At 68.8% G+C, this 48,517-nt stretch carries 43 protein-coding genes and 1 pseudogene; 19 read left to right on the plus strand and 25 right to left on the minus strand.

Features of this window, described 5'->3' with window-relative positions; all coding sequences use genetic code 11:
• The 3 genes from A5744_RS22485 to A5744_RS22495 all read left to right on the plus strand — a co-directional run.
• A partial coding sequence (locus A5744_RS22485; protein ID WP_205866336.1) for a hypothetical protein occupies positions 1 to 826 on the plus strand: 826 nt, incomplete at its 5' end.
• A 72-nt stretch (positions 827 to 898) separates the two neighbouring features.
• Positions 899 to 4,231 (plus strand): transglutaminase family protein, encoded by a 3,333-nt coding sequence (locus A5744_RS22490; protein ID WP_076064624.1) that lies wholly within the window; start codon positions 899 to 901, stop codon positions 4,229 to 4,231.
• The gene (locus A5744_RS22495) at positions 4,231 to 6,864 is read left to right on the plus strand and encodes a circularly permuted type 2 ATP-grasp protein (RefSeq protein ID WP_076064589.1); all 2,634 of its coding nucleotides are present in this window, start codon (positions 4,231 to 4,233) and stop codon (positions 6,862 to 6,864) included. Before A5744_RS22490 ends, A5744_RS22495 begins: the two co-directional genes overlap by 1 nt.
• Before the next feature lie 7 nt (positions 6,865 to 6,871).
• Here A5744_RS22495 and A5744_RS22500 read toward each other — a convergent pair whose 3' ends face one another.
• Entirely contained in the window at positions 6,872 to 7,927 is a 1,056-nt protein-coding gene (locus A5744_RS22500) for a putative zinc-binding metallopeptidase (protein ID WP_076064625.1), read from the minus strand.
• Positions 7,920 to 8,861, minus strand: a complete 942-nt coding sequence (locus tag A5744_RS22505; RefSeq protein ID WP_076064590.1) for a transglutaminase family protein — start codon at positions 8,859 to 8,861, stop codon at positions 7,920 to 7,922. The genes A5744_RS22500 and A5744_RS22505 overlap by 8 nt, the downstream gene beginning before the upstream one ends.
• Before the next feature lie 69 nt (positions 8,862 to 8,930).
• Between A5744_RS22505 and A5744_RS22510 the strand changes: the two genes are divergently transcribed.
• A complete protein-coding gene (locus tag A5744_RS22510) occupies positions 8,931 to 9,320 on the plus strand; it encodes a hypothetical protein (RefSeq protein WP_076064591.1) in 390 nt (129 codons plus the stop codon).
• A 7-nt stretch (positions 9,321 to 9,327) separates the two neighbouring features.
• Here A5744_RS22510 and A5744_RS22515 read toward each other — a convergent pair whose 3' ends face one another.
• Positions 9,328 to 10,392, minus strand: a complete 1,065-nt coding sequence (locus tag A5744_RS22515) for an FUSC family protein (protein ID WP_076064592.1) — start codon at positions 10,390 to 10,392, stop codon at positions 9,328 to 9,330.
• A gap of 125 nt (positions 10,393 to 10,517) precedes the next feature.
• Positions 10,518 to 10,952 (minus strand): nitroreductase family deazaflavin-dependent oxidoreductase, encoded by a 435-nt coding sequence (locus tag A5744_RS22520; protein WP_076064593.1) that lies wholly within the window; start codon positions 10,950 to 10,952, stop codon positions 10,518 to 10,520.
• Between the two features lie 126 nt (positions 10,953 to 11,078).
• Between A5744_RS22520 and A5744_RS22525 the strand changes: the two genes are divergently transcribed.
• The gene (locus A5744_RS22525) at positions 11,079 to 11,402 is read left to right on the plus strand and encodes a hypothetical protein (protein WP_076064594.1); all 324 of its coding nucleotides are present in this window, start codon (positions 11,079 to 11,081) and stop codon (positions 11,400 to 11,402) included.
• Between the two features lie 47 nt (positions 11,403 to 11,449).
• Here the strand turns inward: A5744_RS22525 and aspS are convergent, their stop codons facing one another.
• Positions 11,450 to 13,222 carry an aspartate--tRNA ligase gene (gene aspS, locus A5744_RS22530; protein WP_139331462.1) on the minus strand — a complete coding sequence of 591 codons (1,773 nt, stop codon included), beginning with the start codon at positions 13,220 to 13,222 and terminating at the stop codon, positions 11,450 to 11,452.
• Between the two features lie 56 nt (positions 13,223 to 13,278).
• On the opposite strand from aspS, the gene A5744_RS22535 reads away from it, so the two are divergent.
• Genes A5744_RS22535 through A5744_RS22545 form a run of 3 tightly spaced genes read left to right on the plus strand, consistent with a single transcriptional unit; the run spans position 13,279 to position 15,565 of the window.
• Positions 13,279 to 14,166: an oxidoreductase gene (locus tag A5744_RS22535; RefSeq protein WP_205866337.1), complete on the plus strand. Its 888-nt coding sequence runs from the start codon at positions 13,279 to 13,281 to the stop codon at positions 14,164 to 14,166.
• Between the two features lie 10 nt (positions 14,167 to 14,176).
• The gene (locus A5744_RS22540; protein ID WP_076064596.1) at positions 14,177 to 14,674 is read left to right on the plus strand and encodes an SRPBCC family protein; all 498 of its coding nucleotides are present in this window, start codon (positions 14,177 to 14,179) and stop codon (positions 14,672 to 14,674) included.
• A 9-nt stretch (positions 14,675 to 14,683) separates the two neighbouring features.
• Positions 14,684 to 15,565 carry a neutral zinc metallopeptidase gene (locus tag A5744_RS22545; protein WP_076064597.1) on the plus strand — a complete coding sequence of 294 codons (882 nt, stop codon included), beginning with the start codon at positions 14,684 to 14,686 and terminating at the stop codon, positions 15,563 to 15,565.
• 28 nt (positions 15,566 to 15,593) lie between these two features.
• On the opposite strand, the gene A5744_RS22550 is transcribed toward A5744_RS22545, so the two are convergent.
• A complete protein-coding gene (locus tag A5744_RS22550) occupies positions 15,594 to 16,037 on the minus strand; it encodes a hypothetical protein (RefSeq protein WP_076064598.1) in 444 nt (147 codons plus the stop codon).
• Positions 16,038 to 16,100: 63 nt separating this feature from the next.
• Between A5744_RS22550 and A5744_RS22555 the strand changes: the two genes are divergently transcribed.
• Both A5744_RS22555 and A5744_RS22560 read left to right on the plus strand, forming a co-directional pair.
• Positions 16,101 to 16,946: a patatin-like phospholipase family protein gene (locus tag A5744_RS22555; RefSeq protein ID WP_076064599.1), complete on the plus strand. Its 846-nt coding sequence runs from the start codon at positions 16,101 to 16,103 to the stop codon at positions 16,944 to 16,946.
• A gap of 27 nt (positions 16,947 to 16,973) precedes the next feature.
• Complete coding sequence (locus tag A5744_RS22560; RefSeq protein ID WP_076064600.1) at positions 16,974 to 18,560, plus strand: metallophosphoesterase family protein; 1,587 nt, start codon at positions 16,974 to 16,976, stop codon at positions 18,558 to 18,560.
• On the opposite strand, the gene A5744_RS22565 is transcribed toward A5744_RS22560, so the two are convergent.
• The 5 genes from A5744_RS22565 to A5744_RS22585 form a co-directional block, all read right to left on the minus strand.
• On the minus strand, positions 18,557 to 19,582 hold the full coding sequence (locus A5744_RS22565; RefSeq protein ID WP_076064601.1) for an Rv2578c family radical SAM protein: 1,026 nt from the start codon (positions 19,580 to 19,582) through the stop codon (positions 18,557 to 18,559). The two genes, A5744_RS22560 and A5744_RS22565, sit on opposite strands and share 4 nt — an antisense overlap.
• 47 nt (positions 19,583 to 19,629) lie before the next feature.
• Positions 19,630 to 20,409 (minus strand): DivIVA domain-containing protein, encoded by a 780-nt coding sequence (locus tag A5744_RS22570; protein ID WP_076064627.1) that lies wholly within the window; start codon positions 20,407 to 20,409, stop codon positions 19,630 to 19,632.
• Positions 20,410 to 20,591: 182 nt separating this feature from the next.
• A complete protein-coding gene (locus A5744_RS22575) occupies positions 20,592 to 20,888 on the minus strand; it encodes a hypothetical protein (RefSeq protein ID WP_076064602.1) in 297 nt (98 codons plus the stop codon).
• Positions 20,888 to 22,150 carry a histidine--tRNA ligase gene (gene hisS / locus A5744_RS22580; RefSeq protein ID WP_076064603.1) on the minus strand — a complete coding sequence of 421 codons (1,263 nt, stop codon included), beginning with the start codon at positions 22,148 to 22,150 and terminating at the stop codon, positions 20,888 to 20,890. The genes A5744_RS22575 and hisS overlap by 1 nt, the downstream gene beginning before the upstream one ends.
• Positions 22,147 to 22,809, minus strand: a complete 663-nt coding sequence (locus A5744_RS22585; protein ID WP_076064604.1) for an MBL fold metallo-hydrolase — start codon at positions 22,807 to 22,809, stop codon at positions 22,147 to 22,149. The genes hisS and A5744_RS22585 overlap by 4 nt, the downstream gene beginning before the upstream one ends.
• A 106-nt stretch (positions 22,810 to 22,915) precedes the next feature.
• Here A5744_RS22585 and A5744_RS22590 point away from each other — a divergent pair, with 106 nt between their 5' ends.
• A complete protein-coding gene (locus A5744_RS22590) occupies positions 22,916 to 23,809 on the plus strand; it encodes a peptidylprolyl isomerase (protein ID WP_076064605.1) in 894 nt (297 codons plus the stop codon).
• 80 nt (positions 23,810 to 23,889) lie between these two features.
• On the plus strand, positions 23,890 to 25,689 hold the full coding sequence (locus A5744_RS22595; RefSeq protein WP_076064606.1) for a protein kinase: 1,800 nt from the start codon (positions 23,890 to 23,892) through the stop codon (positions 25,687 to 25,689).
• 32 nt (positions 25,690 to 25,721) lie between these two features.
• On the opposite strand, the gene A5744_RS22600 is transcribed toward A5744_RS22595, so the two are convergent.
• From A5744_RS22600 to yajC, 6 genes and pseudogenes are all read right to left on the minus strand, one after another.
• On the minus strand, positions 25,722 to 28,094 hold the full coding sequence (locus A5744_RS22600) for a RelA/SpoT family protein (protein ID WP_076064628.1): 2,373 nt from the start codon (positions 28,092 to 28,094) through the stop codon (positions 25,722 to 25,724).
• 42 nt (positions 28,095 to 28,136) lie between these two features.
• Entirely contained in the window at positions 28,137 to 28,679 is a 543-nt protein-coding gene (locus A5744_RS22605) for an adenine phosphoribosyltransferase (protein WP_240563157.1), read from the minus strand.
• Positions 28,680 to 28,686: 7 nt separating this feature from the next.
• Positions 28,687 to 30,321: an ABC transporter substrate-binding protein gene (locus tag A5744_RS22610; RefSeq protein WP_076064630.1), complete on the minus strand. Its 1,635-nt coding sequence runs from the start codon at positions 30,319 to 30,321 to the stop codon at positions 28,687 to 28,689.
• A gap of 25 nt (positions 30,322 to 30,346) precedes the next feature.
• Positions 30,347 to 31,621 carry a protein translocase subunit SecF gene (secF, locus tag A5744_RS22615; protein WP_076064607.1) on the minus strand — a complete coding sequence of 425 codons (1,275 nt, stop codon included), beginning with the start codon at positions 31,619 to 31,621 and terminating at the stop codon, positions 30,347 to 30,349.
• A 3-nt stretch (positions 31,622 to 31,624) separates the two neighbouring features.
• A pseudogene (gene secD, locus A5744_RS22620) lies at positions 31,625 to 33,257 on the minus strand (protein translocase subunit SecD).
• Between the two features lie 57 nt (positions 33,258 to 33,314).
• A complete protein-coding gene (yajC, locus tag A5744_RS22625) occupies positions 33,315 to 33,644 on the minus strand; it encodes a preprotein translocase subunit YajC (protein ID WP_076064608.1) in 330 nt (109 codons plus the stop codon).
• A 144-nt stretch (positions 33,645 to 33,788) separates the two neighbouring features.
• Between yajC and gabT the strand changes: the two genes are divergently transcribed.
• A complete protein-coding gene (gene gabT / locus A5744_RS22630) occupies positions 33,789 to 35,138 on the plus strand; it encodes a 4-aminobutyrate--2-oxoglutarate transaminase (protein WP_076064609.1) in 1,350 nt (449 codons plus the stop codon).
• Between the two features lie 126 nt (positions 35,139 to 35,264).
• Positions 35,265 to 38,744, plus strand: coding sequence for a carboxylic acid reductase (gene car, locus A5744_RS22635; protein WP_076064610.1), 3,480 nt, complete (start codon positions 35,265 to 35,267; stop codon positions 38,742 to 38,744).
• A gap of 33 nt (positions 38,745 to 38,777) precedes the next feature.
• On the opposite strand, the gene A5744_RS22640 is transcribed toward car, so the two are convergent.
• The 6 genes from A5744_RS22640 to ruvC all read right to left on the minus strand — a co-directional run bounded on the left by A5744_RS22640 (position 38,778) and on the right by ruvC (position 43,065).
• Positions 38,778 to 39,491: a hypothetical protein gene (locus tag A5744_RS22640; protein WP_076064611.1), complete on the minus strand. Its 714-nt coding sequence runs from the start codon at positions 39,489 to 39,491 to the stop codon at positions 38,778 to 38,780.
• Between the two features lie 71 nt (positions 39,492 to 39,562).
• On the minus strand, positions 39,563 to 39,949 hold the full coding sequence (locus A5744_RS22645) for a DUF1304 domain-containing protein (protein WP_076064612.1): 387 nt from the start codon (positions 39,947 to 39,949) through the stop codon (positions 39,563 to 39,565).
• A gap of 56 nt (positions 39,950 to 40,005) precedes the next feature.
• Positions 40,006 to 40,638, minus strand: a complete 633-nt coding sequence (locus tag A5744_RS22650) for a hypothetical protein (protein WP_076064613.1) — start codon at positions 40,636 to 40,638, stop codon at positions 40,006 to 40,008.
• A gap of 216 nt (positions 40,639 to 40,854) precedes the next feature.
• Positions 40,855 to 41,916 carry a Holliday junction branch migration DNA helicase RuvB gene (gene ruvB / locus A5744_RS22655; RefSeq protein ID WP_076064614.1) on the minus strand — a complete coding sequence of 354 codons (1,062 nt, stop codon included), beginning with the start codon at positions 41,914 to 41,916 and terminating at the stop codon, positions 40,855 to 40,857.
• A gap of 4 nt (positions 41,917 to 41,920) precedes the next feature.
• A complete protein-coding gene (gene ruvA, locus A5744_RS22660) occupies positions 41,921 to 42,514 on the minus strand; it encodes a Holliday junction branch migration protein RuvA (protein WP_076064615.1) in 594 nt (197 codons plus the stop codon).
• Positions 42,511 to 43,065 (minus strand): crossover junction endodeoxyribonuclease RuvC, encoded by a 555-nt coding sequence (gene ruvC / locus A5744_RS22665; RefSeq protein ID WP_076064616.1) that lies wholly within the window; start codon positions 43,063 to 43,065, stop codon positions 42,511 to 42,513. The genes ruvA and ruvC overlap by 4 nt, the downstream gene beginning before the upstream one ends.
• Before the next feature lie 180 nt (positions 43,066 to 43,245).
• Between ruvC and A5744_RS22670 the strand changes: the two genes are divergently transcribed.
• The 5 genes from A5744_RS22670 to A5744_RS22690 are packed head-to-tail and all read left to right on the plus strand — an operon-like array spanning position 43,246 to position 46,867.
• Positions 43,246 to 43,857, plus strand: coding sequence for a DUF4178 domain-containing protein (locus A5744_RS22670; RefSeq protein ID WP_076064617.1), 612 nt, complete (start codon positions 43,246 to 43,248; stop codon positions 43,855 to 43,857).
• 9 nt (positions 43,858 to 43,866) lie between these two features.
• Positions 43,867 to 44,379, plus strand: coding sequence for a DUF2617 family protein (locus A5744_RS22675; protein WP_076064618.1), 513 nt, complete (start codon positions 43,867 to 43,869; stop codon positions 44,377 to 44,379).
• A complete protein-coding gene (locus tag A5744_RS22680) occupies positions 44,376 to 44,807 on the plus strand; it encodes a DUF4247 domain-containing protein (protein ID WP_076064619.1) in 432 nt (143 codons plus the stop codon). The genes A5744_RS22675 and A5744_RS22680 overlap by 4 nt, the downstream gene beginning before the upstream one ends.
• Before the next feature lie 24 nt (positions 44,808 to 44,831).
• On the plus strand, positions 44,832 to 45,287 hold the full coding sequence (locus A5744_RS22685) for a DUF350 domain-containing protein (RefSeq protein WP_076064620.1): 456 nt from the start codon (positions 44,832 to 44,834) through the stop codon (positions 45,285 to 45,287).
• Positions 45,284 to 46,867 carry a polyamine aminopropyltransferase gene (locus A5744_RS22690; RefSeq protein WP_076064621.1) on the plus strand — a complete coding sequence of 528 codons (1,584 nt, stop codon included), beginning with the start codon at positions 45,284 to 45,286 and terminating at the stop codon, positions 46,865 to 46,867. The genes A5744_RS22685 and A5744_RS22690 overlap by 4 nt, the downstream gene beginning before the upstream one ends.
• Here the strand turns inward: A5744_RS22690 and A5744_RS22695 are convergent.
• Both A5744_RS22695 and A5744_RS22700 read right to left on the minus strand, forming a co-directional pair.
• On the minus strand, positions 46,864 to 47,406 hold the full coding sequence (locus A5744_RS22695) for a class I SAM-dependent methyltransferase (RefSeq protein ID WP_170874568.1): 543 nt from the start codon (positions 47,404 to 47,406) through the stop codon (positions 46,864 to 46,866). The two genes, A5744_RS22690 and A5744_RS22695, sit on opposite strands and share 4 nt — an antisense overlap.
• 64 nt (positions 47,407 to 47,470) lie before the next feature.
• A complete protein-coding gene (locus A5744_RS22700; RefSeq protein WP_076064622.1) occupies positions 47,471 to 48,223 on the minus strand; it encodes a YebC/PmpR family DNA-binding transcriptional regulator in 753 nt (250 codons plus the stop codon).
• Between the last annotated feature and the right edge of the window lie 294 nt (positions 48,224 to 48,517).

The raw sequence follows: 48,517 nt of genomic DNA on the forward strand, positions 1-48,517 counted from the left end.
CGGTTACGCCCCGCCCCCGGCCGGCTACCCACCACCGCAACCCGGTTACGGTGGGGCCCCCGGCGGCCCGGCCGCGCCGCCGTTGAACGTCGGCGAGGCGGTGACCTGGGCGTGGAACAAGTTCTCCCAGAACGCCGTAGCGCTCATCGTGCCCGTGGTGGTGTACGTGGTGGCGTTGGTGATCTTCGGTCTGGTTGCGGGACTCCTGCCCGTGGTCTTCGGCCAGAGCACGAGCAGCACCTACACCGACCCCTACGGCAACACCGCCAGCAACGTCGCCGTCACCTACAGCGCCGCGTCGTACGTCGTCCTGTTCATCGGTTACGTGCTGCTCTTCTTGACGGCGATCTACATGACCGCGGCGCTGGCGTCCGGCTGCCTGGACATCGCCGACGGAAAGCCCGTGACCGTCGGAACATTCTTCAAGGTGCGCAACCTCGGCGCCGTGGTGCTCACCTCGATATTGCTCGCGATCGGCGTCATGATCGGGTCGCTCCTGTGCATCATCCCCGGCCTCATCTTCGGCTTCCTCGCGATGTTCGCCATCCCGTTCGCCATCGACCGATCGCTGTCGCCGATCGACTCCATCAAGGCCAGCATCGCGACCACCAGGTCCAACATCGGCGGCGCGCTGCTGTCGTGGCTCGTGCAATACGCGGTGGTGTTGGTCGGTGAATTGCTTTGCGGGATAGGCCTTATCGTCGCCTTCCCGATCGCCCAGCTCATCCAGATCTACACCTACCGCAAGCTGTCGGGTGGTCAGGTCGTTCCGGCGACCCAGCCGGGTTACCAGACGGGCCCGCCGCCGGGATCACAGCCCGCATAGCCGACGCGTCGGTTTTCGCTGCGTAGCACGCTGCGCTGCGTGGTTGCGGCCCTTGTGGTGCAATCAGCGGTGATGAGTATCAAAGTCGCGCTGGAGCACCGCACCAGCTACTCCTTTGATCGCCTGGTGCAGGTGTATCCGCACGTGGTGCGATTGCGCCCGGCGCCGCACTCCCGCACGCCCATCGAGGCCTACTCGCTGCGCGTCGAGCCGGCCGAGCACTTCATCAACTGGCAACAGGACGTGGTGGGCAACTTCCTTGCCCGGCTTGTGTTTCCGGATCCCATGCGACAGCTGACCATCACCGTCGGGCTGATCGCCGACCTCAAGGTGATCAACCCGTTCGACTTCTTCATCGAGGATTGGGCCGAGACGTGGCCGCCCGGCGGGTTGACCTACCCCAAGCCGCTGGCCGAGGACCTCGAACCGTATCTGCGGCCCGTCGACGAGGGCGACCCGGAGGCTGGTGGGGCCTCCGGTCCCGGCGAGCTCGTGCAGGCGTGGGTGCGCAACTTCTCGGTCCCGGACGGCACCCGCACCATCGACTTCCTGGTGGCGCTCAACCGCGCGATCAACGCCGACGTCGGCTACAGCCTGCGCATGGAACCGGGTGTGCAGACACCGGATTTGACGCTGCGCACCGGCATCGGCTCGTGCCGCGACTCGGCGTGGCTGCTCGTGTCGATCCTGCGCCAATTCGGGTTGGCCGCCCGCTTCGTGTCCGGCTATCTGGTGCAGCTGGCATCCGACGTCGAGGCGCTCGACGGACCGTCGGGCCCCGCGGCCGACTTCACCGATCTGCACGCGTGGGCCGAGGTCTACATCCCCGGCGCGGGCTGGATCGGGCTGGATCCGACGTCGGGCCTGTTCGCCGGCGAGGGCCACATCCCGTTGGCCGCCACCCCGCATCCCGCGACCGCGGCACCCATCAGCGGCGGCACCGAGATCTGCACCACGGTGCTGGAGTTCTCCAACACCGTCACCCGCGTGCACGAAGACCCGCGCGTCACGCTGCCCTACATCGATCAGGCGTGGCAGACGATCTGCGACGTGGGCCGCCGCGTCGATGAGCGGCTGGCCGCCGCGGACGTCCGGCTGACCGTCGGCGGCGAGCCGACGTTCGTGTCGGTGGACAACCAAACCGACGAGGAGTGGACGACGGCCGCCGACGGCCCGCACAAGCGCCAGCGGGCCTCCGATCTGGCCGCGCGGCTGAAGGCGGCGTGGGCACCGACGGGGCTGATCCAGCGCGGGCAGGGCAGATGGTATCCGGGAGAACCGTTGCCGCGCTGGCAGATTGCGCTGTACTGGCGCACCGACGGCCGACCGCTGTGGACCGACGACACGCTGCTCGCCGACCCCTGGGCCGGCGAGCCGAACGGTCCGGCCGCGGACAACGAGGCGGCCTACAAGCTGCTCGCCGGGGTCGCCGAGGGACTGGGGCTGCCGCCGTCGCAGGTGCGGCCGGCTTACGAGGATCCCCTGGCGTGGCTGGCGGCCAAAGTGCGCCTGCCCGACGGCGACCCGGTGCAAGCAGGCGAAGACCTCACAGCCGACAGCGCCGCCGCCCGGGCCGCGCTGCTGGCGCGCCTGGACGAATCCACCACGTCCCCGGCGGCGTTCGTGCTGCCGCTGCACCGCCGCGACGACGGGTCGGGCTGGGCCAGCGCCGACTGGCGGCTGCGCCGCGGCCGCATCGTGCTGCTGGAGGGCGATTCGCCGGCGGGCCTGCGGCTGCCGCTGGATTCGATCAGCTGGCGACCGCCGCGCGCGACGTTCGACGCCGACCCCCTGTCCGCGGGCGAGCCCGCGGAGGAGTCGACGGCCGCGGTGGTCGACGACGACGCCGCGCCACCGACGGCGATGGTCGGCGAGGTCCGCGACGGGCTGCTGTACATCTTCGTGCCGCCCACCGAGGCGCTGGATCACTTCGTCGACCTCATCGCGAGGGTCGAGGCCGCGGCCGCGCAGGCCCGCTGCCCGGTGGTGATCGAGGGCTACGGCCCGCCGCCGGATCCACGGCTGGCCTCGACGACGATCACGCCCGACCCGGGCGTGATCGAGGTCAACGTCGCGCCCACCGCCAGCTTCGCCGAACAGCATCGGCAGCTGGAAACCCTGTACGAGCAGGCCCGGCTCGCCCGGCTGTCCACCGAGTCGTTCGACGTCGACGGCAGCCACGGCGGCACCGGCGGGGGCAACCACATCACGCTGGGCGGCGTCACGCCCGCGGACTCGCCGCTGCTGCGCCGCCCCGACCTGCTCGTCTCGCTGCTGACCTACTGGCAGCGACACCCGGCGCTGTCCTATCTGTTCGCCGGGCGGTTCGTCGGCACCACGTCGCAGGCGCCGCGCGTGGACGAGGGCCGCGACGAGGCGCTCTACGAACTCGAGATCGCGTTCGCCGAAATCTCCCGGCTGGCCGGACCTTTCGGGCGCAACGCGCCGCGGCCGTGGGTGACCGACCGGGCGCTGCGCCACCTGCTCACCGACATCACCGGCAACACCCACCGCGCCGAGTTCTGCATCGACAAGCTCTACAGCCCCGACAGCCCCCGCGGTCGGCTGGGCCTGCTGGAGCTGCGTGGCTTCGAGATGCCGCCGCATCTGCGCATGGCGATGGTGCAGTCGCTGCTGGTGCGCTCGCTGGTCGCGTGGTTCTGGGACGAGCCGCTGCGCGCCCCGCTGATACGCCACGGCGCCAACCTGCACGGGCTATACCTGTTGCCGCACTTCCTGATTCACGACATCGCCGATGTCGCCGCCGACCTGCGCGCGCACAGCATCGCGTTCGAGACCAGTTGGCTCGACCCGTTCACCGAATTCCGCTTCCCGCGCATCGGCACCGCCGTCTTCGACGGCGTGGAGATCGAGCTGCGCGGGGCCATCGAGCCGTGGAACACCCTCGGCGAGGAGGCCACCGCGACGGGCACCGCCCGCTACGTCGACTCGTCGGTCGAACGCATTCAGGTCCGCATCATCGGCGCCGACCGCGACCGTTATGTGGTGACGTGCAACGGTTATCCGCTGCCGTTGCTGGCGACCGACAACCCCGGCATCCACGTGGGCGGGGTGCGGTTCAAGGCGTGGCAGCCGCCCAGCGCCCTGCACCCGACGCTCACCACCGACGTGCCGCTGCGGTTCGAGCTGGTCGATCTCGCCACCGGGACGTCGCGCGGCGGGTGCACCTACCACGTCGCGCATCCCGGTGGCCGCGCCTACGACGAGCCGCCCGTCAACGCCGTCGAGGCCGAGTCGCGGCGCGCCCGCCGCTTCGAGGCCACCGGCTTCACCCCGGGCAAGCTCGACCTGTCCGCCATCCGGGAGAAGCAGGCCCGAATATTCACCGACATCGGCGCGCCGGGCATCCTTGACCTGCGGCGCGTGCGTAGCGTTCAGCAGTAATGGCATCCCCGGATTCCCTTGCGGTTCCTGCGGACCGCTACGACGCCGACCGGCTGCTGGCCGGGTATCAGACCGCGCGGGCGCAGGAAGCGCTATTCGATCTGCGGCACGGTCCGGGGATCGGTTACGACGAATTCGTCGACAACGACGGCAACGTGCGCCCGGCCTGGGCCGAGTTGGCCGATACCGTCGCCGAGTGCGGGCGGGCCGGGCTAAACCAGCTGCGGTCGCTGGTGCACAGCCTGATCGACAACGACGGCATTACCTACACCGAGGTCGATTCCGGCCGCGACGGCCACGGCGTGGAGCCCAGACCCTGGAGCCTGGACACGCTGCCCATCGTGATCTCCGCGGCCGACTGGGAGGTGCTAGAGGCCGGGCTCGTGCAGCGCTCGCGCCTGCTGGATGCCGTGCTCGCGGATCTCTACGGGCCCCGCAGCCTGCTCACCGACGAGGTGATTCCGCCGGAGCTGGTGTTCGCCCATCCCGGCTACGTGCGCAGCGCCACCGGAATCGAAGTGCCCGGGCACCACCAGCTTTTCATGCACGCCTGCGATGTCAGCCGGCTTGCCGAGGGCAGCTTTCAGGTCAACGCCGACTGGACGCAGGCCCCGTCGGGCGCCGGCTACGCGCTGGCCGACCGGCGCGTCATCGCGCACGCCATTCCCGACCTCTACGAGCGGATCGCGCCGCGACCGACCACCCCGTTCGCGCAGGCGCTGCGGCTGGCGCTGATCGATGCGGCGCCCGACGTCGCCCAGGACCCGGTGGTGGTGGTGCTGTCGCCGGGCATCTACTCGGAGACGGCTTTTGATCAGGCGTATCTGGCGACGCTGCTGGGCTTTCCGCTGGTGGAAAGTGCCGATTTGGTGGTGCGCGACGGCAAGCTGTGGATGCGCTCGCTGGGCACGCTCAAACAGGTCGACGTGGTGCTTCGCCGCGTCGACGCCGTCTACGCCGACCCGCTGGACCTACGCGCGGACTCGCGGCTGGGCGTCGTCGGTTTGGTGGAGGCCCAGCACCGCGGCACGGTGACCGTGGTCAACACCCTGGGCAGCGGCATCCTGGAAAGCCCTGGGCTACTGCGCTTTCTACCTGACCTGGCCGAGCGGCTGCTCGGCGAACCCCCGCTGCTGGGGACCGCACCGCTGTACTGGGGCGGCATCGCGAGCGAACGCTCGCACCTGCTGGCCAATCTCTCGTCGCTGCTGATCAAGTCCACGGTCGGCGGGAAAACCCTTGTCGGGCCGACACTTTCGTCGACCCAGCTCACCGAGTTGGCGGCCAGGATCGAGGACATGCCCTGGCACTGGGTCGGCCAGGAGCTGCCGCAGTTCTCGTCGGCGCCGACCGATCATTCCGGCGAGTTGTCGTCGGCCGGTATCGGCATGCGGTTGTTCACCGTCGCCCAGCGCAGCGGCTACGCGCCGATGGTCGGCGGCGTCGGCTATGTACTGGCACCCGGGCCCGCCGCGTACACGCTGAAAACCGTTGCGGCAAAAGACGTCTGGGTACGCCCAACCGAGCGGGCCCGCGCCGAGGCCATCACGCTGCCCGTGGTCGAGCCACCGGTGAAGACCGCCGCCGGTACCTGGGCGGTCAGCTCGCCGCGTGTGCTGTCCGACCTGTTCTGGATGGGACGCTACGGCGAGCGGGCGGAGAACATGGCCCGGTTGCTGATCGTCGCCCGCGACCGCTTCCACGTCTACCGGCTCCAGCAGGACACCGAGGAAAGCCTGTGTGTCCCAGTGCTGATGGCCGCGCTGGGCCGCATCACCGGGACCGACACCGGCGCCGACCACGACCACGCGGAGATGATCGCCATCGCCCCCTCGACGCTGTGGTCCTTGACGGTGGACCCCGACCGGCCGGGGTCGCTGGTCCAGTCGGTGGAGGGGCTCGCGCTGGCCGCCAGGGCGGTGCGCGACCAGCTGTCCAACGACACGTGGATGGTGCTGGCCGGCGTGGAGCGCGCGCTGGCCCACCGGGCCGATCCGCCGCAGTCGCTCGCCCGGGCCGACGGCCTGCTCGCCTCGGCGCATTCGCAGACGCTGGCCGGGATGCTGACGCTGGCGGGGATCGCCGGCGAGTCGATGGTGCGCGACGTGGGTTGGACGATGATGGACATCGGCAAACGCATCGAACGGGGCCTCTGGCTGACCGCGTTGCTGGGTGCCACGATGACCACCGTGCGCGGCGCCGCCGCCGAGCAGGCCGTCATCGAGGCCACGCTGGTGGCGTGCGAGTCGTCCGTGATCTACCGGCGCCGCACGGTCGGCAAGGTCAGTGTCGCCGCGATGACCGAGCTGATGCTGTTCGACGCGCAAAACCCGCGATCGCTGCTGTATCAGGTGGAGCGGCTGCGGGCCGACCTCAAGGACTTGCCCGGCTCGTCGGGATCGTCGCGACCGGAGCGGCTGGTCGACGAGATCGGGACGCGGCTGCGCCGGTCGCATCCCGACGAGCTGGACGAGGTCACCGACGGCCGCCGCGCGCAGCTGGCGGATCTGCTCGCTGCCATCCAAGCCGAGTTGCGCGATCTGGCCGAGGCGATCACCGAAACACAGCTGGCACTGCCGGTCGCCATGCGGCCGCTGTGGGGCGGCGACGAACGCCGCGTGATGCCCGCCTAGCCGGCAGCTAAGCGCTGACGGCCGTGGGCCCCTTCGAATCCGAGGTCACCTGGTCGATGACCGTGTGGATGAACCGCATCTTCTCCAGGACGGCCGCGGGCAGCACGAAGGGATACAGGTCGTCGTGGCCCATCGAACGGTTCACCATGTTCAGCGACCACGACAACGGCAGCCACATCTCGATGATGTTGGGAAATGCGCTGGGGCCCAAGGCCGGCCGGTCGAACGTCGCCGATGCCGGCGCCAGGCCGCACCACGCGCAGGTGTCCAGCGTGTCGCGGATGTGCAGGTAGTGGGCGAAGGTCTCGGCCCAATCCTCGGCGGGGTGCATGGTCGCATACGACGACACGAAGCTCTCCTGCCAACCCTGCGGCGCGCCCTCGCTGTAATGCCGATCCAGCGCCTCCTGATAGTCGGCGTCCGGGTCGCCGAACAGCTCGTTGAATCGCGTCACGTAATCGCTCGACGGGGTTATCAGCCGGTAGAAGTAGTAATGCCCGACCTCGTGCCGGAAGTGGCCGAGCAGGGTCCGGTACGGCTCTTCCATCTCGACCCGCAGCTGTTCGCGATGGACGTCGTCGCCCTCGGCCAAATCCAGTGTGATGACGCCGTTGTCGTGGCCGGTCATCACCTTTTCGTGCGCGCTGGACAGCAGGCGAAAGCCCAAGCCGTAGTCGGGATCCCGGTCGCGCCCGACTATCGGCAACTTCAACTCGGACAGCTCGGCGACCAGCCGCCGCTTGGCCGCCTCGGCCCGGGCGAACGCGGCCAGCCCGTCGGCGTCGTTGTCGTTGGGCCGTTCCAGCGTCAGCGCGCACGATGCGCACAGTCCGCCGGGGTCGTTGACGGAAACCAACCAATTGCATTCGGCGAGATGGCGATTGGCGCACAGTTCGTACTCGCTGGCGCAGACGAAGCCGGGCTTGTCGCCTTCCTCACCTGTGGTGATCACCAGCAGGGCCATGTTCTCGAGCGAAAACCCCAGCGCGCTGCCACACGCCAGGCAGGTGGAGTTCTCGAACGTCAGACGCTGGCCGCAGTTGGGGCAGTGGAAGTCACGCATCCAGCACATCACCCTCGAACGGCACCACGTCCACGGCGACGTCGATCACGCTGTTCTCCGCATCCGTGTAGATGATGCCCCGCAGCGGCGGCACATCCGCGTAGTCGCGGCCGCGCCCGACGACGATGTAGCGCTGGTCGACCATCTGGTCGTTGGTGGGATCGAGGCCCAGCCACTCGTACTGGCCGGGCTCCCGCGGGGTCCATACCGAGGCCCAGGCATGGGTGGCGTCGATACCGATCATTCGGTCCTTTCCCGGCGGCGGGTCGGTGGCCAGATACCCGGACACGTAGCACGCCGCCAGACCATTGGCTCGCAGACAGGCGATCGCCAGCCTCGCGAAGTCTTGGCATACCCCCTCCCGGGCCGCCAGAACCTCGCCGACCCCGGTGGAAATCGTCGTGGAGCCCGATCGGTAGGTGAAGTCGGTGAAGATCCGGGACGCGAGGTCGCGCAACACCTCCACCAGCGGGCGCCCGGGCGCGAAGCTGGGGGCCGCGTATTCGCGCACGGCGTCGGTGATCTCGGGCGGATCGAGGTCCAGAGTGAACTCGGTCGCCAGCGCCCCGCGGGGTCCGGCCGGCCGGGCTTCCTCCCAGGGCGCCACGGCCGGCCCGCTGGTGTAGGTCTCGGCGGGCAGCGGATACACGTCGACGATCGAGTCGCTGGTGATCGTGAGGGTGCGATGCGGCTCGGTGACGTGGAAAAAGGAACTGATGTTGCCGTAGGCATCGAGGCTGGTGGAGATGTCGGCGGGGGCCGGCTCGATATCCAGCCGGTGCGCGATGCAGCGCTGCCGCAGTGAATCCCGCGGGGTGAGAAAACCGCGGCCGTAGGAGCTGGTCACCGTGTCGGAGTAGCGGTACTCGGTGCGATGGGTGACGCGATGGCGGCGGGTGACCGCGGCCTGCACCTCAGACGCTTCCGAAGACAACCCGCCACCTCCTAGCAATCGATTGCCAATACGGCACCATCCGCACCATATCCGGCGCACAATCGTGGTGTGGCCACGTGGGACGACGTCGCCCGCATCGTTAGCGAGCTACCGCTGACCTCCGAGCAGTCACCGCACGACTGGCGGGTCGGCAAGAAATTGCTGGCGTGGGAGCGTCCGCTGCGCCCCTCGGACCGCGAGGCGCTGGCGGCAAGCGGCGTGGAGCCACCCGAGGGCGACATTCTCGGCGTCCGGGTGTCCGACGAGGGCGTCAAATTCGCGTTGATCGCCGACGAGCCGGCCATCTACTTCACCACCCCGCATTTCGACGGCTATCCGGCGGTGCTGGTCAGACTGGCCGAGATCGAGGCCCGCGGCCTCGAGGAGCTGATCACCGAGGCCTGGCTGACCCAGGCGCCCAAGAAACTTGTCGAGGAGTTCCTGACCGGCTCCTTCTGAGCCCGGGTCATAGCGCCCGCAGGTCGATGACCCGTTGCACGTCGTCCACGCAGGCCTGGACGACGTCGGCGAGCACCACGTCGGTTCGCTCGCGGGCGCCGGCGTGCAGCGTCGACGCATGGCGGCGCGCGGCGGCCACGTAGGCGCATGCTCCCGCGGGATCGGAATCGGCGAGCGCCGTGGCCGCCGCGAGGTCGACCAGCACGTCCGGCACCGGGGGCGCAAGATCGCAGCCGGCGTCGTCGGGGGGCGCGACGGCCCGCGCCAGCTGCAGCACGGAACCGGCGAGCAGGGCCACGTGCACGGCCTGGTGCTCGGCGGCCTGCACGGCTCCGCGCATCCCCCATCGCCGCGGGGCGATCCGCACCACGTGGCGGGCGGTGGTGCGCGCGCCGATGAGGCCACCCAGCTGCCCGTGCACCCTGTCGACGGCCGACAGCGGCCAGTCGGGCGCCGGCACCCTGCGGCCCGACGCGATGTCCGCGGTGCGGGCCAGCACCGCGCGCAGGGTGCCGAGCACTCCGATGCGGGCGCTGCGCAGCACCTCCAGCGGGTCGGCGGGGAACAGGACGACGGCGAAGACGATGGCCAGGCAGCCGCCGATCAGCGCGTCGAAGATGCGCTCGAAACCAACCCCGCCGCGGTACAACGCCAGCACCAGGATCGACGACACGACGGTCTGGTTGGCGAACATCATGCCCTGGCCGATGTAGCCCTGACCGATGAACACCGCGACCAGGAGTGCGATCAGCGCGGCGACCGCGATGGGGACCGCCCCGGGCCCCAGAAGGCCCTGCACGGCGGTGCCCACCCCGATTCCCAGCGTGACGCCGATCATCATCTGGATGGCGCGTTGGGCGCGCAGCACGTTGCTGATCGACAACGACACGGCCGCGGCGATCGGCGCGAAGAAGGGCTGCGGATGCGCGAGCACATCGTGGGCGAGATACCAGGCCAGGCCCGCGGCCACCGACGTCTGGAGGAGCGTGAACCACAGGTCACGAACCCGTTTGAAACCCGCGACGACGGCGGATTTGGCCCCCGACGGCCGCGTCAACAGCGAAGCGCTCATCACGCTTACTTACCCCACCGCGCGCGGGGTCGCTCGGCGGGGCTAGGTCCTTGGGCGCCGAGTGTGGGCCTTACGTACGGAAATTGCCGCGAATTCGTCCATAGGCCCCACGCTCGGCGACAACCTCAGGTCGTTTGCAATTCGAAGAGCGGGATCACCCGGGTGGTCTTGGACTGATATTCCGCGAAGCCCGGCGCCGCGGCCGCGACCTTTTCGAAGAGCTCGTCGCGCTCCGCGGTCGGCAGCTCGCGGGCCGTCACGTCGAACGTGTCGGTGCCGATCTCGACATGGGCCGCCGGGTTGGCGCGCAGGTTGTGCACCCACGCCGGACTGACCGGGGCGCCGGCGAAGGAGCCGATGATGATCAGCTTGCCGTCGATCCGGAAGTACGCCAGCGGTGAAGTCCGCTTCTTGCCGGACTTGGCGCCCGTCGTGGTGAGCAGCAACAGGTTGGCACCGGCGAATTGGCCGCCGACCTTGCCGTCGTTGGCGCGGAACTCGTCGACGATGCCGTTGTTGAACGCGTTGATCGTGTCGGTATCAGGGATCCCTTGGGTCATGCCTGGTCAACCTTTTCGGGTTCGGAGTCTATTCCGGACAGAAAGTGTCCATTTTTGTGCTCCTGGTTGCCCCTAGTCGATGAACAAAGCCCAAAAACGGGCGGCGACAACCTAAGGGAGATCACCATGAAGAACACATCAACCAGCCGCAAACGCACTCGCTTTCGGTACGCCGCGACGCTCTTCGGCGCGCTGGCCATTGTCGCGTTGGCCCCCGCCACCGCGTATGCGGAGCCCAACGGGCCCACCGGCCCGAGCGGCGGATGCCACTACACCGACCCGGACGGCTACGACATCCCGATCGACGAGGGCCAGGGCGTCATCGTCGGCGGCAAGCTCGTCACCTGCACCAACGGCAAAACGGTCGTCACCGATGCGCCGGCACGCACGCACCCCCACCCGCCGGTGGCACCGCCGAATCACGCGCCGGTACAGACCCGGAAAGTGTAAGCGGGGCAACCACACTGAAGCTCGCCCCGGGCGTTACGCGCCCGGGGTCAGCTGGGTTCCGGCTTGGCGTCCATTCCGGACTCCTTGCGCTGCTGGGCCGTGATCGGCGCCGGCGCGTCGGTCAGCGGGTCGACGCCGCCGCCGGTCTTCGGGAATGCGATCACCTCGCGGATGGAGTCGACGCCGGACAGCAGCGCGTTGATCCGGTCCCAGCCGAAGGCGATGCCGCCGTGCGGCGGCGCGCCAAACATGAACGCCTCCAACAGGAATCCGAACTTCTCCTCCGCCTCGGCCTTGTCGAGGCCCATCACCGCGAACACGCGTTCCTGGACATCGCGGCGGTGGATACGGATCGAGCCACCGCCGATCTCGTTGCCGTTGCAGACGATGTCGTACGCGTCGGCCAGCACACCGCCGGGGTCCTTGTCGACCGCGTCCTCGTGCTCAGGCTTGGGCGAGGTGAACGCGTGGTGCACCGCGGTCCACGCTCCGGAGCCGACCGCCACGTCGCCGGCGGCGGTCGCCTCTTCGGCGGGCTCGAACAGCGGCGGGTCGACCACCCAGACGAACGCCCACGCGTTCTCCTCGATCATGTCGAGCCGGCTCGCGATCTCGCCGCGGGCGGCGCCCAACAGCGCCCGCGACGACTTCGCCGGGCCCGCCGAGAAGAAGACGCAGTCCCCCGGCTTGGCGCCGACATGCGCGGCCAGGCCGTCGCGTTCGCGCTCGCTGAGGTTCTTGGCCACCGGGCCGCCCAGCGTGCCGTCGTCTCCGACCAGCACGTAGGCCAGTCCGCGGTGGCCGCGCTGTTTGGCCCACTCCTGCCAGCCGTCCAGCGTGCGGCGCGGCTGCGAGGCCCCGCCGGGCATCACCACCGCGCCGACATACGGCGCCTGGAAGACCCGAAATGTGGTGTCTTTGAAGAATTCTGTGCACTCGACGAGCTCCAGCCCGAACCGCATGTCGGGTTTGTCGGAGCCGAACCGTCGCATGGCGTCCGCGTAGCTGATCCGCGGGATCGGGGTCGGCAGCCGGTAGCCGATCAGCTCCCACAGCGCGGCCAGGATCTCCTCGGAGATCGCGATCACGTCTTCGGCGTCGACGAAGCTCATCTCCATGTCGAGCTGGGTGAACTCTGGCTGGCGGTCGGCGCGGAAATCCTCGTCGCGGTAGCAGCGGGCGATCTGGTAGTAGCGCTCCATCCCGGCGACCATCAGCAGCTGCTTGAACAGCTGCGGGCTTTGGGGCAGGGCGTAGAACGAACCCGGGTGCAGGCGGGCCGGCACCAGGAAGTCGCGCGCCCCCTCCGGCGTCGAGCGGGTGATGGTCGGGGTCTCGATCTCGACGAAGTCGTGGCGATCCAGCACCGCACGGGCGGCGGCATTCACCTTGGAGCGCAACCGAATCGCCCCGGCCGGGCCGTCGCGGCGCAGGTCGAGGTAGCGGTACTTCAACCGCAGCTCCTCGCCGGCGGGCTCGTCGAGCTGGAACGGCAGCGGGGCGCTTTCGCCGAGCACGGTCAGCGAGGTGACGTTGACCTCGATCTCGCCGGTGGCGATCTCGGTGTTGGCGTTGCCTTCCGGGCGGATCTCCACGACGCCGTCGACCGCGATGCAGAACTCGGCGCGCAGCCGGTGCGCCTGGGCCAGCACGTCGGGGGCGCGGAAGACGACCTGTGCCACGCCGGAGGCGTCGCGCAGATCGATGAAGATGACACCGCCGTGGTCGCGGCGGCGCGCCACCCAGCCGGCCAACGTCACCTGCTGTCCGGCGTCGCTCGCCCGTAGCGAACCAGCGGCGTGGCTGCGCAGCACAAACACTCCCTTTCAGCAGGCTTTGGACGAGTGACCAGTCTAGAGCAGGTATTTTCGGTCCTATCGCCACCACCATCGCCCTCGTCGGTCCCGGCGCCGTCGGCACGACGGTCGCCGCGCTGCTCTACAAGGCCGGGCATTCGGTCCTGGTCTGCGGCCACACTCCCCGCGACAGCATCGAGCTGCGGCCCGACGGCGAAGAGCCGATCGTGGTGCCCGGCCCGGTGCTCACCGATCCCGCGGAGATCACGGGCACGGTCGACCTGGTGGTCCTGGCGGTCAAGGCCACCCAGAACGACGAGGCGGCCGGCTGGCTGGCGCGGCTGTGCGACGAGCACACCATCGTCGCCGTGCTGCAAAACGGTGTCGAGCAGGTCGAGCAGGTCAAGCCGCACTGCCCGTCCTCCCCCGTGATCCCGGGCATCGTGTGGTATTCGGCCGAGACTCAGCCCGACGGCTGGGTGCGATTACGCACCGAGGCCCGGTTGGTGCTGCCCTCCGGACCCGCGGCGGAGAGCGTCGCCGAGCTGCTGCGCGGCGCCGGCTGCCACGTCGAGTGCGATCCGGACTTCCTCACGGGGGCCTGGCGCAAGCTGCTGACCAACGCGCTGGCGGGGTTCATGGTGCTCTCACGGCGGCGATCCGGCATGTTCCGCCGCGACGACGTCGCCGCGTTGTCGCGGCGCTATGTCGCCGAATGCCTGGCCGTCGCGCGGGCCGAAGGGGCCCGGCTGCCGGACGGCGTGGTCGACGAGTTGGTCGACATGTTCCGTCACGTTCCCGAAGACATGAGCACCTCGATGCTGGCCGACGCGGAAAACGGCCGGCGGCTGGAGTGGCAGATCCGCAACGGGGTGATCATCCGCAAGGCCCGCGCCCACAACCTGGCGACGCCGATCAGCGACATCCTGGTGCCGCTGCTGGCCGCCGCCAGCGACGGTCCGGGCTAGGTTAGAGGCCATGTACGCCTGCGAGCGCGTCGACCTCGGCTTCATCGAGAACGCGCCATTCCGATTCCGCAACAGTGTCGATCTCGCCATCACACCCGAGCAGCTGTTCGAGGTGCTCGCCGACGCCGAATCCTGGCCGCGCTGGGCCCCGGTGATCACCAAGGTGACCTGGACCAGTCCCGAGCCGCGCGGCGTGGGCACCACCCGCATCGTCGAGATGCGCGGCGGCATCGTCGGCGACGAGGAGTTCATTGCGTGGGAACCGTTTAGCCACATGGCATTTCGGTTCAACGAGTGCTCGACGCGCTCGGTGGCCGCATTCGCCGAGGATTACCGGGTGGAAGTCATTCCCGGTGGCTGCCGGCTGACCTGGACCATGGCGCAGCAGCCGGCCGGCCCGGCGCGGCTGGCGATGTTGTTCGCCGGGCCGCTGCTGAACCTGGGCCTGCGCCGGTTTCTGCGTAATCTGCGTAGCTATACCGATGCGCGCGCGGCCCAGCAGCATTAGGAGGGTGCGATGACCTTCAACGAGGGTATGCAGATCGACACCAGCACCGCGGAGTCGTCCGGCGGTATGGGCGGCATGGGCATGGCCGTCGGGGGCGGCGGCGTCGGGCTCCTGATCCTGCTCGCGGCGTTGTTCTTCGGCGTCGACCCCAGCCGCGTGATGAACTCCCAGCAGATGAACACGGGCGGCTACTCGGCGCCCGGGTTTGACCTAGGCCAGTGCAAGACCGGCGCCGACGCCAACAAGTACGTGCAGTGCCGCGTGATCGCCACCGGCAATTCGGTGGACGCGGTCTGGCATCAGCTGATGCCGGGCTACACCCGCCCGCGCGTACGGCTCTTCACCGGCCAGGTGGAGACCGGCTGCGGCGCGGCCACCACCGCGGTCGGGCCGTTCTATTGCCCGGTGGATCAGACCGCGTACTTCGACACCGACTTCTTCCAGGAGCTGGTCGACAAATTCGGTTCCAGCGGTGGACCATTCGCGCAGGAGTACGTGGTCGCCCACGAATACGGCCATCACGTGCAGCAGCTGCAGGGCGTCCTGGGCCGTTCGCAGCAGGGCGCGCAGGGCGCCGGCGGCAACGGCGTGCGCACCGAGTTACAGGCGGACTGCTACGCCGGCATCTGGGCGCACTACGCGTCGACGGTCAAGCAGGAAAGCACCGGCGTGCCGTACCTGCAGCCGTTGAGCGACAAGGACATTGCCGACGCGCTGTCGGCCGCGGCGTCGGTGGGCGATGACCGCATCCAGCGGGAGACGACCGGGCGCGTCAACCCGGAGTCGTGGACGCACGGGTCCGCCGCGCAACGGCAGAAGTGGTTCACCATCGGGTATCAGACCGGTGACCCGCACCAGTGCGACACCTTCGCCGCCACGAACCTCGGCTAGGCGGCAAGCAGGCCCTTGAGTTCGGCGCTTACCCGGTCGGCCGGGCCGCGCAGGTGACGGTGGTGGTCGCGTCCTGCTGCGCGACCACCTGGCCGTCCACAGCGATCTCGCAGTGGAATGAGGCCGGACCGTTGCCCGAATCCGGCCAATGCAGCATGCCGCTGGCGCTGATGCTCGCCCACTGCGTCGGGTTCGCCATGGTGACGGTGTAGGTGACCGGCGTTCCACCGCTGAGCGGAGCCTGCACGCTGGTCATGAACTTCGACGGGTCCGCATCGTAGGCGGCCTGGCTGGGCGGATCGGCGTTCACGTAGTTGACGGTGGCGGTCAGATTGTTGGGGCTCGACACGGTGTACGTCACCTGATGGCCGGCCGGATCCGCATAGGAGGTCGCGGGCGTGACAGCCACTGCTGCAGCTGCCGCAAACGTTGCCGCGGCGACCACGCTGGTCACATTTCGCACGTTGGTCATATCGAAAACGCTACCGGATCCGTTACCCCGGGAATTTGACCCGAAAGTCCCTACGATGCAGCTGTGCCCACCGCATTCGTGTTGTCCGGCGGCGCCAGCCTCGGAGCGATCCATGTCGGGATGCTGCTCGCCCTGGCCGACGAAGGGGAATCGCCCGACCTGATCGTCGGCACGTCCGTCGGCGCGGTCAACGGCGGGTGGATCGCGTCGCGGCCCGACGCCGCCGGGATTCGCGGCCTCGCCGACCTGTGGGTGTCGCTGTCGCGACGCGACATCTTCCCCACCCATCCGCTTGCCGGGGCGCTGGGCATGCTTGGTCGCCGGTCGCACCTGGTCCCCAACACCGGATTGCGGCGCCTGCTCGCCGAGAAATTGGAGTTCGAACGTCTCGAGGACGCGCCCGTCCCGCTGCACGTGGTGGCCACCGACGTCATCTCCGGCACCGATGTGCGGCTGTCGTCGGGCGACGCCGTCGACGCGATCGCCGCCAGCGCCGCGATCCCGGGCGTCTTCCCGCCGGTGCGCATCGACGGCCGCCACCTGATGGACGGCGGCGTGGTGAACAACACCCCGATCTCGCACGCCGTCAAGCTCGGCGCCGACCGGATCTGGGTGCTGCCGACCGGCTACTCGTGCGACCTGCCCGCGGCGCCCAAGACGGCTGTGAACATGGCGTTGCACGCCATGACCCTCGCCGTCAACCACCGCCTGGCCGTCGACGTCGAGCGCTTCGAACAGGACATCGACCTCCGCGTGATCCGGCCGCTGTGCCCGGTCGCCACGTCGGGAGCCGACTTCTCGCACGGGGCAACGCTGATCGAGCGGTCGCACGCGGCCACCCGCGAGTGGCTCGCGGCGCGCCCGCCGGCCGAAGGCCAAGCCGGATTGCTCGAACCGCATCGCCACTAGGTCGCCCGGCTCGGGTATGAAGCAAGCATGAGCGACGACTCGGAGCGGGCCGGCGGGATCAGCCGCCGCCGGCTGCTCACCTCAACCGCGGCCTCCGCGGTGCTGGGCGGCGTCGGGGTCGGCGGGGCCGCGCTGCTGTGGTCGGGCCACGCGCATCCCCGGGGCCCGGCGCTGTGGCACCAGCCGGATCGCGGCGCGGCGCCGCCGGTGGCCGGGCTGCACCTGCAATTCGGCAGGAATGCCGCCACCGAGGTGGTGGTGTCGTGGCACAGCACCGACGCCGTTGGCAATCCACGAGTCATGCTGGGCACCCCGGCGTCCGGATTCGGCCGCACCGTGGCGGCCGAGACGCGCACGTACCGGGACGCCAAGTCCAACACCGAAGTTCGCGTCAACCACGCCCGCCTGACGAACCTTACCCCGGATACCGACTACGTCTACGCCGCGCTGCACGACGGCGCCGACCCGGAACCCGGAACGGTGCGCACCGCGCCGGTGGGGCGAAAACCGCTGCGCTTCACCAGCTTCGGCGATCAGTCCACACCGACACTGGACAAGCTGCCCAACGGCGGCTACGGCACCGACAACATCGGTTCACCCGCGGCCGGCGACACCACGCTGGCGATCGAACGGCTCGGCCCGCTGTTCAACCTGGTCAACGGCGACCTGTGCTACGCCAACCTGGCGCAGGACCGAATCCGCACCTGGTCGAACTGGTTCGAGAACAACACCCGCTCGGCGCGCTATCGGCCGTGGATGCCGGCGGCGGGCAATCACGAGAACGAATTGGGCAACGGCCCAATCGGTTACGGCGCGTATCAAACGTACTTCCAAGTACCCGATTCGGGATCCGGCCCGGAGATGCGCGGCATGTGGTACTCCTTCACCGCCGGCTCGGTGCGGGTGATCAGCCTCAACAACGACGACGTCGCCTTTCAGGACGGCGGCAACTTCTATGTGCACGGCTACTCCGGCGGCGAGCAAAAGCGCTGGCTTGCAGGCGAACTCGCCGCGGCGCGGCGCGACCCCGATGTCGACTGGGTGGTTGTCTGCATGCATCAGACGGCGATCTCCACCGCCGACCGCCGCAACGGCGCCGACCTCGGCATCCGCGAGGAATGGCTGCCGTTGTTCGATCAGTACCAGGTCGATCTGGTGCTGTGCGGCCACGAACATCACTACGAACGGTCACATCCGCTGCGCGGGACGCTGGGCACCGATACCCGGACCCCGAGGCCCGTCGACACCCGTTCCGATCTCATCGACGCGACCCGGGGCACGGTGCACATCGTCATCGGTGGGGGCGGCACCTCCGCGCCGTCCAATGACCTGTTCTTCGCCCAGCCGCTATGCCGCGTGTTGACGGGTGTCGGCGCGTTCGATCCGGCGATCGGGCGCAAGCCACCGATCTATGCGATCGAAGATGCGCCGTGGTCGGCGTTTCGCGATCGCGACAACCCTTACGGCTTCGTGGCTTTCGACGTCGATCCGGGGCAACCCGGCAGCAACACCTCGATCAAGGCGACGTATTACGCGCTGCGCGGGTTGTTCGGCGCGGTCACCGTCGTCGACCAGTTCACGCTGACCAAACCGCGTGGCGACAAGCGGGCCTAAAACAGCGTCTGCTGAACGGGTTCCGGCGCCACCACCGCGGCAGCCCGTGGGACGGGGCGATGGTGGCCACCGAGCCGATGCTTCGCGATCAGCGGCGCGGCCCGGTCGCGCAACATGTCGCGGTAGGTGGTCGGGAGGTAGGCGCCGCGGCGGTAGAGGTCGCGATAGCGGCCGACCAGCTCGGGATGCGAGCGGGCCAGCCACGACATGAACCAGGCGCGGGTCGAGCCGCGCAGGTGCAGGCCGAAGACCGTGACGCCGGTGGCCCCCGCGGCCGCGATCTGGCCAAGCAGACCGTCGAGGTGCTCGACGGAATCGGTGAGATGCGGCAGCACCGGCGCGACCATCACGTGGCAGTCCAGGCCGGCATCGCGGATCGCGGTGATGAGGCCCAGGCGCGCCTGCGGCGTCGGGGTGCCGGGTTCGACGTCGCGGTGCAGCTCGGCGTCGGCCACCGCCAGCGACACCGCGACCGATACCGCAACGTGTTGGGCCGCTTCGCAGATCAGGGGCAGGTCGCGGCGCAGCAGCGTGCCCTTGGTCAGGATCGACAGCGGCGTGCCGGAGTCGGCGAGGGCGCCGATGATGCCCGGCATCAGCGCATAGCGGCCCTCGGCGCGCTGGTAGGGATCGGTGTTGGTGCCCAGCGCGACGGCCTCGCGGCGCCACGACGGGCGGCGCAGCTCGCGGCGCAGCACGTCGGCGACGTTGGTCTTGACCACCACCTGGGTGTCGAAGTCGGTGCCGAAGTCGAATTCCAGATATTCATGGGTGGGGCGCGCGAAGCAGTAGCGGCAGGCGTGCGAGCAGCCGCGATAGCCGTTGACGGTGTAGCGGAACGGCAGCGCCGCCGCGTCCGGGATCTTGTTCAACGCGGACTTGCACAGCACCTCGTGAAAGGTGATCCCGTCGAACTGCGGCGCGCGCACGCTCCGGACGAAGCCGATCCGCTGCAGCCCGGGCAGGGCCCCGTCGTCGACGGGTTGCCCGTTGACCGCGACGGCCTGAGTAGCCCACCGCATCCACCTATTCGAACACTCGTTCGATGCGGCGTCAAGCCGGCTCGCGGCTAGAAGCCCGCGGGCAGGCGACTGATCTTGGGGTCCAGCGACACCACTGTGCTCGTATCCGGGCTCGCCTCCGGCGGATTCTTTCGTTCTTCGTATGCCGCCTCCAGGGTGGCCGGAAACCCTTCCAGGCCGCGATACACGCCCACCAGTTGCTCGAGGATCTTGATTCGTTGCTGGCTCGCCTCGTCGACCGTCCGCCGGGCCTGCTCACGATACTGATCAGCCCCCTGCTTGGCGTCGGCAAGCAGCTGCTCATGCTCCCGTCGGGCGGTGTTCCACGCGTCCTCGATCGCCGATTGCGCTTCGGCGCGCAACCCGGCCAGTTCGGCGTCTTGCTTCTTTTTGGTTTCCTCGTACTCGGCGTCGAGCGCTTTCCGCTGCGCGGCAATATCCGCCAACAGCTCCTTGTACTTTCGCTGCGCGGCCTCGTTCTTGGCTTCGGCCGAAGCGATCAGCGCCGCTGACTCGGCGCGCGCCTCGGCTTGCATTTCGGAAACCTCTTCGATCGTGCGCCGCAGCAGGGCCGCGATCCGCTGTTGCATCGCGTACGGCGACGGTGAACTTTCGGTCAGGGCGGCGACTTCGTCCCTGAGGACGGTGACATCAATCCGCAGCGCGGCCGCTTCATCGCCGCATTCCTTCAGCTGGGTTCTGAGGCTTTCATTTTCGTCGATCAGCGACTGCTGCTTGCTGATCAGCTTCTCGATATAGGCATCGACCGCGGCCGGATCGTAGCCTCTGAGGATGCGAGCGAATGTCGTTGCGGGTTCGGTTATCACTGCCATTCCCCCTTCTGACTGAAAACGCATGTAGACCCGGGGAGATCGATCCAAAGTCGAGTATTCCACGTTCACGCATCCGCCGGAATAAGCCATTTTCTCCGGCTTTCGGTATTCGTCAGCGCGGTTCAGCCCGGCACCCCGGCGGGATGGTCAACGCCGAAATAGCAAGCGCGGCAAACCTACGTCAGGCCGTCCTCCAGGTAGCGCAGCGAGTATCTGCACTGCGGCTCGGACTCGAGCTCCGACTGCCAGGTGGCCCTCTCCCGGATCGCATCCGTCGATCCATAAACCCGGCGATTGCAGCCCTGGCAGGTCAGAAGTGTGTACATCGTGTCTCCGCCACGGGGCCATTCCTCGCGGGCTCTGTCGGGCACCTCGATCGCAATGGACTGCTGCTCCGTGTTCTGGATCAGTTGGCCGGCGACGTGTCCCTCGGGGCACATCAGGTCCATGGTGAGTAATCCCTTGCCGGTCATCAGCGCCCCAGGCTCGAAAGTACCTCGGCGACAACCGAATCCACCGGCACCGAGACCTGCTCACCCGAGCCGAGGTCCTTCACCCCGATCGTGCCGGCCTCGAGATCGCGGTCACCGGCGACCAGCGCGAAGCGGGCACCGGAACGGTCCGCCGCGCGCATCGCGCCCTTGAGCCCGCGGTCGCCGTAGGCCATGTCGACGCGGACTCCGGACGCGCGCAGCTGCCCGGCCAGCACCGCCAGCCGCAGCTTGGCCGGTTCGCTCAGCGGCACACCGAACACCTCGCAGCGCGTCGTCTCCCCCACGCTCTTGCCCTCGGCCCGCAACGCCAGCAGGGTCCGGTCCACGCCGAGCCCAAACCCGATGCCGGACAAGTCTTGTCCGCCAAGCTCGCGCATCAGGCCGTCGTAACGGCCGCCGCCGCCGATGCCGGATTGCGCGCCCAGGCCGTCGTGCACGAACTCGAACGTCGTCTTGGTGTAGTAGTCCAGCCCGCGCACCATCCGCGGATTGAGGACATACGGCACGCCCAGCGCGTCCAGGTGCGCCAGCACGCTGTCGAAATGCTGCTTGGCGACATCGGAGAGGTGGTCGAGCAGCACCGGCGCATCGGCCGTCATCGCCCGCACCTCGGGACGTTTGTCGTCGAGCACCCGCAGCGGGTTGATCTCGGCACGGCGACGGGTCTCCTCATCAAGTGAGAGCCCAAACAGGAAGTCCTGCAACAGTTCCCGATATTGCGGGCGGCAGCTGTCGTCGCCCAGCGAGGTGATTTCCAGCCGGAACCCGTCCAGGCCCAGCGAGCGGAACCCGGCGTCGGCGACGGCGATCACCTCGGCGTCCAGCGCCGGATCGTCGACACCGATCGCCTCCACGCCCACCTGCTGCAGCTGGCGATAGCGGCCGGCCTGCGGACGCTCGTAGCGGAAGAACGGGCCGGCGTAACACAGCTTCACCGGCAGCGCGCCGCGGTCCAGGCCGTGTTCGATCACCGCCCGCACCACCGAGGCCGTGCCCTCGGGCCGCAGCGTCACCGAGCGGTTACCGCGGTCGGCGAAGGTGTACATCTCCTTGGACACCACGTCGGTGGATTCGCCGACGCCACGGGCGAACAGCGCGGTGTCCTCGAAGATGGGTAGCTCGACGTCGCCGTAACCGGCCCGACGGGCCGCGGCGAGCAACCCGTCGCGCACGGCGACGAATTGCGCCGACTCAGGCGGGATGTAGTCCGGCACCCCCTTGGGGGCGACAAACTCCGTCACGAGCTCAGGCCTTCGAGGAACGGGTTGAAACGTCGTTCGGCGCCGATCGTGGTGGAGGGGCCGTGCCCCGGCAGCACGACGGTCGCGTCGTCGAGCACCAGCAGTTTGTCGACGATCGAGGTCAGCAGGTCGCGGCCGCTGCCCCCGAACAGGTCGGTGCGCCCGATGGAGCGCTCGAAGAGCGTGTCTCCCGTGAACACCACATCTTTGTCCGCGGAGACCCGGAACACCACCGAGCCGCGGGTGTGCCCGGGTGTGTGATCGACATTGACAGTCACGCTGCCCAGGTCGATCTTGTCGCCGTCGCGGTCCAGCTCGACCACCTGCTTGGGCTCGCGGAAGAACGCGCCGGCCACCACCTGGGCCAGCCGCGGGCCCAGGCCGTAGATCGGGTCTTTCAGCATGAACCGGTCCTCGGGATGGATGTAGGTCGGGCAGCCGAACGTGTCGGAAACCTTCTGCGCGGACCACATGTGGTCGATGTGGCCGTGGGTGAGTAACACCGCCGCCGGAGTCAGCCGGTTCTCGTCGAGGATGCGCCGCAGCGCGCCCATCGCGCGCTGCCCCGGGTCGACGATGACGCAATCCGTTCCGGGCCGCTCGGCCAGCACGTAGCAGTTGCACTGCAACACGCCGGCGGGAAATCCGGTGATCAACACGGTTCCCAGTTTCCCACGGGGCCCGGTTGACACCGGGCACCGCGCCCACATTAGCCTGAGCAGGCAAGTTGGCCCCGAATGAAGCAACCATGGAGGCATACCGGCCGTGCCGACCAACGAACAGCGACGAGCGAACGCCAAGCGCAAACTCGAACGGCAGCTGGAACGCCGCCAAAAGCAAGCCAAACGGCGCCGGATCGCGCTCATCGCAGGTGGCTCGATCGTCGCGGTGGCGATCGTGGCCGCCGTGGTGATCGCCGTGGTCAACAGCAAAAGCGAGCACAAGAACACCACCGCCGCCACGACCACCCCGGCCGGCAGCTCGGCGCCGGCCACGACGACCGCTCCGCAGACGGGCCAGGTACCGCCGTTGCCGCCGTTCAAGCCGACGGCCACCACCGGCGCCAACTGTCAGTACCCGGCGTCGCCGGACCCGGCCGCCAAGCCAGTCAAGCCGCCGCGCACCGGCAAGATTCCGACCGACCCGGCCCAAGTCAGCGCAAGCATGGCGACCAGCCAGGGCAACCTCGGCTTGATGTTGGCCAACAACGAATCGCCTTGCGCGGTCAACAGTTTCGCGAGCCTCATCGGCCAGAAATACTTCGACAACACCAAATGCCACCGGCTGACCACCTCGGCCACGCTGGGCGTCCTGCAATGCGGCGACCCCAAGGGCGACGGCACCGGCGGCCCCGGCTACCAATTCGCCAACGAGTACCCCACCGACCAGTACCCGCCAAACGACCCGAAGCTGCAGGAGCCGGTGGTCTACCCGCGCGGCACGCTGGCCATGGCTAACGCCGGACCGGGCACCAACGGCAGCCAATTCTTCATGGTCTACAAGGATTCTCAGCTACCGCCGCAATACACCGTCTTCGGCACCATCCAGGCCGACGGGCTGGCGACCCTGGACAAGATCGCCAAGGCCGGCGTCTCCGGCGGCGGCGAGGACGGGGCGCCCAACAGCGAAGTCACCATCAAGTCGCTGCTGCTGGACTAAACCCTCAAGCGGCGCAACATTAATCGCGCTTTGTTCGCGCGATTCCCACGACCGGGCGGTCGAAAGTTTATGGTCGTTGCGTGGGGAAGGAATCATTCGGCCATTACCAGTTGCTGGATGTCTTGGGTCGCGGCGGGATGGGACAAGTCTTCCGCGCCTACGACTCCAGCACCGACCGGGTAGTCGCCCTCAAGGTGCTGCCGACGCATCTCGCCCAAGACGCCGAGTTCCAGGAACGCTTCCGGCGCGAGGCACGCATCGCGGCAAGCCTCAACGACCCACACGTGGTGCCCATCCACAATTACGGCGAGATCGACGGTCAGCTGTACGTCGACATGCGGCTGATCGAGGGCCGCGACCTGGCGCAGTACATCACCGAGAACGGCGGGCGGCTCAGCCCGCAGCGCGCGGTCGCGGTGATCGAACAGGTTGCGGCGGCGCTGGACAGCGCCCACCAGGTGGGGTTGGTCCATCGCGATATCAAGCCGACGAACATCTTGCTCACCAACGCGCGAGATTTCGTCTACCTGATCGACTTCGGGATCGCGCGCACGGCCGCCGACACCGCGCTCACCCACACCGGGCACACGATGGGCACCGTGGCGTACATGGCGCCCGAGCGTTTCCGCGGCAGCACCGACCACCGGGCCGACGTGTATTCGTTGGCCTGCGTCCTGCACGAGTCCTTGACCGGAATCCGTCCGTTCCCCGGCGACAGCCTCGAAGAGCAGCTCAATGGGCACCTGAACACCGCGCCGCCGCGAGCCTCCATCACCGCCCCCGACGTGCCGGCGGCCCTCGATGCGGTGGTCGCCCGGGGAATGGCGAAGGACGTCGACGAGCGGTACCAGAGCGCGATCGAGCTGGCGGAGGACGCCAAGGCCGCGCTGGTCGGCACGGGCATCATGGCCGCGCCCGGTCCGGCGCCGTCGTCGCGAACACCGTTGCCGCCGCCACCCGCGCCGTCCGCTCCCGCGCCGTCCGCTCCTGCGCCGTCCGCTCCGACAGGCCAGGTCGACCCGCGGCTGGCGCATCACCCGCCGACGCACTCGAGACGTCTGGTCTTGGGCATCGTCGGGGCGTCGGTGCTGGCGCTGGCGGCGGTGACGGCCCTAGTCATCGCGCTGGTGACGCACAGCGACGCCCCCGCGAAAAACAGCGCGGCGTCCACGGCGCCCGCCGGGGGCAGGCCAACGAACCGCGCCCGGACCCCCAAACCCTCGGAGTCGGCCGCCCCGAGCGTGCCGCCGCTGCCGGCGTTCGCTCCGCCAGCCGACCTTGGCGCCAACTGTCAGTACCCCGCCGCTCCGGATCCGGCGAGCAAGCCTGTCACCCCGCCCCCATCCGGCAGGGTGTCCACCGAGCCCGCGGAGATCCCCGCCACCATCTCCACTAATTTCGGCAACATCGGCATCCGGCTCGCCAACAACAAGTCGCCGTGCGCGGTGAACAGCTTCACCAGCCTGGTGCGGCAACAATTCTTCGACAACACCGAATGCGGCCGGCTGACCAACATGGCCGACGGGGGCCTGTTGCTGTGCGGCGGCCCCGACAACGAGGGCACCGGTGGTCCCGGCTACGAATTCGCCGACGAATACCCCGCCAATCAGTACCAGGCCGGCGATCCCGCGCTGAGGGCGACGGTGGTGTATCCGCGTGGCACCATCACGATGGCCAACAACGGGCCCAACACCAACGGCAGCCAGTTCAACCTGGTATTCAAGGACACCGAGACGGAGCCGACCTCGACGGTGCTGGGCACGATCGACGAGGCGGGCCTGGAGACCATCGACAAGATCGTCAAGGGCGGCATCGCCGGCAATCGGGACCAGGGCATGCCCGCCAGCACGGTCACCATCACCTCGGTGCGCGTGGGCTGAGCCCGTCCGAGGCGCATTGCCCTAGGCCGCCTTTAAGCGGCAGACGTCACGCGGTACACGTCGTAGACGCCCTCGACATTGCGCACCACGTTGAGCAGATGCCCGAGGTGTTTCGGGTCGCCCATCTCGAACGTGAACCGGCTGATCGCCACCCGGTCACCGGAGGTGGTGACCGAGGCCGAGAGGATGTTCACCTTCTCGTCGGCCAGCACCCGCGTCACGTCCGAGAGCAGCCGGTGCCGGTCGAGCGCCTCGACCTGAATGGCCACCAGAAACACGGACGACGGCGACGGCGCCCAGAGCACCTCGATGATGCGCTCGGCCTGCTGCTGCAGCGACGCCGCGTTGGTGCAGTCGGTGCGGTGCACGCTCACCCCGCCGCCGCGGGTGACGAAGCCCATGATCTGGTCGCCGGGCACCGGCGTGCAGCATTTGGCCAGCTTGGTCAGCACGCCCGGGGCTCCGGGAACGGAGACGCCGACGTCGTCGGTGCTGCGCGGGCGTCGCAGCATGGTCGTCGGCGTGGACCGCTCGGCCAGCTCCTCTTCGGCCTGATCGATCCCGCCGAGCTCGGCCAGCAGCCGCTGCACGACGTGGCGGGCCGACACGTGTCCCTCACCGATCGCAGTGTAGAGCGCCGACACGTCGGTGTAGTGCAGTTCGCGGGCGACGGCGGCCATCGACTCGCCATTCACCAAGCGCTGCAACGGAAGTCCGCCGCGGCGTACCTCGCGGGCCATCGCCTCCTTGCCGGCCTCCAGCGCTTCCTCGCGGCGCTCCTTGGCGAACCACTGCCGTATCTTCGTCTTGGCGCGCGGCGAGACCACGAACTGCTGCCAGTCGCGCGACGGCCCGGCGTTGGGCGCCTTGGACGTGAAAACCTCGACGACTTCCCCGTTTTCGAGCTTGCGCTCCAGCGCCACCAGCCGCCCGTTCACCCGGGCTCCGATGCAGCGGTGGCCGACCTCGGTGTGCACCGCGTAGGCGAAGTCCACCGGCGTCGACCCGGTCGGCAGGGTGATGACGTCGCCCTTGGGGGTGAAGACGAAGATCTCTTGCACCGCAAGGTCGTAGCGCAGCGACTCCAGGAACTCGCCCGGGTCCGCGGCCTCCCGTTGCCAGTCGAGCAGCTGACGCATCCAGGCCATGTCGTCGATCTCGGCGGCGGCGTGCGGGTGCGGAAGTCCGTTGCGGCCCTTGGCTTCCTTGTAGCGCCAGTGCGCGGCGATGCCGTATTCGGCGGTGCGGTGCATGTCGCGGGTGCGGATCTGCACTTCCAGCGGCTTGCCCTCCGGACCCACGACGGTGGTGTGCAGCGACTGGTACACGCCGTATCTCGGCTGCGCGATGTAGTCCTTGAACCGTCCCGCCATCGGCTGCCACAGCGAATGCACCACGCCGACAGCGGCATAGCAGTCGCGGATCTCGTCGCACAGGATGCGGATGCCGACCAGGTCGTGGATGTCGTCGAAGTCGCGTCCCTTGACGATCATCTTCTGATAGATCGACCAGTAGTGCTTGGGGCGGCCCTCCACCGTCGCCTTGATTTTCGACGCGCCCAGCGTGTTGACGATCTCGGAGCGGACCTTGGCCAGGTAGGTGTCCCGCGACGGGGCGCGCCCGGCGACCAGCCGGACGATCTCCTCGTACTTCTTGGGGTGCAGGATCGCGAACGCCAGGTCTTCCAGTTCCCACTTGACGCTGGCCATACCCAGCCGATGTGCCAGCGGCGCAATGACTTCCAGCGTTTCGCGGGCCTTACGGGCCTGCTTCTCCGGCGGCAGGAAGCGCATGGTGCGCATGTTGTGCAGCCGGTCGGCGACCTTGATCACCAACACGCGGGGATCGCGGGCCATGGCGGTGATCATCTTGCGGATGGTCTCGCCCTCGGCGGCGGTGCCCAGCACCACGCGGTCCAGCTTGGTCACGCCGTCGACGAGATGGCCGACCTCCTCGCCGAATTCCTCGCTCAGCGCCTCGAGCGTGTAACCGGTGTCCTCCACGGTGTCGTGCAGCAGCGCGGCCACCAAAGTGGTGGTGTCCATGCCCAATTCGGCCAGGATGTTGGCGACCGCCAGCGGGTGGGTGATGTAGGGGTCACCCGAATGCCGCAACTGGGAGGCGTGGCGCTGGTCGGCGACCTCGAAGGCGCGCTGCAGCAGCTGGACGTTCGCCTTGGGGTAGATCTCCCGATGCACCGCTACCAAGGGCTCGAGCACGGGGTTGAGGGTGCTGCGCTGGGCGGTCATCCGCCGGGCCAACCGGGCGCGGACGCGGCGCGACGCGCTGCTGGGGGCCTTCAGAGTTTCGGCCGGCGGCTCCGGCGCCTCGGGAACCGGAGGCGGCTCCGCGGGCGTCTCTAAGGGCGCGTCAAGGGCTTGCGCCGCACCCTTGTCGTCCGCCACGGTGGTCACCTCCGACATCGAGGATATCGCGTAACCGCCAGGTTAGACGCAGCTCAAGCTGTGTACCGGCACGGGCGCAACCGCCTCGCGACCACCCAGTTCGACGAGTTCGGAGACGACGACCGCCGCGATGACGTTGGCCCCGGCCTGCTCGAGCAACCGCGTCGCGGCGGCGAGGGTGCCCCCGGTGGCCAGCACGTCGTCGATGAGCACGACGTCGCGACCGTTCAGATCGATGCCGTCGGCGGGGATTTCCAGGACGGCGCTGCCGTACTCCAGGTCGTACTCCTCCGCGTGCAGCGGCGGGGGTAGTTTTCCGCCCTTGCGGATGGCCAGCACGCCGGTGCCCAACCGCTCCGCGACCGCCCCCGCCACCAGGAACCCGCGGGAGTCGACGCCGGCCACCAGGTCAGCACCGGCAGCGATCTCCGCCAACGCGTCGGTGATCGCGGCGAGCGCGTCCCGATCGGCGAATAGCGGGGTGAGGTCCTTGAACTGGACACCGGGCTTGGGAAAGTCGGCCACGTTCCGGGTCAGCGAGGCGATGATCTTGTCCAGCAAAGTGTTCCCCCAGACGCTAGTCACCGCTCTTTTATTGTACTAGGGCCCATCTGTCCATGTTCCAGCCCGCCCCCCAGCGTGTCGGATTCGTGCTCACGGCATACGTTTTCTTCGACATCAGCAGCGTGCGCTGCTGGCGGTACAGGGGCAACGTCGGCAAATCGCCCCACAGCACCGGGGCGCTCTCCGCCAGCAACCTGATCCGCTCGCTGGGGTCGGCGGACACCGCGAGCGCGCCGATTATGCCGTCTATCTGGGGGTTCGCGTAGCCGGACAGGTTGTTGCCGTTGCCGCTGTGCAGGTCGTAGGCGTCCATCGCCGACGACCCCGTCGAGCCGCTGCCCGCGGCGCCCCCCGTGCTCGCCAGCAACACGTCGATCTTTCCGTCCTTGAGCGCCTGGGGGCCGGGGCCGTCCAGGGTGGGGTTGACGACGGTGATACCGGCCGCGGCGCACGATTTGGTGATCTCCCCGATCGTGACCGCCAGCCGCGCATTGGGTCCGTGGTAGCCGATCCGCACCGTCAGCGGCGCGCCGTCCAGCGCAGCGCGCGCGGCGACGGCGTCCGCCTTGCCGTACGGCGCGGCCTCGGCGGCCCCGTCGCCGGCGGCGATGGCGTCGTCGGTGGCCGGGGACAGCCGCGAGTTGGCGATCGGCACGCCGGCGTCGTGCGCGATCGTGTCGCGCGGCGTGCACAGCGCTAGGGCCCGGCGCGCCTTCGCCTGGGCCAGCGGTCCCTGCGATGCGAAGATCAGCTGCTCGATGCCGGCCGACGGCGAATCGGTGCGCTGGTAGTTGTCCGGGGTGGCCAGCGTGCCCGACGACCCGGCCGCGACGTCGACCACGTCCACGCTGTGGTTGTTGACCCGGTCCTGGATGTCGGGAGCCTGCGGCGACACGGTGATCCGTTTGGTGATGGGCTTGGGGCCCCACCACCGGTCGTTGGCGACGAGCACCACGGCGCCGCCGTCCAGGATCGACTGGATCTTGTACGGCCCCGACGACGGAAAGCGCTTGAGGTCAACGCCGGGCTTGAGATCCCAGGTGGTGTTCCACAGCTTCGCGATCTGCGCGACCAGGCCCGCGTTGTTGTTCAGCAGCGCCGCGGTCACATCGCCGTTCAGCTGGTCGGCGATGACGTGCGACGGCATCATCGAGGTCGCCGTGAACAGTTGCGTGTAATCGACGACGCTGCGGTCCGGGACGAACGACACGCGCGCCTTCTTCTGCCCGGGCGAGCACTCGATGTTGGCGATGTCGACGTAGCCGGCCTGGGTGGCGGCGTCGAACCCGGGGAACCGCCCGGATTGCGCCGCCCACGCCAGCACCAGGTCGTCGCAGGTCACCGGCTTGCCGTCGGAATAGACCGCGTTGTCGGCGATCTGGTAGTCGAGCACCAGCGGCGCGCCGCCGACCACCGAGATGGTGCCGAAGTCGTGATCGGCGACGACCTGGCCGTCGGGCCCGTGATAGCCGAAGCCGGTCAGCGTGCGCGCGAACGCCTGCGCGCCGGCCGAGGCGGCGCCGACGACGGTGTTCGTGTTGTAGGTGGGCAGGCCGCCGTCGACCACGTAGTCGATCTGCGACGCGGCGCTGCCCGAACAGGCGGTCAGCGTGCAAGCCGTCGTGAGGATCACGGCCAAAGCGGCGGCAGCCGACCCCCTCAGGCTCCCCCGGCCGCCCCACACGTGACTACCGCCGGCCGGCGTTTCGCTTGCCGGTCGGGCGCCGGGTACCGGTGGGACGCACCGGCCGCGCCCCCGGCGCCGGCTTGTTCGATGCGGGCTTGCTCGACTCCGCGGACGGCTCGGCCACCTCAGCCGCCTCGGCGCTCTCCTCGGCCGGCTCTTCGGCGGTGTCCTCGTGCGAGGGCTTGCGCCGCCGGACCACGCGACGGGTGTGGCCACGCACCAGCTCGGTGCGCTCGCGCAGCGAGACCAGCAGCGGGGTGGCGAAGAAGATCGACGAATAGGTGCCGACAATGATGCCGACCAGCTGCACCAGCGCCAGGTCCTTCAGCGTGCCCACGCCCAGCAGCCACACCGCCACGACCATCAGGGCCAGCACCGGCAGCACCCCGATCAGGCTGGTGTTGATCGAGCGCATGAAGGTCTGGTTGATCGCCAGGTTGGCCTGCTCGGCGAAGGTGCGCCGGGTGGTGTGCTGGAAACCGTGCGTGTTCTCCTCCACCTTGTCGAACACGATCACCGTGTCGTAGAGGGAGAACCCGAGGATCGTCAGCCAACCGATGACCGTGGCCGGGGTGACCTCGAATCCCACCAGCGAGTACACCCCGGCGGTGACGGCGAGGTCGAAACACATGGTCGTCAGCGCCGAGATCGCCATATAGCGCTCGTAGCGCACCGTGATGTACAGGCTGACCAACGCCACGAACACCACCAGCGCGATCAGCGCCTTGTCGGTGATCTGGTCGCCCCAGGTTTCCGACACCGCCGAGTCGCTGATGGCCTGCTTGCTGGGCTTACCGTCGGTGCCCTTGGGCTGGAACGTGTCGAACAGCGCGTTGCGCAGTTTCGACGTCTGGTCGTTGGACAGCGTTTCCGAGCGAATCTGCACCGTGGCCGACGCGCCGCTGCCGACGATGACCACCGATTCCGCGTCGCGGCCAAGCGTCTTCCGGAAGACATCGGACACCGCGGCGGCCGTCGCGGTGCCACGCGGCATCGACACGGTGGTGCCGCCCTTGAAGTCGATCCCAAAGGTGAAGCCGCGCAGGATGATGCTGACGATCGCGACCGCGACGATCGCGCCGCTGATCCCGTACCAGAGCCCACGGCGCCCGATCACCTCGAACGCGCCGGTCCCGGTGTAGAGCCGGGTGATGAAGCTGTGGTGCGGCAGCTGGGCGGACGCGCCGGACGTCAGCTCGACGGCACCCTCGGTGGCTTCGGTGATTTCGACCGCGTCCGTTTCCGTCTTGCTTTTGGGGGCCTTGGAGGCAACCATGCGCTATCCCTGTCCCGTCTTCACGTGCGACGCAGCCCGGCGTTCGCGGGCAACCTGCTGAACGGCCCCCAGGCCGTTGTACGCCGGCTTGGCCAGCGTCGGAGACTTGGACGCCAGGTATACCAGTGGCCAGGTCACCAAGAACACCACCACGAGGTCGAGGATCGTGGTCAGCCCCAGGGTGAACGCGAATCCCTTGACCTGGCCGATGGCCAGGAAGTACAGCACCGCGGCGGCCAGGAAGGTCACCGCGTTGCCGGACACGACGGTCTTGCGCGCCCGCACCCAGCCTCGTGGCACCGCCGATCGGAACGAACGGCCTTCGCGGATCTCGTCTTTGATGCGTTCGAAGAACACCACGAACGAGTCGGCGGTGGTGCCGATGCCGATGATCAGACCGGCGATACCCGCCAGGTCCAGGGTGTAGTTAATATATCGGCCCAGCAACACCAAGATCGCGAAAACCATTGCGCCGGAAGCGGTTAGCGACAGCGCCGTGAGCAATCCCAGCACCCGGTAATACAGCAACGAATACAGCAGCACCAGGACCAATCCGATCGCACCGGCGATCAGGCCCGCATGCAAGGACGTCAAACCCAGTGTCGCGGAAACCGTTTGGGCTTCCGACGATTCGAAGGACAGCGGCAGCGATCCGTACTTCAGCACGTTGGCCAGCTGGCGCGCGGTGGACGCGGTGAACGGCGGATCACCGCCGGTGATCTGGGTGCGTCCGCCGGGGATGGCTTCCTGGATCATCGGGGCGCTGACGACCTGCGAGTCCAGGGTGAACGCGGTCTGAGTACCGATATGGGCGGCGGTGAAGTCGGCCCACGTGTTTGCCGCAGCGGTCTTGAATTGCAGGTCGACGACGTAACCGAGCCCGCGCTGGTTCATCCCCGACGTGGCGTCCTGGATCTGGTCGCCGCTGATGATCGACGGCGCCAGCAGGTAGGCCATCTTGTGGTCGGTCGAGCAGGTAATCAGGGGCAGGGCCGGGTCGTCGTTGCCGGCCAGGAGGTCCTCTTTGTCGCAGTGTTTGGCCTGCACTTCCAGCGCGATCGTCTGAATGTACTGATTGGTGCTCTGCCGCAACGCTTTCTGGTCGGCGATGCGCTCGGCGAGATCCTTGCGCGGATCCGGCGGCGGTGCTCCCGGCTGGCCCGGGCGCCGGCTGGCCGGGCACCGGCGGCGTACCGGCGGGCGGGGCCCCGGGCGGCATTCCGCCGGGCGGGGGCTGCTTCGGTTGGGCGCCCTGCGCCGGCACCGCGTTGAGCACCGGTCGGATGTAGAGCCGCGCGGTCTGACCCAGGTTGCGGGCCTCGTTGCCGTCGTTCCCGGGCACCGTGATGACCAGGTTGTCACCGTCGACGACGACCTCCGACCCGGAAACGCCCAGCCCGTTGACGCGCGCGCTGATGATCTGCTGCGCCTGCGCCAACGCCTCCCTGCTCGGGCGCGAACCGTCGGGGGTGCGTGCCGTCAGCGTGACGCGGGTGCCGCCCTGCAGGTCGATACCGAGCTTGGGGGCGGCCCGCTTGTCCCCGGTGAGAAATACCAGCAGATACACGCCGACGAGCAACAACAAGAAGCCCGACAGGTAGCGGGCGGGGTGCACCGGCGCCGAAGACGATGCCACGTTCCTTCATATCTCCTTGCGAATCGGTTTCTACCCCGACAGAGCCTACGTGGCGCCCTAGGAATCCTCGGTCACCCGGTGATCGTCGGCGGAGTCCTCGTCGTCTTCGTCGTAGTCTTCGGCGTCCTCCGGCTCGATCCGGTCCCGGACGGCCAGCTTCATCCAGGTGGTCACGATGCCGGGCGCGATCTCGAGGTCGACGGTGTCGTCGGCGATGGCGACGACGGTGGCCTGCAGGCCGGACGTGGTGTGCACCCGGTCGCCGGGCTCCAATGACTCGTGCAGGTCGATCGTGGCTTGCATCGCGCGGCGCTGCCGCCGCGACGCGAAGTACATGAAGCCGCCCATGATGAGCAGGAACGGCAAGAACAAGACCAAACTATCCATCAACCCGTCTTTCGTCTCGGTATTTCTCTCGTAAGGGTCCAGTGTGCCCGTCCGGTCTGGCAGCTCACAGGTCGGCCGGGGTCTGGCTGACCAGATACGCTTTTGTTCGCGACGTGACACTCGCGCCGCGGTGAGGAGGACGTCGTGGCCAGCCTCGAGCAGACTCGTCAGCTGGTCACCGAAATCCCCGGTCCGGCATCGCTGGAACTGACCAAACGGCGCGCCGCCGCGGTGCCGCGGGGTGTCGGCGTCGCCATGCCGGTGTTCGCCGCCCGTGCCGGCGGCGGCATCGTCGAGGACGTCGACGGAAACCGGCTCATCGACCTGGGTTCGGGCATCGCCGTCACCACGGTCGGCAACTCGTCGCCGCGCGTCGTCGACGCCGTGCGCGCCCAGGTCGCCGAGTTCACCCACACCTGCTTCATGGTGACGCCCTACGAGCTGTACGTCGCCGTCGCCGAACAACTCAACCGGATCACCCCGGGATCCGGCGAGAAGCGCTCGGTGCTGTTCAACTCCGGCGCCGAGGCGGTCGAAAACTCCATCAAGATCGCCCGCTCCTATACCCGCAAGCCCGCGGTCGTCGCGTTCGACCACGCCTACCACGGGCGCACCAACATGGCGATGGCGCTGACGGCCAAGTCGATGCCCTACAAGAGCGGATTCGGTCCGTTCGCGCCGGAGATCTACCGGGCGCCGCTGTCCTACCCTTACCGGGACGGGCTGCTGGACAAGGAGCTGGCCACCGACGGCGAGCAGGCGGCGCAGCGCGCCATCAGCGTCATCGACAAGCAGGTGGGCGCGAAAAACCTGGCCGCCGTCCTCATCGAGCCGATCCAGGGCGAGGGCGGTTTCATCGTCCCGGCCGAGGGCTTCCTGCCGGCCCTGCTCGAATGGTGCCGCGACAACGAGGTGGTGTTCATCGCCGACGAGGTGCAGACCGGCTTCGCCCGCACCGGGGCGATGTTCGCCTGCGAGCACGAGGGCCCCAATGGTCTAGAGCCCGACCTGATCGTCACCGCCAAGGCCATCGCCGACGGGTTTCCGCTGTCGGCCGTGACCGGGCGCGCCGAGATCATGGACGCCCCGCATGTCGGCGGCCTCGGCGGCACCTTTGGCGGCAACCCCGTCGCCTGTGCCGCGGCGCTGGCCACCATCGAGACGATCGAGAGCGACGGCCTGATCGAGCGCGCCCGGCAGCTGGAACGATTGATGACCGAACCGCTGCTGCGCCTACAGGCCGCCGACGACCGGATCGGCGACGTGCGTGGCCGCGGCGCCATGATCGCCATCGAGCTGGTGAAATCCGGCACCGCCGAGCCCGACGCCGAGCTGACCGACAGGCTGGCCACCGCCGTCCACGCCGCCGGCGTCATCGTGTTGACCTGCGGCATGTTCGGCAACATCATCCGGCTGCTGCCGCCGCTGAACATCAGCGACGAGCTGCTGACCGAAGGACTCGACATCGTCGTCCGGACCCTGGGCGAGCTCTAGCCCCCTCGTGTGGCATCTCACATGTCGGCCACGGCCATTGTGGAATACCTTTAGTTTAGCTAACGTTATGTCGGTCAGCGCAGCGTCGCGCACAGACCATTTCTCAGTCAGTACAGGGGAACTGTTATGTCGACTATTACCCGTGAAGAGTGGCTTGCCCGCCGCGTCGAGGACCTGACCGCCAACGACCCACAGTTCGCCGCCGCCCGACCGGACCCCGCCGTCGCCGCCGCGTTGGAGCAGCCCGAGCTGCGACTGCCGCAAATCGTCGGGACCCTGGTGGAGGGATACGCCGACCGGCCCGCGCTGGGCCGACGCGCCGTGGAGTTCGTCACGGACCCGGCGAGCGGGCGCACCGTCGCCGAGCTGCTCAACCACTTCGACACCATCACCTATCGTGAGCTCGGCGACCGGGTCGGCGCGTTGGCACGCGCCTGGTCCACCGACTCGGTCCGCGCCGGCGACCGAGTCTGCGTGCTGGGCTTCACCGGCGTCGACTACACCACCATCGACATGGCGCTGGGCCAGATCGGCGCGGTGTCGGTACCGCTGCAGACCAGCGCGGCGCTCAGCCAGTTGCAGCCGATCGTGGCCGAGACCGAGCCCACCGTCATCGCCGCGAGCGTCAACCAGCTGACCGACGCCGTCGAGCTCGTCAGCACCGGCCCCGCACCCGCCCGGCTCGTCGTGTTCGACTACCACCCCGAGGTCGACGACCACCGCGACGCGGTGGCGGCGGCGCGCACCCGATTGACGGACACGATCGTGGAGACGCTGGACGACGTGCTCGCCCGCGGCAACGACCTGCCCGCCGGACCGGTCGCCGCGCCCGGCGACGACGATCTCCTGGCCCTGCTGATCTACACCTCCGGCAGCACCGGAGCGCCCAAGGGCGCGATGTACCCGCAGCGCAACGTGGCCAAGATGTTCCGCCGGTCGAGCAGGAACTGGTTCGGCCCCACCGCCGCGTCGATCACCCTGAACTTCATGCCGATGAGCCACGTCATGGGGCGCGGCATCCTCTACGGCACCCTCGGCAACGGCGGCACCGCGTACTTCGCGGCCAAGAGCGACCTGTCGACGCTGCTCGACGACCTCGCGCTGGTGCGGCCCACCGAGATGAACTTCGTGCCGCGGATCTGGGAGACCATCTACGGCGAATACCAGCGTCAGGTCGACCGCGGGGCCGACGAAGCCGAGGTCATGGAGGACTTGCGCCAGCACCTGTTGGGCGGTCGGTTCATCTTCGCGATGACGGGATCGGCGCCCACCTCCCCCGAGCTCAAGGCGTGGGTCGAAGACCTGCTGGAGATGCACCTGCTCGACGGCTACGGCTCCACCGAGGCCGGCATGGTGTTGTTCGACGGCGAGGTGCAGCGCCCGCCTGTCATCGACTACAAGCTCGTCGACGTCCCGGACCTCGGCTACTTCGCCACCGACCGGCCCTACCCGCGCGGCGAACTGCTGCTGCTGACCGAGAACATGTTCCCCGGCTACTACAAGCGGCCCCAGGTGACCGCCGACGTGTTCGACGCCGACGGCTACTACCGCACCGGAGACGTCGTCGCCGAGGTCGCGCCCAACCGCCTGGTCTATGTCGACCGCCGCAACAATGTGCTCAAGCTCGCCCAGGGCGAGTTCGTCACCGTCGCGAAGCTGGAGGCGGTCTTCGGCAACAGCCCACTGGTCCGCCAGATCTACGTCTACGGCAACAGTGCCCACCCGTACCTGTTGGCGGTCGTGGTTCCCACCGAAGAAGCGTTGGCCGGCAACGACATTGCGGCGCTCAAGCCGCTGATTGCCGACTCGCTACAGGCCGTCGCGAAGGAGGCGGGCCTGCAGTCCTACGAGGTGCCGCGCGACTTCCTCATCGAGACAACGCCTTTCACGCTCGAGAACGGTCTGCTCACCGGCATCCGCAAGCTGGCGTGGCCGAAGCTGAAGCAACACTACGGCGAGCGGCTGGAAGAGCTCTACGCCGAACTGGCCGAGGGCCAGGCCAATGAGTTGAGCGAACTGCGCCGCAGCGGGGCCGACGCCCCGGTCCTGCAAACCGTGAGCCGGGCCGCGGCCGCGCTGCTCGGCGCGGCGACCACGGACCTGTCGCCCGGCGCGCACTTCACCGACTTGGGTGGAGACTCGTTGTCCGCGTTGACATTCGGCAACCTGCTGCGCGAGATTTTCGACATCGACGTGCCGGTGGGTGTGATCGTCAGCCCGGCCAGTGACCTGCAGGCCATCGCCGACTACATCGAAGGCGAGCGGCAGGGCACGAAGCGTCCGAGCTTCGCCACCGTGCACGGCCGCGACACGACCGAGGTGTACGCCAGTGACCTCACCCTGGACAAGTTCATCGACGAGGCGACGCTGGCCGCCGCGCCGACGCTGCCGCGGCCCAGCTCCGAGGTGCGCACCGTGCTGCTGACCGGGGCTAGCGGGTTCCTGGGGCGCTACCTGGCGCTGGAATGGCTGGAGCGGATGGACCTCGTCGGCGGCAAGGTCATTGCGCTGGTGCGGGCCAAGTCCGACGAGGACGCGCGGGCCCGGCTGGACAACACTTTTGATTCCGACCCGGCGCTGCTGGCCCACTACCGGAAGCTGGCCGCGGACCACCTGGAGGTCATCGCGGGTGACAAGGGCGAGGCCAACCTGGGCCTGGATCCGGCGACGTGGCAGCGGCTGGCCGACACCGTCGACCTGATCGTCGACCCCGCGGCGCTGGTCAACCACGTGCTGCCGTATAGCGAGCTGTTCGGCCCGAACGCGCTGGGCACCGCGGAGCTGCTCCGAATCGCGTTGACCGGCAAGCAAAAGCCGTACACGTACGTGTCGACGATCGGCGTGGGCGACCAGATCGAGCCCGGGAAGTTCACCGAGGACGCCGATATCCGGGCCATCAGCGCGACGCGGCGGATCAGCGACAGCTACGCCAACGGCTACGGCAACAGCAAGTGGGCCGGCGAGGTGTTGCTGCGCGAGGCGCACGACCTGTGCGGCCTGCCCGTCGCGGTGTTCCGCTGCGACATGATCCTCGCCGACACCACCTACGCCGGTCAGCTCAACGTGCCGGACATGTTCACCCGGACGATTCTGAGCCTGGTGGCAACCGGCATCGCACCCGGCTCGTTCTACGAGCTGGGGGCCGAGGGCAACCGGCAGCGCGCGCACTACGACGGCCTGCCCGTCGAGTTCATCGCCGAGGCCATCGCGACGCTGGGCGCCCAGAGCGCCGACCGGTTCGCGACGTACCACGTGATGAACCCCTACGACGACGGCATCGGGTTCGACGAGTTCGTCGACTGGCTGATCGACCCGGCCGTCGCCGGGTGCGCCATCCAGCGCATCGACGACTACGGCGAGTGGTTGCAGCGGTTCGAGACCGCGTTGCGCGCCCTGCCCGAAAAGCAGCGCAACGCCTCGCTACTGCCGCTGCTGCACAACTACCAGAAGCCCGACAAGCCGATCAACGGCTCGATGGCGCCGACCGATCGGTTCCGCGCGGCGGTCCAGGACGCGAAAGTGGGCCCGGACAAAGACATTCCGCACATCACGCCGCCGATCATCGCGAAGTACGTCAGCGACCTGCGGCTGCTCGGGCTGCTCTAAGGCCGCTGCTCTAAGGCCTCAGCTCGGGCGGCCTCAGCTCTGCGGATGGGGCCAGCGCAGATACGCGTTGGCCCCACCGGCCTCGGTGCCGGCGCGATGCCGCCGCCAGCCCTTGGGCTTCGGCCCGTCTTCGGCCGTCCGCGGCTTGGTGAACGCACCCGAGGACACCTCGCGCGCCGGTTCCTCCAGCCCGGACATGTACACCGGCTCGCCGGCGGGTGCCGAGGCCGGTTCCGCGGGTCCGGCGAGTTCCGCCGGCTCCATGAAGGCCTCGACGTCGCTCGCCAGCCGCACGGCCAAGCGCGCCAGCGCGATGCCGCTGATGAATATGATCAGCGCGCCCAGGCCGGAGAAGTACGACACCTCGAGCGCGGCCCGCTTGCGGTCGGTCGCGGCAATCGGATCCCCGGCCGACCCGATCCCCAGGAGCGGGGCGATCTGCCCCCCGATCACGAACCATGCCCCGGCAACGGCCGCCAGCCAGCCGCCGACGATGGCCGTCATACGGTTTCCGGAAAAGATCAGCAGCAGGCCACCCAGCACGGCGGCGCCCCCCGGTAGCACCTCGAGCCAGCCCCGGGCCGAGGTCCATGCCCAATCTTGGTCGGGCGTGTAGGCGAAGTTGAAGCGTGGACCGACGAACGGTATCAACGCACCCCATGCACCCAGGACGACCAGGAGCAATCCGCTCACCGCGCCGCGCGAGCGGGGCATCCACAATGGGTGGCCGTTTAATGGGTGTTTCATTAGCTCTCCTCAATTGTCGCCGGGCTACTTCAGCAGGTGCCTGGATACCCCGCGCCGAGACGAAGTAACCGCTAAACGGCGAGACCGAGTGTGAGCAGCACCACAGCGATCACCGGAAAAGTGCCCTGCGTCAAGGCGGCGCGCGCCTTGTCCGGCGACGACAGCAGTAAGACGAGCGCGGCCGCAGCCATCGAGCCGACGCCCGCGAAAACCAGCGCGGCTCCAACGGCGTTGTGCCCCATGGCAATCGCGGCGATGCCGATCCCGCTGACCACCGCGAGGAACAGGTTGTAGAAACCCTGGTTGAACGCGAGCAGCTTGGTGGTCTCGGCTTCCTCGGCCGTCGTCCCGAAGGTGGCCCGGGTGCGCGGCGAAGTCCAGGTCAGCGACTCCATCGTGAAGATGTAGACGTGCAGCAGGGCGGCCAGGCCAGCGAACACCAGGGCGGCAGTGATCATCGCCGATGAACACTACCGACCTGGTGTCGCCGCGACTACCCTCAGCCGGTTAGGGCCTAGGCGCCGACGTGGTGGTGCCGGCGGAATAGCCCACCACCGTCGTGACGGTGGAAAAGGCCACGCCCGCGGTGCCCGTCGGGCTCGGCCGCAACCGGTTCGCGTAATGGCTCCTCCTCGGCGACGGGCGCCGGTGCGGCCACGGCGACGTCGCGCGCGTGCCGGACCGCCAGGCGCGCCACGGCGGCGCCACCCAGGAACACGATCAACGCACCGAGACCGGTGAAGTACGTGACCTCGAGCAGGGCACGCTTCAGGTCGGTCGCCGCCGCCGGTTGGCCGACGTCGCCGATGCTCAGGGTCGATGCGAAAGCGCGGCCGACCACGAACCACGCGCCGGCGCAGACCGCCAGCCAGCCGCCGAACACACCGCTGGCGCGGTTACCGGAGAAGAGCACCAGCAGGCCGCCCACTGCGGCGGCCGCGCCGGGCAGCACCTCCAGCCAGCCTTTTGCCGTCGTCCACGTCCAGGCCGGGTCGGTCATGTACGCCCAATCGATGTTGGGTCCGAAGAACGGTACCAATGCACCCCAGGCACCCAAGAGGATCAAGAGCAGCCCGGTCAACGCGCCGCGGCTGCGTGGCATGTACAGCGCGCGGGGGCGTTCATAGTCAGCGTTCGTGTGCCTCATCTGAATCTCCTTCAACAGGCATTTCTGCTGTGGGTTCGGATACCCGACGGCTCCTGGATGTAACCGGCGCGCGGCCACGGCTGCGTTTGCTGTGGCCGGTGTGACCGGCGCGCGCGCCCGCCGTCGCCGCAAAGCCCCAGCCAGCGGGCCTTCTGGCGGCGCCCCGGCCCAAAGGTCACGATTTGAACGCGAAATGCCCAAGCCGCCGGCGGCGAGCTAGTCGAAGAGCCCCGGTTGCCCCAGTCCGGTGACACCGGCCGGCGGGGTCATGCCCAGGTGCGTCCAGGCCTGCGCGGTCGCGACCCGGCCCCGCGGGGTGCGCGCGATCATGCCCGCGCGGACCAGGAACGGCTCGCACACCTCTTCCACGGTGGTGGCCTCCTCGCCGACCGCCACCGCCAGCGTCGAAACGCCGACCGGGCCGCCGCCGAAGCTGCGGGTCAGCGCCGACAGCACCGCCCGGTCCAGCCGGTCCAGGCCGAGCTCGTCGACGTCGTACACCTCGAGCGCGGACTTGGCGACGTCGCGAGTGATCACGCCGTCGGCGCGCACCTCGGCGAAGTCCCGCACCCGCCGCAGCAGCCGGTTGGCGATGCGCGGCGTGCCGCGCGAGCGCCGCGCGATCTCCGCCCCGGCCTCGGCGCCCAGTTCGATGCCCAGGATTCCGGCGGACCGGGCCAGCACCCGTTCCAGCTCGGCCGGCTCGTAGAAGTCCATGTGCGCGGTGAAGCCGAAGCGGTCGCGCAGCGGGCCGGTCAGCGCGCCGGACCTGGTGGTCGCGCCGACCAGGGTGAAGGGCGCGACCTCCAGCGGAATCGACGTCGCCCCAGGGCCTTTCCCGACGACCACGTCGACCCGGAAGTCCTCCATCGCGAGGTAGAGCATCTCCTCGGCTGGCCGGGCGATGCGGTGGATCTCGTCGATGAACAGCACGTCGTGCTCGACGAGGTTGGACAGCATCGCGGCCAGGTCGCCGGCGCGTTCCAGCGCGGGGCCCGACGTCACCCGCAGCGCGGACCCCAGCTCGGCGGCGATGATCATGGCCAGCGACGTCTTGCCCAGGCCCGGCGGGCCGGACAGCAGGATGTGATCCGGTGTGCCGCCGCGGTTCTTGGCCCCCTCGATGACCAGCTGCAGCTGCTCGCGCACGCGCGGCTGGCCGATGAACTCATTCAGCGTGCGGGGCCGCAGGCTGACGTCGATGTCGCCCTCGCCGAACGCGAGCGCGGGCGAAACCTCCCGGACCTCCGGGTCGGCGAAGTCGTCCTCGGCACTCATCGGCTCACCGGGCCTTACCCAGCAGCGACAGCGCCGCCCGCAAGGCCGACGACGTGGTCGCGTCGTGATCGCCGGCCAGCACGCTGTCGGTGGCCTCCTCCGCTTGTTTGGCCGCAAAACCGAGGCCGACCAGGGCCTCTACCACGGGGCTCCGCACGGCGTGGCCGTTGACCGCCGGGGCGGGCGCCGACCCGGCAATCGCGCCGATCTTGTCGCGCAATTCCAGCACCATCCGCTCGGCGCCGCGCTTGCCGATGCCCGGCACCCGGGTCAGCGCGGCGACGTCGCCGTCGGCCAACGCCTGCCGCAGCGCCGCGGCGTCGTGCACGGCCAGCGTCGCCATCGCCAGCCGCGGCCCGACGCCCGACACCGACAGCAGTGTCAGGAACAGATCCCGGGTCTCGGAGTCGGGGAACCCGTATAGCGTCTGCGAGTCCTCACGCACGATCATCGCCGTGATCAGCCGGGCCTCGCTGCCGTGGCGCAGCGTTGCCAGCGTCGACGGCGTCGCGTTGATCCGGTAGCCGACGCCGGCGGCCTCGATTACCGCGTGATCGAGGGCCACCTCGAGCACCTCACCGCGCACCGACGCGATCATCGGGCGGCCTTCACTTTCGCGAGGTACGCGCGGCGCTGGCGCGCGGCCACCGCCTCGGCCGCCGCCATCCGGGCGATCATCGGCGCCCGCCAGCAATGGCAGATCGCCAGCGCCAGCGCATCGGCCGCGTCGGCCGGTGTCGGTTTGGCTTGCAGCGCAAGGATTCTCGTGACCATGGCGGTGACCTGTGCTTTGTCGGCGGCCCCGTTGCCGGTGACCGCGGCCTTGACCTCGCTGGGCGTATGGAAGTGCACGTCGATGCCGCGTTTGGCGGCGGCCAGCGCGACGACCCCGCCGGCCTGAGCCGTGCCCATCACCGTCATCACGTTGTGCTGAGAGAACACTCGCTCGATGGCCACGACGTCCGGCCGGTGGGTGTCCAGCCAGTGGTCGACGGCCTCGCCGATGGCCAGCAACCGCTTGGCCAGCGGTGCATCGGCCGGGGTGCGCACCACGTCGACGTCCAGCGCCACGACGTCTCGGCCGCGCCCGCTTTCCACCACCGACAGCCCGCATCGGGTCAGCCCCGGATCGACGCCCATCACGCGCATGCGCCCGCTCCCCTATATCGCGTACCGAACAGCTGTTCGATAGCCTAACGGGCGATACCGACCGCGCCGGGTAGGACACGCGGCGCCGGTCAGCGGGTCGTGTTGCGGCGACGGGCCCAGCGAAAGCTGTTAACTTAAAGCCCACATTCGCTGGACCGCCGCGGGCACGGAAGGGTAAGCGTGGGAACACTGCTGGTCGTGATAGCCGCGGTGTTGTTCGTCGCGTCCATCGTGGTACTCGTCGTGGCGTTGCGGCGGCCCAAGCAACCGGCCGCGCGGCGCGGGCGCCAGGATCCGCTTTCCGCCGACGCGATGCCGCAGTTCGGGCCGCGCAGCCTGGGCCCCGGCGCCATCGTCAGCTACGGCGGCGTCGACTACGTGGTGCGCGGGTCGGTGACCTTCCGCGAGGGCCCGTTCGTGTGGTGGGAGCACCTGCTGGAAGGTGGCGACCAGCCGCTCTGGTTCAGCGTCGAGGAGGACGACGGGCGCCTGGAGCTGGTGATGTGGGTGACCCGCAAGGACGTGACGCTGCGGCCCGGCGACCAGTACGTGGTCGACGGGGTGACCTTTCACGAGTCGGAGCGCGGTCGCGCCTCGTACACCACCGAAGGCACGACGGGCCTGCCGGCCGGCGGTGAGATGGAATTCGTCGACTGCGCCAACGCCGACGAGAGCGCGCTGCTCTCCTTCGAACGCTGGGCCCCGGACACGCCCTGGGAGGTATCCACGGGCAAGTCCGTGTCGCCCGGCGAGCTGACCGTCTACCCCGCGCCCCCAGCCCCCTCCCCTTAGGCGACGTCGGTGCCGCTTCATCAGCTCGCAGTGACTCCGGCGGACGTGTCCGGGAACAGGCTCGGACTGGCGCTCAACGCCCCCGCGCCGGACCCATTGGCCAGCCATGCGCTGAACCATCCCGGCGGCGGCACCCTGCTGCTCGGAGTCCTCGGCGCATCGCACGTCGTCACCGTCGAGAAGGCCGGCAGCCGGTTCTCCGAGCAGGTCTCCTGCGCCGCGCGCAGCCACGGCGGCGGGCTGCCGGGGCACGCCGACGCGCCCGGCTACCGCATCGAGTCGCGGACCGACACCCGCGATGAGGCAGCGTTTCGCGAACTCGCGCACGAACTTCGCCGCCGCTGCGCGACCGAAACCGGTTGGCTCGGCGGCACCTTTCCCGGCGACGACGCCGCCCTGACCGCGCTGGCCGCCGAGCCCGACGGCGCCGGCTGGCGCTGGCAGACATGGCATCTCTACCCGCTCCGCCCCGTGGGGTCGGGCGGCATGGTGGTGCACACGGCGAGCCGGTGGCACCCATGAGCCGCAAGGGCCTGTTCTGGCTTTCCGGCGGCCTGGCCGTCGCGGCCATCGCGTCGCTGGTTTTCGGAATCGTGTTGCTGAACAAGGACATTGGGTCCTACGTCGCCGACCACTACCACGCGTACGCCACGGACGCCAGCGGAACGCGCTACCAGTGCAGCGGATCGCCCGACGACGTCGCCGACACGCTCGCCGACTACCAGGCACCCGACGCGCGCGCCGACAACGACAAGAGCGAATACCTGCGTTACAGCAACAACATCGTGATCGTCGGCCCCGACGGCAAGTACCCGTGCAGCATCCGCGTCGAAGGCTTGGGCGGCGGATACAGCCACGGAGCGTTCCTCTTCCTCGGCCCCGGGTTCAGCCCCGGGTCCCCCGCCGGCGGTGCCGGAGGAACAGCCGGCGGCCCGGGCGGAACCAAGTAACGCCAAAACCCAAAGGAGACAAGGATGTACCTCGCCGTCGAGATCGGGAATGTCAACCTCAATCCAATCTTCAAGGGCGTAGTGGCGACGATCCTGTACTTCGGAGTGGGCATGGCCGTGCTGCTCGTCGGCTTCTACATGGTCGACTGGCTGACCCCGGGAAAGCTGCGCCAGCTGGTGTTCATCGATCGCCGCCCCAACGCCGTCGTCGTCGCGGGCGCGATGTACATCGCGCTGGCCACCGTGATCATCAGCGCCATCACCAACAGCTACAGCCAGCTGGGCCAGGGACTCGTCGGGGTGGCGGTGTACGGGTTGGTGGGCGTGATCCTGCTCGGGATAGCGCTGCTGGCGATGCACCTGCTGATACCGGGTAGTTTCCACGAGCACGTCGACGAGCCGGAGCTGCACCCCGGTGCGTTCGCGGTGGCGCTGATACTGCTGGCGGTGGGAGGGGTGACCGCGGCGGCGGTCTCATGACATCCGTCGAGTCGTTGGCGCCGGCGGCCATGGATTCGTCGCGGCGGTGGCGTTCCGTGCTGCTGGCCGCCGTCGCGGCGTGCGCGGCGTGCGGCATCGTCTACGAGCTGGCGCTGCTGACGCTGTCGGCGAGCCTGAACGGCGGCGGCATCGTCGCCACCTCGCTGATCGTCGCCGGATACATCGCCGCGCTGGGTGCGGGCGCCCTGGCGATCAAGCCACTGCTGAGGCACGCGGCCATCACCTTCATCGCCGTCGAGGCGGCGCTGGGGATCATCGGCGGCCTGTCCGCGGCGGCGCTCTACGTGGTGTTCGCGTTCGTCGACGGGTCGACGTGGGTGCTGGCGGTGAGCACCGCCCTGATCGGCGGGCTGGTCGGCGCCGAGGTGCCGCTGCTGATGACGCTGCTGCAGCGGGGCCGCACCGCGGGCGACACGGATGCCGGCCGGACGCTGGCCAACCTGAACGCGGCGGATTACCTCGGGGCGTTGGTGGGTGGCCTGGTCTGGCCGTTCCTGCTGCTGCCGCATCTGGGGATGATCCGCGGGGCCGCGGCGACGGGCATCATCAACCTGGTTGCGGCCGCCGTGGTGGCGATGTTCCTGCTGCGCCGCGTGCTTGCCGTCCGGCAGCTGGCGACCGCGCTGTGCGCGCTCGCCGCGGCGCTCGGGCTGCTCGTCACGCTGCTGGCGCGGTCGCACGATATCGAGACCACCAGCCGGCAACGGCTCTACGCCGACCCGATCATCGCCTACCGGCACACCGCCTACCAGGAGATCGTGATCACCCGCCGCGACAACGACACCCGCCTGTACCTCGACGGCGGCCTGCAGTTTTCCACCCGGGACGAATACCGCTACACCGAGAGCCTCGTCTATCCCGCACTCGGCGCTGATGTCAAAGGCGCCCGGTCGGTGCTGGTGCTGGGCGGCGGCGACGGCCTCGCGGCGCGGGAACTGCTGCGCCAACCCGGCATCGGCAAGATCGTGCAGGTCGAGCTCGACCCCGCGATGATCGAATTGGCGCGCACCACCTTGCGGGACGCCAACGGCGGCGCGCTGGACAACCCGCGCGTGGCCGTCGTGATCGACGACGCGATGCGCTGGCTTCGGGCGCCGCACCCCGAGCTGCGCCCGCCGCAGGGCTTCGACGCGATCATCGTCGACCTGCCCGACCCGGACACACCGGTGCTGGGCCGGCTGTATTCGACCGAGTTCTATTCGCTCGCCGCGCATGCGCTGGCGCCGGATGGCCTGGTGGTCGTGCAGGCCGGCAGCCCGTTTTCCACCCCGACGGCGTTCTGGCGCACGGTTTCGACGATCCACGCCGCCGGCTACGCCGTCACGCCCTACCACGTGCACGTGCCCACGTTCGGCGACTGGGGGTTTGCGCTGGCGCGCCGCGGCGACATCCCGCCGAGCGCCACCCTGCCGGCGGATGCGCCGCCACTGCGCTTCCTCAACCCGCAGGTGCTCGCCGCCGCAACCGTGTTCGCCGGCGACGTCGCGCCCCGCACGCTGGATCCCTCGACGCTGGAGAACCCGCGCATCGTCGACGACATGCGCCACGGCTACGACTAAGGCGCTACCGCTCGCACCACCCACAGCGCGCCTCGACCGGCGGGATGCCGGTCGACGCGAACGACTTTGAAGCCGGCCGCATCGCAGTGTGCCGCAAAGGAATCGGCCTGCGGTTCGGTCCAACCATGACTCGCCAAGCCCGTCGCGCCCGGGTCCACCTGGCGCTCCATCACCAGCAGGCGCCCCGACGACGCCAGCACCCGTCGCAGCTCGCCGAGTCCGGCGGTCACGTCCTTCCAGTGGTGCACGGTCTTCAGCGACCACGCGACCGTTGCCCAGCCCGTGTCCACCGGCAGCTCCTCGGCGCCGCCGGGCGACCAGCTGACATTGGGGTCGCGGGTCGTCGCGCGGGCGAGACGCAACATGACGGGGCTCGGGTCGACACCTACGACTTCGGCGCCCCGCCGGGCGGCGGCCCGCACCGCGCTGCCCGGACCACAGCCGACGTCGACCACACGGTCGGAATCGGATACCGATGCCAGGTCGACGGCCAGCCGCGCGTTACGGCGCCCCATGACGAGCATGCCGAGCGCGGCCACCACACCGATCGGTCCGGCAAAGCCCGGGTGGTCGGCGTGATGGTTTACGACAGGGCCGCTCAGCTCACTCCTCGATCTGGGCCAGGATCTCGTCGGGGATGTCGGCGTTGGTGTAGACGTCTTGGACGTCGTCGCTCTCTTCAAGCGCGTCGACCAGCCGGATGACTTTTTGCGCGCCGTCGGCATCGAGTGGAACGGTCACCGACGGCTGGAACCCCGCCTCGGCGGAGTCGTAGTCAATCCCGGCCTCCTGCAAGGCGGTTCGCACGGCGACCAGATCCGTGGGCTCGGTGATGATCTCGAAGCTGTCGCCCAGATCGGTGACATCCTCCGCACCGGCGTCCAGCACCGCGGCCAGCAGGTCGTCTTCAGTCAGGCCGTTCTTCTCGAGGGTGACGACGCCCTTGCGGGTGAAAAGGTAGGCAACCGATCCCGGATCGGCCATCGTTCCGCCGTTGCGCGTCATCGCCACTCGGACCTCGCTGGCCGCACGGTTGCGGTTGTCGGTCAGGCACTCGACCAGCACCGCCACTCCATTGGGCGCGTAGCCCTCGTAGGTGATTGTCTGCCAGTCGGCGCCGCCGGCTTCCTCGCCGGCCCCGCGTTTGCGGGCCTTCTCGATGTTGTCGTTGGGTACCGAACTTTTCTTCGCCTTCTGGATGGCGTCGTACAGGGTCGGGTTGCCCGCGGGGTCACCGCCGCCGACGCGGGCCGCGACCTCGATGTTCTTGATCAACCGCGCGAACATCTTGCCGCGGCGGGCGTCGATGACGGCCTTCTTGTGCTTGGTGGTGGCCCACTTGGAATGGCCGCTCATCGGTGTGACATCCCTCTTCCGACCTCTTCTGTTGCTTGAAATCCGATCAACGAGTCTACGTGTACGGACCGCGCCGGTACTCCGACGATGCCCCTTACGACTCAGCGTCCCCAGCTGTCACAGAACAGCAGCGATCCAGGATGTGCCCGCCTCAGAGCGACAATCCGGAGGATCTCCGGTGACCAGGCCCGATCCCCAGCCGTCCGGCTTGTCGCTGTGAGGCGGGCACATCCCTAGCCGCGGCCCTCGGGTGAACAAGTGACAGACGGGGCTTCAGTGCCGGCCGTTGACGAT

The sequence above is a fragment of the Mycobacterium sp. IS-1264 genome, from assembly GCF_001954195.1.
Taxonomy (GTDB): Bacteria; Actinomycetota; Actinomycetes; order Mycobacteriales; family Mycobacteriaceae; genus Mycobacterium.

Coding starts and splice junctions, on each gene's coding strand:
- A5744_RS22490 (WP_076064624.1), top strand. CDS start 899: ATGAGTATCAAAGTCGCGCTGGAGCACCGCACCAGCTACTCCTTTGAT.
- A5744_RS22495 (WP_076064589.1), top strand. CDS start 4,231: ATGGCATCCCCGGATTCCCTTGCGGTTCCTGCGGACCGCTACGACGCC.
- A5744_RS22500 (WP_076064625.1), bottom strand. CDS start 7,927: ATGCGTGACTTCCACTGCCCCAACTGCGGCCAGCGTCTGACGTTCGAG.
- A5744_RS22515 (WP_076064592.1), bottom strand. CDS start 10,392: ATGAGCGCTTCGCTGTTGACGCGGCCGTCGGGGGCCAAATCCGCCGTC.
- A5744_RS22520 (WP_076064593.1), bottom strand. CDS start 10,952: ATGACCCAAGGGATCCCTGATACCGACACGATCAACGCGTTCAACAAC.
- A5744_RS22525 (WP_076064594.1), top strand. CDS start 11,079: ATGAAGAACACATCAACCAGCCGCAAACGCACTCGCTTTCGGTACGCC.
- A5744_RS22540 (WP_076064596.1), top strand. CDS start 14,177: ATGTACGCCTGCGAGCGCGTCGACCTCGGCTTCATCGAGAACGCGCCA.
- A5744_RS22545 (WP_076064597.1), top strand. CDS start 14,684: ATGACCTTCAACGAGGGTATGCAGATCGACACCAGCACCGCGGAGTCG.
- A5744_RS22550 (WP_076064598.1), bottom strand. CDS start 16,037: ATGACCAACGTGCGAAATGTGACCAGCGTGGTCGCCGCGGCAACGTTT.
- A5744_RS22560 (WP_076064600.1), top strand. CDS start 16,974: ATGAGCGACGACTCGGAGCGGGCCGGCGGGATCAGCCGCCGCCGGCTG.
- A5744_RS22565 (WP_076064601.1), bottom strand. CDS start 19,582: ATGCGGTGGGCTACTCAGGCCGTCGCGGTCAACGGGCAACCCGTCGAC.
- A5744_RS22575 (WP_076064602.1), bottom strand. CDS start 20,888: ATGACCGGCAAGGGATTACTCACCATGGACCTGATGTGCCCCGAGGGA.
- secF (WP_076064607.1), bottom strand. CDS start 31,621: ATGGTTGCCTCCAAGGCCCCCAAAAGCAAGACGGAAACGGACGCGGTC.
- yajC (WP_076064608.1), bottom strand. CDS start 33,644: ATGGATAGTTTGGTCTTGTTCTTGCCGTTCCTGCTCATCATGGGCGGC.
- car (WP_076064610.1), top strand. CDS start 35,265: ATGTCGACTATTACCCGTGAAGAGTGGCTTGCCCGCCGCGTCGAGGAC.
- A5744_RS22640 (WP_076064611.1), bottom strand. CDS start 39,491: ATGAAACACCCATTAAACGGCCACCCATTGTGGATGCCCCGCTCGCGC.
- A5744_RS22645 (WP_076064612.1), bottom strand. CDS start 39,949: ATGATCACTGCCGCCCTGGTGTTCGCTGGCCTGGCCGCCCTGCTGCAC.
- A5744_RS22650 (WP_076064613.1), bottom strand. CDS start 40,638: ATGAGGCACACGAACGCTGACTATGAACGCCCCCGCGCGCTGTACATG.
- ruvB (WP_076064614.1), bottom strand. CDS start 41,916: ATGAGTGCCGAGGACGACTTCGCCGACCCGGAGGTCCGGGAGGTTTCG.
- ruvA (WP_076064615.1), bottom strand. CDS start 42,514: ATGATCGCGTCGGTGCGCGGTGAGGTGCTCGAGGTGGCCCTCGATCAC.
- ruvC (WP_076064616.1), bottom strand. CDS start 43,065: ATGCGCGTGATGGGCGTCGATCCGGGGCTGACCCGATGCGGGCTGTCG.
- A5744_RS22680 (WP_076064619.1), top strand. CDS start 44,376: ATGAGCCGCAAGGGCCTGTTCTGGCTTTCCGGCGGCCTGGCCGTCGCG.
- A5744_RS22685 (WP_076064620.1), top strand. CDS start 44,832: ATGTACCTCGCCGTCGAGATCGGGAATGTCAACCTCAATCCAATCTTC.
- A5744_RS22690 (WP_076064621.1), top strand. CDS start 45,284: ATGACATCCGTCGAGTCGTTGGCGCCGGCGGCCATGGATTCGTCGCGG.
- A5744_RS22700 (WP_076064622.1), bottom strand. CDS start 48,223: ATGAGCGGCCATTCCAAGTGGGCCACCACCAAGCACAAGAAGGCCGTC.